The organism is Streptomyces sp. OR43 (genome assembly GCF_008042275.1).
Taxonomy (GTDB): domain Bacteria; phylum Actinomycetota; class Actinomycetes; order Streptomycetales; family Streptomycetaceae; genus Streptomyces.
Window position 1 is genome coordinate 277854 of sequence record NZ_RDBK01000043.1, and the last position, 57671, is coordinate 335524.

At 70.3% G+C, this 57671-nt stretch carries 45 protein-coding genes, 2 tRNA genes and 3 pseudogenes (1 of these 50 only partly in view); 7 read left to right on the top strand and 43 right to left on the bottom strand.

Annotated features, from left to right (window positions below; genetic code table 11):
- A pseudogene (locus EAO72_RS43185) lies at positions 1-383 on the top strand (hypothetical protein); the annotation flags it as partial.
- Positions 380-1957, top strand: coding sequence for an NADH-quinone oxidoreductase subunit NuoF family protein (locus EAO72_RS19680; RefSeq protein WP_148018646.1), 1578 nt, complete (start codon positions 380-382; stop codon positions 1955-1957). The pseudogene EAO72_RS43185 and the gene EAO72_RS19680, both read left to right, overlap by 4 nt.
- 61 nt (positions 1958-2018) lie before the next feature.
- Here EAO72_RS19680 and EAO72_RS19685 read toward each other — a convergent pair.
- The 9 genes from EAO72_RS19685 to EAO72_RS42080 form a co-directional block, all read right to left on the bottom strand.
- Positions 2019-2091: transfer RNA gene (locus EAO72_RS19685), tRNA-Ala, on the bottom strand.
- A 110-nt stretch (positions 2092-2201) separates the two neighbouring features.
- Entirely contained in the window at positions 2202-2435 is a 234-nt protein-coding gene (locus EAO72_RS19690) for a hypothetical protein (RefSeq protein ID WP_148018647.1), read from the bottom strand.
- Between the two features lie 317 nt (positions 2436-2752).
- Positions 2753-2825, bottom strand: a tRNA-Ala gene (locus EAO72_RS19695).
- 128 nt (positions 2826-2953) lie between these two features.
- On the bottom strand, positions 2954-3607 hold the full coding sequence (locus EAO72_RS19700; RefSeq protein ID WP_148018648.1) for a histidine phosphatase family protein: 654 nt from the start codon (positions 3605-3607) through the stop codon (positions 2954-2956).
- Positions 3604-4035, bottom strand: a complete 432-nt coding sequence (rsfS, locus tag EAO72_RS19705; RefSeq protein ID WP_148018649.1) for a ribosome silencing factor — start codon at positions 4033-4035, stop codon at positions 3604-3606. Before rsfS ends, EAO72_RS19700 begins: the two co-directional genes overlap by 4 nt.
- A 235-nt stretch (positions 4036-4270) precedes the next feature.
- A complete protein-coding gene (locus EAO72_RS19710) occupies positions 4271-6010 on the bottom strand; it encodes an LCP family protein (protein ID WP_148018650.1) in 1740 nt (579 codons plus the stop codon).
- Positions 6011-6029: 19 nt separating this feature from the next.
- Positions 6030-6647, bottom strand: coding sequence for a nicotinate-nucleotide adenylyltransferase (gene nadD / locus EAO72_RS19715; RefSeq protein WP_148018651.1), 618 nt, complete (start codon positions 6645-6647; stop codon positions 6030-6032).
- A gap of 38 nt (positions 6648-6685) precedes the next feature.
- A complete protein-coding gene (locus EAO72_RS42075) occupies positions 6686-6847 on the bottom strand; it encodes a hypothetical protein (protein WP_187285139.1) in 162 nt (53 codons plus the stop codon).
- 84 nt (positions 6848-6931) lie between these two features.
- Positions 6932-7084, bottom strand: coding sequence for a hypothetical protein (locus EAO72_RS42080; protein ID WP_187285140.1), 153 nt, complete (start codon positions 7082-7084; stop codon positions 6932-6934).
- Positions 7085-7194: 110 nt separating this feature from the next.
- Between EAO72_RS42080 and EAO72_RS19720 the strand changes: the two genes are divergently transcribed.
- A complete protein-coding gene (locus tag EAO72_RS19720; RefSeq protein ID WP_148018652.1) occupies positions 7195-8337 on the top strand; it encodes a M48 family metallopeptidase in 1143 nt (380 codons plus the stop codon).
- Here EAO72_RS19720 and EAO72_RS19725 read toward each other — a convergent pair.
- The 5 genes from EAO72_RS19725 to proB form a co-directional block, all read right to left on the bottom strand.
- Positions 8261-9388, bottom strand: a complete 1128-nt coding sequence (locus tag EAO72_RS19725) for an SCO2583 family membrane protein (protein ID WP_148018653.1) — start codon at positions 9386-9388, stop codon at positions 8261-8263. The two genes, EAO72_RS19720 and EAO72_RS19725, sit on opposite strands and share 77 nt — an antisense overlap.
- Positions 9389-9776: 388 nt before the next feature.
- Entirely contained in the window at positions 9777-10364 is a 588-nt protein-coding gene (locus tag EAO72_RS19730; RefSeq protein WP_148018654.1) for an SCO2584 family spore wall biosynthesis protein, read from the bottom strand.
- Between the two features lie 66 nt (positions 10365-10430).
- Positions 10431-11714: a glutamate-5-semialdehyde dehydrogenase gene (locus EAO72_RS19735; protein WP_148018655.1), complete on the bottom strand. Its 1284-nt coding sequence runs from the start codon at positions 11712-11714 to the stop codon at positions 10431-10433.
- A 78-nt stretch (positions 11715-11792) separates the two neighbouring features.
- Entirely contained in the window at positions 11793-12290 is a 498-nt protein-coding gene (locus EAO72_RS19740; protein WP_148018656.1) for a hypothetical protein, read from the bottom strand.
- 142 nt (positions 12291-12432) lie between these two features.
- Positions 12433-13560: a glutamate 5-kinase gene (gene proB / locus EAO72_RS19745; protein WP_261991580.1), complete on the bottom strand. Its 1128-nt coding sequence runs from the start codon at positions 13558-13560 to the stop codon at positions 12433-12435.
- Between the two features lie 198 nt (positions 13561-13758).
- Between proB and rfbC the strand changes: the two genes are divergently transcribed.
- Positions 13759-14382 (top strand): dTDP-4-dehydrorhamnose 3,5-epimerase, encoded by a 624-nt coding sequence (gene rfbC / locus EAO72_RS19750; protein WP_148018658.1) that lies wholly within the window; start codon positions 13759-13761, stop codon positions 14380-14382.
- Here rfbC and EAO72_RS19755 read toward each other — a convergent pair.
- The 6 genes and pseudogenes from EAO72_RS19755 to galE form a co-directional block, all read right to left on the bottom strand.
- On the bottom strand, positions 14363-15109 hold the full coding sequence (locus EAO72_RS19755; RefSeq protein ID WP_261991786.1) for an SDR family oxidoreductase: 747 nt from the start codon (positions 15107-15109) through the stop codon (positions 14363-14365). The two genes, rfbC and EAO72_RS19755, sit on opposite strands and share 20 nt — an antisense overlap.
- Positions 15110-15141: 32 nt before the next feature.
- Positions 15142-16128 carry a dTDP-glucose 4,6-dehydratase gene (gene rfbB, locus EAO72_RS19760; RefSeq protein WP_148018660.1) on the bottom strand — a complete coding sequence of 329 codons (987 nt, stop codon included), beginning with the start codon at positions 16126-16128 and terminating at the stop codon, positions 15142-15144.
- A complete protein-coding gene (locus tag EAO72_RS19765; protein WP_148018661.1) occupies positions 16125-17195 on the bottom strand; it encodes a glucose-1-phosphate thymidylyltransferase in 1071 nt (356 codons plus the stop codon). Before EAO72_RS19765 ends, rfbB begins: the two co-directional genes overlap by 4 nt.
- A gap of 321 nt (positions 17196-17516) precedes the next feature.
- Positions 17517-17819 (bottom strand): annotated as a pseudogene (locus EAO72_RS44310) (integrase core domain-containing protein); the annotation flags it as partial.
- Between the two features lie 55 nt (positions 17820-17874).
- Positions 17875-18033: pseudogene (locus EAO72_RS44315) on the bottom strand (hypothetical protein); the annotation flags it as partial.
- 185 nt (positions 18034-18218) lie between these two features.
- Positions 18219-19190 (bottom strand): UDP-glucose 4-epimerase GalE, encoded by a 972-nt coding sequence (gene galE / locus EAO72_RS19775; protein ID WP_148018662.1) that lies wholly within the window; start codon positions 19188-19190, stop codon positions 18219-18221.
- A gap of 322 nt (positions 19191-19512) precedes the next feature.
- Here galE and EAO72_RS19780 point away from each other — a divergent pair, with 322 nt between their 5' ends.
- Both EAO72_RS19780 and EAO72_RS19785 read left to right on the top strand, forming a co-directional pair.
- Positions 19513-21744: a bifunctional glycosyltransferase/CDP-glycerol:glycerophosphate glycerophosphotransferase gene (locus EAO72_RS19780; RefSeq protein ID WP_148018663.1), complete on the top strand. Its 2232-nt coding sequence runs from the start codon at positions 19513-19515 to the stop codon at positions 21742-21744.
- Positions 21745-21766: 22 nt separating this feature from the next.
- Positions 21767-25351, top strand: coding sequence for a bifunctional glycosyltransferase/CDP-glycerol:glycerophosphate glycerophosphotransferase (locus EAO72_RS19785; RefSeq protein WP_148018664.1), 3585 nt, complete (start codon positions 21767-21769; stop codon positions 25349-25351).
- A 71-nt stretch (positions 25352-25422) separates the two neighbouring features.
- Here EAO72_RS19785 and EAO72_RS19790 read toward each other — a convergent pair whose 3' ends face one another.
- The 21 genes from EAO72_RS19790 to EAO72_RS19890 all read right to left on the bottom strand — a co-directional run bounded on the left by EAO72_RS19790 (position 25423) and on the right by EAO72_RS19890 (position 54810).
- Entirely contained in the window at positions 25423-27456 is a 2034-nt protein-coding gene (locus tag EAO72_RS19790) for a glycosyltransferase (protein ID WP_261991581.1), read from the bottom strand.
- Between the two features lie 302 nt (positions 27457-27758).
- Positions 27759-29198 carry a GTPase ObgE gene (gene obgE / locus EAO72_RS19795; RefSeq protein ID WP_148018665.1) on the bottom strand — a complete coding sequence of 480 codons (1440 nt, stop codon included), beginning with the start codon at positions 29196-29198 and terminating at the stop codon, positions 27759-27761.
- 141 nt (positions 29199-29339) lie between these two features.
- Complete coding sequence (gene rpmA, locus EAO72_RS19800; RefSeq protein WP_018103204.1) at positions 29340-29597, bottom strand: 50S ribosomal protein L27; 258 nt, start codon at positions 29595-29597, stop codon at positions 29340-29342.
- 14 nt (positions 29598-29611) lie between these two features.
- On the bottom strand, positions 29612-29932 hold the full coding sequence (gene rplU / locus EAO72_RS19805; RefSeq protein ID WP_018551604.1) for a 50S ribosomal protein L21: 321 nt from the start codon (positions 29930-29932) through the stop codon (positions 29612-29614).
- Between the two features lie 209 nt (positions 29933-30141).
- A complete protein-coding gene (locus EAO72_RS19810) occupies positions 30142-31203 on the bottom strand; it encodes an iron-containing alcohol dehydrogenase family protein (RefSeq protein WP_148018666.1) in 1062 nt (353 codons plus the stop codon).
- Positions 31191-31943 carry a phosphocholine cytidylyltransferase family protein gene (locus EAO72_RS19815; RefSeq protein ID WP_148018667.1) on the bottom strand — a complete coding sequence of 251 codons (753 nt, stop codon included), beginning with the start codon at positions 31941-31943 and terminating at the stop codon, positions 31191-31193. Before EAO72_RS19815 ends, EAO72_RS19810 begins: the two co-directional genes overlap by 13 nt.
- 58 nt (positions 31944-32001) lie before the next feature.
- The gene (gene galU, locus EAO72_RS19820) at positions 32002-32892 is read right to left on the bottom strand and encodes a UTP--glucose-1-phosphate uridylyltransferase GalU (RefSeq protein WP_148018668.1); all 891 of its coding nucleotides are present in this window, start codon (positions 32890-32892) and stop codon (positions 32002-32004) included.
- Between the two features lie 147 nt (positions 32893-33039).
- Positions 33040-37134: an Rne/Rng family ribonuclease gene (locus EAO72_RS19825; protein ID WP_148018669.1), complete on the bottom strand. Its 4095-nt coding sequence runs from the start codon at positions 37132-37134 to the stop codon at positions 33040-33042.
- Positions 37135-37366: 232 nt separating this feature from the next.
- Positions 37367-38149, bottom strand: coding sequence for a TIGR03936 family radical SAM-associated protein (locus tag EAO72_RS19830; RefSeq protein WP_148018670.1), 783 nt, complete (start codon positions 38147-38149; stop codon positions 37367-37369).
- A 122-nt stretch (positions 38150-38271) separates the two neighbouring features.
- A complete protein-coding gene (locus EAO72_RS19835) occupies positions 38272-39462 on the bottom strand; it encodes a hypothetical protein (RefSeq protein WP_148018671.1) in 1191 nt (396 codons plus the stop codon).
- Between the two features lie 105 nt (positions 39463-39567).
- The gene (locus EAO72_RS19840; protein ID WP_148018672.1) at positions 39568-41493 is read right to left on the bottom strand and encodes a TIGR03960 family B12-binding radical SAM protein; all 1926 of its coding nucleotides are present in this window, start codon (positions 41491-41493) and stop codon (positions 39568-39570) included.
- A 50-nt stretch (positions 41494-41543) separates the two neighbouring features.
- Positions 41544-43073 (bottom strand): CYTH and CHAD domain-containing protein, encoded by a 1530-nt coding sequence (locus EAO72_RS19845; RefSeq protein ID WP_148018673.1) that lies wholly within the window; start codon positions 43071-43073, stop codon positions 41544-41546.
- A gap of 52 nt (positions 43074-43125) precedes the next feature.
- Positions 43126-44316 (bottom strand): rod shape-determining protein RodA, encoded by a 1191-nt coding sequence (rodA, locus tag EAO72_RS19850; RefSeq protein ID WP_148018674.1) that lies wholly within the window; start codon positions 44314-44316, stop codon positions 43126-43128.
- Positions 44316-46481, bottom strand: a complete 2166-nt coding sequence (mrdA, locus tag EAO72_RS19855) for a penicillin-binding protein 2 (RefSeq protein WP_148018675.1) — start codon at positions 46479-46481, stop codon at positions 44316-44318. The genes rodA and mrdA overlap by 1 nt, the downstream gene beginning before the upstream one ends.
- 61 nt (positions 46482-46542) lie before the next feature.
- Positions 46543-47208: a rod shape-determining protein MreD gene (gene mreD / locus EAO72_RS19860; RefSeq protein WP_148018676.1), complete on the bottom strand. Its 666-nt coding sequence runs from the start codon at positions 47206-47208 to the stop codon at positions 46543-46545.
- Between the two features lie 11 nt (positions 47209-47219).
- The gene (gene mreC, locus EAO72_RS19865) at positions 47220-48272 is read right to left on the bottom strand and encodes a rod shape-determining protein MreC (protein ID WP_148018677.1); all 1053 of its coding nucleotides are present in this window, start codon (positions 48270-48272) and stop codon (positions 47220-47222) included.
- Between the two features lie 99 nt (positions 48273-48371).
- Positions 48372-49391 (bottom strand): rod shape-determining protein, encoded by a 1020-nt coding sequence (locus EAO72_RS19870; RefSeq protein ID WP_148018678.1) that lies wholly within the window; start codon positions 49389-49391, stop codon positions 48372-48374.
- 290 nt (positions 49392-49681) lie between these two features.
- Positions 49682-50095: a nucleoside-diphosphate kinase gene (gene ndk / locus EAO72_RS19875; RefSeq protein WP_148018679.1), complete on the bottom strand. Its 414-nt coding sequence runs from the start codon at positions 50093-50095 to the stop codon at positions 49682-49684.
- Between the two features lie 93 nt (positions 50096-50188).
- Positions 50189-50545 (bottom strand): DUF4233 domain-containing protein, encoded by a 357-nt coding sequence (locus EAO72_RS19880; RefSeq protein ID WP_148018680.1) that lies wholly within the window; start codon positions 50543-50545, stop codon positions 50189-50191.
- Positions 50546-50550: 5 nt separating this feature from the next.
- Positions 50551-52074 (bottom strand): bifunctional tetrahydrofolate synthase/dihydrofolate synthase, encoded by a 1524-nt coding sequence (folC, locus tag EAO72_RS19885; protein ID WP_148018681.1) that lies wholly within the window; start codon positions 52072-52074, stop codon positions 50551-50553.
- A 114-nt stretch (positions 52075-52188) separates the two neighbouring features.
- Positions 52189-54810, bottom strand: a complete 2622-nt coding sequence (locus tag EAO72_RS19890; protein ID WP_148018682.1) for a valine--tRNA ligase — start codon at positions 54808-54810, stop codon at positions 52189-52191.
- A gap of 150 nt (positions 54811-54960) precedes the next feature.
- Between EAO72_RS19890 and EAO72_RS19895 the strand changes: the two genes are divergently transcribed.
- Positions 54961-55959 carry a hypothetical protein gene (locus tag EAO72_RS19895; protein WP_148018683.1) on the top strand — a complete coding sequence of 333 codons (999 nt, stop codon included), beginning with the start codon at positions 54961-54963 and terminating at the stop codon, positions 55957-55959.
- Positions 55960-56033: 74 nt separating this feature from the next.
- Here EAO72_RS19895 and clpX read toward each other — a convergent pair whose 3' ends face one another.
- Both clpX and EAO72_RS19905 read right to left on the bottom strand, forming a co-directional pair.
- Entirely contained in the window at positions 56034-57332 is a 1299-nt protein-coding gene (gene clpX, locus EAO72_RS19900; protein WP_148018684.1) for an ATP-dependent Clp protease ATP-binding subunit ClpX, read from the bottom strand.
- 157 nt (positions 57333-57489) lie between these two features.
- Positions 57490-57671, bottom strand: partial view of an ATP-dependent Clp protease proteolytic subunit gene (locus EAO72_RS19905; protein WP_148018685.1) — the 3' portion only. The gene runs 502 nt beyond the window's last position; the window shows 182 of its 684 coding nt (coding positions 503-684); its start codon lies off the right edge, out of view; its stop codon occupies positions 57490-57492.

Here is a 57671-nt window from a genome sequence, read left to right on the forward strand (position 1 = left end):
GCTCCGACCGCCTCACCGGCCCGCCCCCGAGCAGGCCCGGCGGCGTCAAGGGGCCCGGGCCCGGAATAGCCGCCGGGTACCGCGCGGTCTCCCCGGCCGCCGGAACGGCCGCGCGAGGCGAGCCGTCCGGGCGCTGGCCGGCGCCCTCACCCGCCCCGCCGGTCCAGGCGCTGCGCCCGCCGCCCGCCGCCGCGGTGGCGGACCTTCCGTACACCGCGTACGAGCCCACGGCGCCCTACGCCCCCGCCCAGGAACCTCCGCACGTCTCCGGAGCCGCGACCGCCCCACTGCCCGCCGTCGGCGACACCGCACCGCTTCCGGGGCCGTTCTACCCGCCCCCGGCCGGCGAGCCCTGGACCGCACCCGCAGGAGACCGGCCGTGAACATCCCCCTCCCCGACGTACCGGAAGTGCGCGTCGTCGGCCTCCCCCAACTGACCAGCGGTTTCGACCTGGTGGAGCGGCTCGACCTCGGGATGCACCTGAAGGTGCACGGACCGCTGGAGCCGATGACCGGCGAACGTCTGGCGGAGCTCGCCGAGTCCATCTCGCTGACCGGCCGCGGCGGAGCCGGATTCCCCTTCGGCAGAAAACTGCGGGCCGTCGCCAAGGCGTCGATCCGGCGCGGGGTGCGGCCCGTCGTCGTGATCAACGGCAGCGAGGGCGAGCCCGCCTGCCGCAAGGACACGGTGCTCCTCAACCGCGCCCCGCACCTCATCCTGGACGGTGCCCTGCTGGCCGCGGAGGCGCTGGGCGCCCGCACCCTGATCGTCGCCGTCACCCGCAACTCCACGGAGATCTCGGTACGGTCCGCCCTCGCCGAGCGGGGTCTGTCCGACCGGCGCGGGCAGCCCCTGCGGGCCCGGGTGGTGCGTACGCCGGAACGCATGGTCTCCGGGGAGGCCTCGGCCGTCATCCGGGCCGCGTCCGGTGGCCCCGCCCTGCCACCGGGGCGCCGCGAACGGGCCGCGGAGTCGGGGGTCGGGGGCGCCCCGACCCTGTTGTCGAACGCGGAGACGTACGCTCAACTCGCCGTCGCCGCCCGCATGGGCGCCCGCCGCTACGGGAACACCGGGCTCCCCGACGAGCCGGGAACGGTACTCCTCACGCTCTCCGGCGCGGTCGCGCGTCCGATGGTCGTCGAGGTGCCCACGGGAGTGCCACTGCGGTACGTGCTCCAGCTGGCCGGAGCGCCCCCACTGCCGCAGGGCGTGCTGACCGGCGGCTATCACGGCAACTGGATCAGTGCGAACGCCCTGCACGACACCGTCGTCTCCCGTCAGTCGCTGGCCGCGGCGGGCGGGGCGCTGGGAGCGGGCGCGATCCTGCCGATCGGGCCGGAGACCTGTCCGCTCGGCGAGTCCCTGCGCGTGGCGAACTGGCTCGCCGCCGAGACCGCGGGCCAGTGCGGCCCGTGCAAGCTCGGGCTGCCGGCCGCCGCGGGCGGGCTCTCCGACGTGCTGAACGGGGGCGGGCCGGCCGCGTTGGAGGCACTGCGCGAGGTGACCCTGGCGGTGAAGGGACGGGGCGCCTGCAAGCACCCGGACGGTTCGGCGCGCTTCCTGTCCTCCACGCTCTCCACGTTCACCGACGATCTGGCCGCGCATGCGCTGGACGGCGGCTGCGGCCGCGAGACGCTCGGCGTCCTGCCGCTTCCCGCACCCGGTTACCAGGATGTGGAGGAGTCCATTCCCAGCGGCGAGAAGCTGGCCGTGGACTGGACGCTCTGCCGGGGCCACGGCCTGTGCGCCGACATCGTCCCGGAGTTGATCAGACTGGGCCCCGACGGCTATCCGGCCCTCGCGGACGCCGCGGTCCCGATGCATCTGCGGGGACGCGCCCAGCGTGCCGTACGCCGTTGTCCCGCCCTGGCGCTCCGGATCGAACAACCGGCTCCCGAGCGGCCCGTCCTGCCTCCGGGCAGCGGCCGCAAGGCCCTCGGCAGCGGCCGGAGTTGACCGGACACACAACGACTGGCGGGCCATCCGAATCGGATGGCCCGCCAGTCCTTCTTCACTGTGGAGCTAAGGAGAATTGAACTCCTGACCTCCTGCATGCCATGCAGGCGCTCTACCAACTGAGCTATAGCCCCGTGCTGCGCTGCCCGGTCTCCCGTGGCGACATCGAGAACATTACCGGTCACCCCGGCCGTCCACCAAATCGTTTCCGATCAGCCCCTCTCCGGCCGGTCACCGAGGCGGGTCAGGCGGTGGCGAAGGAGTAGAACCGCTTCAGCGTGCAGTGCTCCTCCAGCAGCCGTCCGTAGATCGGCTCCCCCTCGAGCTCCCGGTACGTCTCGATGGGGTCGCCCTTTATGACCAGCGCCCGTGCGCATTCCTCGCACCAGTACTGGTAGTCCACGTTGACCGGGTCCATGTCCCTGACGATGGGCGTACCGCTGCCGCACCAGTCGCATTTCCGCCTGTGTGCACCCATGGATCAGCTCCGGGTGCGGCCGCGGGCCGTGCACGGGGGGAGGACTCCGGTGTGGCCACCGGGCGTTCGGATCACCGGGGGACGCATCGGGACGGGCTCCGGGGGCAGGTCCGGGAGCTCGTGGCGGCTCGCAGGCATCGCACGCTCCTCCCCGTTCGGTCCGTCTCCCCCTCCGGCGGTCCGATTCTGCCATGAGCCCGCAAGGGGGGCAGCCCGCCGGAGATCCTCGGAGACCGCACCCGGGAACGAGAGGGATCACACCCTCGGACGGGAACAAACAAGGATCCCGCCCCCTGACGGGGACGGGATCCTGATTGTGGAGCTAAGGAGAATTGAACTCCTGACCTCCTGCATGCCATGCAGGCGCTCTACCAACTGAGCTATAGCCCCGCTGTCCGCTGTGTTTCCCTGCGTTTCCGCGCTGCGAACAAGAAGAACTTTAGCCTGTGACCAGCCGGAAAGTGAAATCCGGCCGGTGCCGCCCGAAGACGCCCTGCGAGCGCCGCCCGGGCACCCGGTCAGGCGTCGTCGCCGAGCACCGGTTCGGGCAGCGTGCCGGCGTTGTGCTCCAGCAGACGCCAGCCGCGGGCGCCCTCGCCCAGCACCGACCAGCAGCAGTTGGAGAGTCCGCCGAGCCCTTCCCAATGGTGCGCTTCCAGACCCAGCAGCCGGCCGATGGTGGTCCGGATGGTGCCACCGTGGCTGACGACGACGAGCGTGCCGTCGTCGGGCAGCTTGTCGGCGTGCGCGAGCACGACGGGGGCAGCCCTGTCGGCGACCTCGGTCTCCAGCTCACCGCCGCCGCGCCGTACGGGCTCGCCGCGCTTCCACGCCGCGTACTGCTCGCCGTACAGCCCCACGATCTCCTCATGGGTGAGGCCCTGCCAGGCGCCCGCATACGTCTCACGCAGTCCCGGATCGTGCGCGATGCCGTGCCCGGTGATCGCGGCGAGCTCGGCCGCCGTGGCCGCGGCCCGCCGCAGATCGGACGCGACGATCGCGTCCGGCTTCAGGGAGGCGAGCAGCCGGGCGGCCCGCCGGGCCTGCCCGACGCCTTCGTCGGTGAGCTCGATGTCCGTGGTGCCCTGGAACCGGCGTTCCAGGTTCCACGCCGTCTGGCCGTGGCGCCAGAGGACGATCCTGCGGCCCCTGCCGCTTCCGCTGCCGGTCAGCTCTGTTCACCTTCCGTGCCGCCGGTGAGCTGTGCGTGCTCCTCGGCCTTGCCGCGGGTCTTCACGGCATCCTCGGGAAGGGCGATCTCGGGGCAGTCCTTCCACAGGCGCTCCAGCGCGTAGAAGACGCGCTCCTCGCTGTGCTGGACGTGGATGACGATGTCGACGTAGTCGAGGAGGATCCAGCGGGCGTCGCGGTCGCCCTCACGGCGGACCGGCTTGGCGCCGAGCTTCTTCTGAAGCTGCTCCTCGATCTCGTCGACGATCGACTTGACCTGGCGGTCGTTGGGGGCCGAAGCCAGCAGGAAGGCGTCCGTGATCGACAGCACGTCGCTGACGTCGTACGCAATGATGTCGTGCGCGAGCCGGTCGGCGGCCGCCTGAGCGGCGGCGTTGATGAGCTCGATGGAGCGGTCCGTGGCGGTCACATGCAGGCTTTCGTCGGCGGTCAGATCAACCTCTAGGGTCTCACGGACCGCCGACAGCCCACGCAGTCATCTTTCGAAGCCGTCCAGAAGTCGTCGGGCGGCGCCCCAGAACGGGGCCGAAGCGAGTCCGAGGCGGGTCCGGGGCAGGTCCGGGAACGGCTTCGGGGCGGCTCCGGAAAGGACTCCGGAACCGCCCCGAACCTGACCGGCGCACCGGTCCGGCCGTACCGCAGGCCTACTTGATCTTGTAGTCCCCGCCGAGGACGACGGACACGTCCGCGTTGCCGGCCGGCTTGCCCTGCTTGACCGCGCTCGCCGGCAGCCCGAGGGTCGTGGCGACCTCGGCCGCCTTCTTCTTGTCCGCCGGATCCTTGTAGACGACCTCGGAGGAGGTCACGGCGTCCGACTTCCCGCTGTTGACGAAGGTGTAGCCGCCGTTGACCAGCTCGATCCGGGCGGACTCCGTACCGCGGTCGCTGCCCGTGGCGTTCTTGACGCCGACCCGCACCGCGGCGTCCGCGGCCGGGGCCTTGAACGAGCCGCCCAGGATGTCCTTGACCACACTCTCCGTGGCGGCCTCGGTCAGCGTGCCGTCTTCCTGCACGGGAAGCAGCGCGGTCTTGTAGTCGCCGATCTTGGCGTGCTCGGCGAGCTTGGCCAGGGAGGCGCCCAGGTCCTGCTCGGGCAGGGACGGGTCGAGGATCTGGGCCAGCGTCTGGACGGTGACCGTGGCCGCCTTCGGGTCGTCGGAGATCTTCCGCAGCACGCCGCGCATGACCTGTCCGAACCGCATCAGCTGCTTGGCCTCGGCCTCGTCGGGACCGCGGTACGTGGCGTACGCGACGGCCATCGGGCCGCTGAGGGTCTGCGCCTCGCCCTTCTTCACCAGGGGCGCGGCGCCCTTCTTGGCGTCGGGAACAGCGGTGTCCGTGTCGACCTCGATGTTGCCGACCAGGTCGACGAGGTTCTCCAGATACGGGGTGTCCAGCCGCCAGGTGCCGCTGATCTCGGTGCCGAGCAGGGCGTCGATGGACTCGCGGGTGCCGGACGTCCCGTCGTCCTCGACCGACTTGCCGAGCGTGGTGGTGGCGCCGTCCTCGTCGGAGACGGCCAGCGAGTTGGGCAGCAGGACGGTGGTGCCCTGCTTGGTGGTGACGTTGTCGACGAGCAGGGCCGTGGAGGTGCCGCCGGCCTTGGTGTTGTGGAGGTGGACCACGATGACGTCCCGCCGCTGCGGGCCGGTCGCCGTGGCGCTCTTCTCCTCCGACGCGGAGAGACCGGGAAGCTTGTCCGCCGACCACAGGTAGCCGACGCCGCCGACCACGACGAGGGCCGCGACGACGATCAGCGCGACCATCCGGTTGTGACCGCGACGGCGTGCCTCCTCGCGGCGTTCACTGCGGCTCTCGGTGAACTTCAGCCAGTCGATGACGTCTTCGGAGTCCTCGTCGGGCTCCTCGATGAAGGAGAACTGCTCCGTGCGGTAGTCGCGGTCTCCCCTGCGCGGCCCCGGGACGCCCGTCCCGGGCTCCGCGGCCTGCTCCGGTTCCGGCTCCCGCAGGGGCGGGGCGGGCGCGGCTTCGGGCGCCGGGGCCTGCTGCGGGATGCTCCACTGCTGGGTGGTGTCGACCGCGGCGGGCTGCTGGCCCGTGTCGTAGCCGTAGCCACCGTCGTAGCCGTACCCCTGCTGCGGAGGCTGCTGCGGGTGGTGCTGGGTGCCGTACGGGTCGTACTGCTGCGGGGGCGCGGCGGGCTGTTGCTGCTGGGCATACGGGTCGTAGCCGTATCCCTGACCTGCCTGCGGCGCCTGCTGCTGGGGCTGCTGGGCCTGGTGCGGCGCCTGGGGCTGCTGCTGGGCGTACGGGTCGTACGGCTGCTGCCCGGGCTGCTGGTACACCGGCTGCCCGTACTCGTCGTAGCCGACGATCTGCGGCTGCTGGTAGTACGGGTCGTACGGCTGCTGTCGGTCGTTCACCGGTGCCCCTCTCCGTGGCTCATTCGCCGCGGTACAGCTGGCGCTTGTCGATGTAGCGGACCACACCGTCCGGTACCAGGTACCAGACCGGCTCCCCCTGGGCGACCCTCGCACGGCAGTCCGTGGAGGAGATGGCCAGCGCGGGGACCTCCACGAGGGAGACGCCCCCCTCCGGCAGCCCGTCGTCCGTGAGCACGTGCCCCGGCCGCGTCACACCGATGAAGTGGGACAACGAGAAGAGCTCGGCGGCGTCCCTCCAGGTGAGGATCTGGGAGAGGGCGTCGGCGCCCGTGATGAAGAAGAGGTCCGCGTCGCCGTGGACCTCGCGCAGGTCCCGCAGGGTGTCGATCGTGTACGTCGGGCCCTTGCGGTCGACGTCGCTCCGGCTGACCGAGAACTGGGGGTTGGACGCCGTCGCGATGACGGTCATCAGATAGCGGTCCTCGGCCGGGGAGACCTCCTTGTGGCTCTTCTGCCACGGCTGCCCGGTCGGAACGAAGATCACCTCGTCGAGGTGGAACTGGGCGGCCACTTCACTGGCCGCCACCAGGTGTCCATGATGGATCGGGTCAAACGTCCCGCCCATCACGCCGAGTCGGCGCTTTCCGCGGCCGGTAGGCACTTCCTGCTCTCCCATGCGTGCAGAGCCTACTGGCACAGCTGTACGCCTCGGCCTCAGCGGTCGCGGTTGAAGCGCGTGGTGATCCACAGAAGGAGGAGAAGCGCGACAAACGCACCGCCACCGGTGAGGAGCGGGCTGAGACTTTCGTGGTTTCCACCGTGCTCGCCCTCGGCGGCGACGGTGACCAGCTGGTGTGCGGTGCTCGTGAGGCTCATCTTCGGCAGGACCTATCGATCGGGAGTCGGAGGGAAGACGTCGCGGACATCGTATGCGGGTGCCCCGGGCACGCTCACGCCGACTCAGTCGTTGTGGTCGTCGTTGCGGTATCCGCGCAGCAGGAACCAGGCGAGCAGGGCCGCTCCGACGAGCGAGGCGATCAGGACGATGCGGATCGTGTTGCCCGGCCCCTGGTCCTCGGATGCGGCAGCGAGCAGAGCAACGGTGTGCGGCATGTCGGGCGTCTCCTCAGTTGTCCACAGCCCCCCGCACACCGTAGCCCCAGCACCTACGCTGGGATTTGTCAGGGGGCGAGCAGAGTCTCGTACGAACAGGGGGCCCATTCATGACCGACGGCAGCCACGAGAGCCAAGGCCAGGTGCCGAGCAGGCAGCGCAGGCGATTCCCCGGGATCTCCTCCCGGGCGTACGAACACCCGGCGGACCGCTCGGCCCTGGTGGCGCTGCGCAAGCTGAGCGGTTTCGACACCGTCTTCAAGGCACTGAGCGGACTGCTGCCGGAGCGCAGTCTGCGACTGCTCTTCCTGTCGGACTCCGTCCGGGTGAGCGACGCGCAGTTCAGCCATCTCAACGACATGCTGCGGGACGCCTGTTACATCCTGGACCTGGAGAAGGTCCCGCCGATGTACGTCAGCCAGAACCCGCAGCCGAACGCCATGTGCATCGGTCTGGACGAGCCGATCATCGTGGTGACAACGGGCCTGGTCGAGCTGCTCGACGAGGAGGAGATGCGGGCGGTCGTCGGCCATGAGGTGGGACACGCCCTCTCCGGTCACGCCGTGTACCGCACGATCCTGCTCTTCCTCACCAACCTCGCCCTCAAGGTGGCCTGGATCCCCCTCGGCAACGTCGCGATCATGGCGATCGTCACTGCGCTGCGCGAGTGGTTCCGCAAGTCCGAGCTGTCCGCCGACCGGGCCGGGCTGCTGGTCGGCCAGGATCTGCGGGCCTCGATGCGCGGGCTGATGAAGATCGCCGGCGGCAACCACCTCCACGAGATGAACGTGGACGCGTTCCTCGCCCAGGCCGACGAGTACGAGAAGGCCGGCGATCTGCGCGATTCCGTCCTCAAGATCCTGAACGTGCTCCCCCGTTCGCACCCGTTCACCACGGTGCGCGCGGCCGAGCTGAAGAAGTGGTCCGAGACCCGCGACTACCAGCGGATCATGGACGGCCACTACCCGCGGCGCGACGAGGACAAGGACACCTCGGTGACGGACGCGTTCAAGGAGTCCGCCTCGCACTACGCCGATTCGGTGCGCAGCAGCAAGGACCCGCTGATGAAGCTGGTCGGCGACATAGCGGGCGGCGCCGGTGACCTGGGCGGCAAGCTCCGCGACAAGTTCACCGGCGCGGGCGGCGGCAAGGGTGCCGGGACGCCCGGGGGCGACGCTACGGACGGCCCACAGGAGTCCCGGAGGCCTGAGGACCCTGAGGGCCCGTCCGGCCCCGGGGCGGCGGGGAGCTGATCTCCAGGGTCCCGCACAGCGCCCCGGTGGGCCAGCCCGTCGCGTACGGGTCGGTGCCCACCGGGCCGCGGGCCACCGCCCGCTCGCCCGCGCGCAGCGGCCGCAGGTCACCGGTGGTCTCGTCCGGGCAGGACTGCGGGCCGGCCTGGACATAGCTGGACCGCACCTCCAGCCGGTGCAGCCGCAGATCGTCCCGGTCGAACCGGAAGCGCATCTCGCGCCGTACGGTGAACAGCGAGGCGCCGCCCGCCCGTTGGGGCCCGGAGACGGCCGGGTGAAGCACATAGGCGAAGGTGTGGTCCGACACCACCTCCAGGGCGTCGGCCCCCGTCTCGGCATACCGCAGGGTGCCCCGGACCCGGATCTCCGGATCGGGGGTGACCTCGGCCGGGTCGAATCGCACCAGCCAGCCGGTCGCCGCGTGCTGACCGTCGTCGTGCGGGGTGTCCATGCTCTGTTCGAACTGCTCCATCTGGTCCGGATCGAGGAGCGACTCCACGGGCCGTACCGCGTTCCCGCCGAGGACGTCGAGGTCGAGGGAGGAGGCCATCAGATAGTCCCTGGCGGTGACCACGGCGGTGTACACCTGACTGTCGGAGAAGTTGTCCGTCCGCCGGGTCACCGGAAGGCTGATGCCCGCAGCCCCTTTCGGGAACGAGGCGGCGGGGCTGCTCGCGAAGAGGCCCGCCGGGGTACCGGCGGGCACGGCGCCGCGCGGGGCCAGCGGGACGACGGTCATCCGCAGCGGCTCGGCCCGTCTCGTGACGGGGTTCGGGTAGGGGTGGCGGAAGCCCATGAAGACGGCCGCGCCGAAGGCCAGGGCGATCAGGACAACCAGGGCGAGCGCGGCCCGTGAGCCATTGCGGACGGACCGGCCCGGCAGGCTCCGCACGGCGCGGGCGTGCTCCCCCATGCGCTCCTGGGCGGAGAACTCCTGCAACCGGGCAGCCCGCACGAATGACTCGTCGAAGACGAGTGAGCGGTACTCGTCCTCGCTGCCGCTCGCCCCGTTCTCCGACGGGCCTTCGGGTGGATCTCCGCGGTCTGCCATGACTTCTCCCGACTCCACGCCACCGACCGGGACCGAAACGGTGCGCCCCTTCCGGCCGGAAAGCTCCGGACAGGGTCTGTCCGTCATGCGTGGGCATGCGCGGACAAGTGAGAAGCCCCCTCTTCGAACGGGTGAGGGGTCATATCTTCAGAGTAGGTCTATTGCGACGGAGGTAAACGCGGTGACGGGCGGGAACTGCCGCGGGGTTCCCCCGGTCGGGCGGATCCGGGCCGAGGAATCGTCAGCGGCCCGGGGACCGTTACCGGCCGGGAGAGCGTCACCGGTCAGGGAAGCCTCACCGGCCGGGGACCGTCACCGGCCGCGGAAGCGTCGGGGCCAGGTGCGGGCGGGAACCTCGGTGGCCGGGTCCGGCGGGCGCTTCTGCGGCTCAGGGCGTGCGCGGGACGGCGGAGACCATCGGGCGGGAGTAGCCGTCCGCGGCGGACGGGGCCGCGGTGGGCCCGGGCGCGCTGTCCACGCCGCTGGTCGCCGGGGGCGGAACCTGGTCCTGGCGGTCGCCCGAGGTATTGCGGAAGACGGCGCTGAAGGCCAGCGCGACCATGCCGACGCCCATCAGCAGTGCGAGCAGCCAGGCCACCGGCCTGTGCCAGCGAGCGGCTCCCCGGTAGGGGCGCAGGGCACCGCCGTGACGCCCGTAGGGGCCGCTGACGGGGTAGTCGTCGTCCTCGTCGAGCGGGTCGTAGCCGGGCCCGTAGGTGCCGCCCGGCCCGTAGCCGTCGTCGTAGAGGTCATCGTCCAGCGGGCCACCGCCGGCCCGGGTGCGGAAGGCGTCGGCCTCGGCGCGCGCCTCGGCGGCGGCCAACAGCCGCTCGACCGCGGTCGGTTCATGGAACTCGGCTGCCTGGACGAAGTCCTCGTCGAACACCACGGAGGCGAAGTCCTCGTCCGCGCCCCCGCGGTCGTCGTCGGGCTCCCAGCCGTTCGGGAACGGCCTGCCCCCCACGTCGTCCGGCACAGCTTCAGCCTAGACCCGCGGGATGGTTTTGGGCAGGGAGACGGCACATTCGCCGCATCGCACCGGTCACCTCACATGGCCGTCGCCGGTCACGATGTACTTCGTGGACGTCAGCTCCGGGAGCCCCATCGGGCCCCTGGCGTGCAGCTTCTGGGTGGAGATACCGATCTCCGCGCCGAAGCCGAACTGGCCGCCGTCCGTGAACCGCGTCGAGGCGTTCACGGCCACCGTCGTCGAATCCACCAACTGGGTGAAACGGCGCGCCGCGGCCTGGGAGGTCGTCACGATCGCCTCGGTGTGGCCGGAGGACCAGAGCCGGATGTGCGCCACGGCCGCGTCCAGCGACTCCACGACGGCCGCCGCGATGTCGTACGAGAGGTACTCGGTCTCCCAGTCCTCCGCCGTCGCCGCCACCACGGTGGCCTTGGTGCCCTCCGCGTACTCCAGGACCCGCTCGTCGCCGTGCACGGTCACGCCGGCCTCGGCGAGGGCGTCCAGGGCTCGCGGCAGGAACGCGCCGGCGACGTCCTTGTGGACCAGGAGCGTCTCCGCGGCGTTGCAGACGCTCGGGCGCTGCGCCTTGGAGTTGACCAGGATGGCGACGGCCATGTCGAGGTCGGTCTGCGCGTCCACGTACACATGGCAGTTGCCGGTACCGGTCTCGATCACCGGGACGGTGGACTCCTCGACGACGGTGCGGATCAGCGAGGCGCCGCCGCGCGGGATGAGCACGTCGACCAGGCCGCGCGCCCGCATGAGCTCGCGTACGGAGTCACGGTTCTCGCCGGGCACCAGCTGGATCGCGTCGGCCGGCAGACCGGAGCCGCCGACCGCGTCACGCAGCACCCGCACGAGCGCGCTGTTGGAGGCGTGGGCGGAGGACGAACCCCGCAGCAGCACGGCGTTGCCCGACTTCAGACAGAGGGCCGCGGCGTCCACCGTCACGTTGGGCCGTGCCTCGTAGATGATCCCGACGACGCCGAGGGGCACCCGGACCTGGCGCAGGTCGATGCCGTTGGGCAGGGTCGAGCCGCGCACCACCTCGCCGACCGGGTCGGGCAGCGCCGCCACGTCCCGTACATCGGCCGCGATGGCGCGGATCCGCTCGGGGGTGAGGGTGAGCCGGTCGACGACCGACTCGCTGGTCCCGGCCTCGCGGGCGCGCGCCACGTCCTCGGCGTTGGCCGCGAGGATGTCGCTGGTCCGCACTTCGAGCGCGTCCGCGATCGCCAGCAGTGCGTCGTCCTTCGCCGCGCGCGGAAGTGGCGCGATGTCGGCGGCGGCGGAGCGGGCCCGGTAGGCGGCCTGGGCGACCGGGGACATGTTGTCGTACGGCGAAAGCGTGGTCATGCCCGCAGGGTAATGCGCACGCTGCGGGCATCTGTCACGTATCCCGTGATGCGAGACGGCCGTCCGGGGGACGGCCGGTCAGTACGGGTGCACGCCGACCGGGGCGGCCGGGGGCGGCCCGTACCCCTCGGCGACGCGCTGGTGGTACGTCTCGCGGTCGATGACCTCCAGGCCGACGATCTCCCAGGGCGGCAGCCCCGCGCTGGAGCGGTGCTCTCCCCACAGCCGCAGGGCCACCGCCGCCGCGTCGTGCAGGTCGCGGGCCTCTTCCCAGTAACGGACTTCCGCGTGGTCGTTGGCGTAGCGGCTGGTCAGCAGGAAGGGGTGGTCGTGCGCGAGCTGTTCGAGGCCGCGTCTGACCTCCTTCAGCGGAATCTCGGTGCCGGAGACGCAGAGCGTGATGTGCCACAGCTTCGAGGCGTTGCGTTCCTGGCCGGCTGAGGCCGGTTCGGGCCCGGTCCGTTCGTCTCTCCGGTCCGCGGACCTGCTCGTGTCGAAGCCGATCCCTGCTCCGACGCTGGTCAGGGCGCGGCCACCCGTTCCTCGGGGCGGCGCCCCCGGGCGCGCTCGTCTCACCGGCGGCCTCCTGTGAATGTGTTGCTGTGCTGAAACCCGCAGTGTCCCTGCTACAAAGTGGACCAGTCCGCGGCCCGGCTTGGGGCGGTTTTCGTGAAGGTCTCTGCCCGAAGGCTGGACTTTCAGCCGTTTCAGGGGTTCGTCAGGTGTCGAGAACGACAAGATCGTCCCTGTGTACGACCTCGCGTTCGTAGGCGGGACCGAGTTCGCGGGCCAGGTCACGGGTGGAGCGTCCGAGGAGCTGCGGGATCTCCTTGGCGTCGAAGTTGACGAGGCCGCGGGCCACCGGCCGGCCCCGCAGATCGCGCAGCTCCACCGGGTCCCCCGCGGTGAACTCGCCCTCGACCGCGGCGATCCCGGCCGGCAGCAGCGAGCTGTGGCGCTCGACGACCGCCTGCACGGCCCCGTCGTCCAGGGTCAGCGACCCCTGCGGGGTGGAGGCGTGGGCGAGCCACAGCAGCCGGTCCGCCGAGCGGCGTCCGGTGCGGTGGAAGTAGGTGCCCGTGTCACGGCCGGCCAGCGCGTCGGCCGCGTGGCTCGCGGAGGTCAGGACGACCGGGACGCCGGCCGCGGTGGCGATCCGGGCGGCCTCGACCTTGGTGACCATGCCGCCGGTGCCGACACCCGCCTTGCCGGCGCTCCCGATGCTGACCCCGGCCAGATCGGCGGGGCCGGCGACCTCGGCGATGCGGGTGGTCCCGGGGATGCTCGGATCGCCGTCGTAGAGGCCGTCCACGTCGGAGAGCAGGATCAGCAGGTCGGCGCGGACCAGATGCGCGACGAGCGCGGCGAGCCGGTCGTTGTCGCCGAAGCGGATCTCGTCCGTGGCGACCGTGTCGTTCTCGTTGACGATCGGCAGCGCGCCCATGTCCAGCAGCTGGTCCAGGGTCCGGTAGGCATTGCGGTAATGGGCGCGGCGGCTGGTGTCGTTGCTGGTGAGCAGGACCTGGCCGACACGGACGCCGTAGCGGGCGAAGGAGGCGGTGTAGCGGGCGACGAGCAGCCCCTGGCCGACGCTGGCCGCGGCCTGCTGCCTGGCCAGGTCCTTGGGCCTGCGGTGCAGTCCGAGCGGGGCGAGTCCGGCCGCGATGGCGCCGCTGGAGACGAGGACGACCTCGCGCTCGCCGCCGCTGCGCACCTTGGCGAGGACGTCGACGAGTGCGTCGACCCGGTCGGCGTCGAGACCTCCCGCGGCGGTGGTGAGAGAGGAGGAACCGACCTTGACGACGATCCTGCGGGCCTCCGTGACGCCCTGCCTGGCCCCTGACACGTGCATCCCCCATGGTTCGCCTCGCTGGACCCCGCAATCTACGCGAGCACGGGAATCGGCGCCTTCGTGTTCCGCACCGTGGACCCCGCTTCGTCCGCATCCGTACCGTTCCGTATCCGTTCCGCCCTGCGACTCGTTGCAGGGGTGGCGGCTCCACCGCCGAAGACCCGGCGAGTTCCAGGAACAGGACGTGATCGCATGCGCCAGCTCTCCATCCCCGGGGCCTGGGTGCACGAGCCCCAGGTCATCCCCGACTCCCGCGGAAGCTTCCATGAGTGGTTCAGGGCCTCGGATCTCGGGGAGGCCGAGGGCCATGGGCTGGGGCTCGCGCAGGCCAACTTCTCCACCTCGCGCCGGGGCACGCTGCGTGGGATCCACTTCGCCGACGTGCCGCCGGGTCAGGCGAAGTACGTGAAGTGCGTACGGGGCGCGGTACTCGACGTGATCGTGGACGTCCGGGCCGGCTCGCGTACGTACGGACGGTGGGAGGCGGTCCGTCTCGATGACACCGATCACCGGGCGGTCTACATCGCCGAGGGGCTCGGTCACGCCTTCATGGCGCTGACGGACGACGCGGGCGTCCTCTACCTCTGCTCCGAGGGCTATGCGCCCGGGCGTGAGCGCGGCATCGATCCGCTCGATCCTGAGCTGGGCATCGAGTGGCCCGCGGACATCGTGCCGCTGCTGTCCGGGAAGGACGCCGCGGCGCCCACGCTCGCCGAGGCGGGGCAGCTGGGGCTGCTTCCCTCGTACGCGGAGTGCGAGGCGTACTACGCGCGGCTGCGGGCGGGAGAACCCGCGCTCAGCCCGGCCGGCCGCTGATCAGCGGGCGCTCTGCGGCGAGCAGGGCCGAGAACGCCTCGTCCAGGGCGGCGCGCCAGTCCCGGACGGGTTCGATCCCGGCCGCGGCGAACCGGTGGTGGGCGAGCACGCTGTACGCGGGCCGGGGGGCCGGGCGGGGGTACGCGTCGCTGGTGGTGGGCCGGACCCGGGCGGGGTCCGCGCCGAGCAGCCGGAAGATCTCCCGGGCGAAGCCGCACCAGGTCGTCTCGCCGGAGCTGGTGCCGTGGTAGACGCCCGCCGGGGCGGTGCCCTCCAGCGCGGCCCGTCCGAGCCGGACCAGCCGCGCGGCCAGGTCGACGGTCCAGGTGGGCTGTCCGCGCTGGTCGTCCACCACGTCGAGGGTGTCCTTGATGCCCTCCAGCCGGATCATCGTGCGGACGAAGTTGGCGCCGCCCGCGCCGTAGAGCCAGGCGGTGCGCACCACGTAGCCGGTGTCGGGGAGCGTCTCCAGGACGGCGCCGTGCTCGCGGCAGGCCGCCGCCAGGACGGCGGGCCCGGTGCCGTTGATCCGCAGGGCCGCGTCCTCCTGCTGCTCGGCGTCGTCGACGGCGGTCCAGGCCGCGCAGTTGACCACGACGGCGGGCCGGTGGGTGGCGAACATGTCGCGGACGCGGCCGGGGTCGGCGATGTCCAGGGCCGTGCGGTCCGCGGCGACGGCGGTGACGTCCTCGTGGGCGAGCGCGGCCACGAGGTCCTGTCCGAGCATGCCCGCGGCGCCGGTGACCAGCCAGCGCGCGCTCACAGGGCGGCCCTCTCCTTGAGCGGCTCCCACCAGGAGCGGTTGTCGCGGTACCAGCGCACGGTCTCGGCGAGCCCGGTACGGAAGTCCTTGCGGGGCTCGTAACCGAGCTCCTCGCGGATCCGGGTGCAGTCGACGGAGTAGCGCCGGTCGTGGCCCTTGCGGTCCTCGACGTGGATGACGTCGGTGTCCCAGTCGGCGTCGCACGCCTCCAGGAGCAGCCGGGTGAGCTCCTTGTTGGAGAGCTCGGTGCCGCCGCCGATGTTGTAGACCTGGCCCGCGCGGCCCTTGGTGCGGACGAGCTCGATGCCCTGGACGTGGTCGTCGATGTGCAGCCAGTCGCGGACGTGGGCGCCGTCGCCGTAGAGCGGGACCGGCCTGCCCTCCAGCAGGTGGGTGACGAAGAGCGGGATGACCTTCTCGGGGAAGTGGTGGTGCCCGTAGTTGTTGGAGCAGCGGGTCACCCGCACGTCGAGTCCGTGGGTGCGGTGGTAGGACAGCGCGACCAGGTCACTCGACGCCTTGGAGGCGGAGTACGGGGAGTTGGGCGCGAGCGGTTCGCTCTCGCTCCAGGAGCCTTCGTCGATCGATCCGTAGACCTCGTCGGTGGAGATGTGCACGAAGGTCCGCACGCCCGCCAGGTGCGCGGCGTGGACGAGGGTGTGGGTGCCCAGGACGTTCGTACGCACGAACTCGGCGCCGCCGTCGATGGAGCGGTCCACATGGGATTCGGCGGCGAAGTGCACCACCTGGTCGTGCCCGGCCATCAGGCCGTCGGCCAGTTCCGCGTCACAGATGTCGCCCTGGACGAACGAGAAGCCGGGGTGGCCGCGCACGGCGTCGAGGTTGGCCGGGTTTCCCGCGTACGTGAGCTTGTCGAGCACGGTCACGGCCACGTCGCCGGGGCCGTCCGGGCCCAGCAGCGTACGGACGTAGTGGGAGCCGATGAAGCCGGCGCCGCCGGTCACCAGGAGGCGGGTCGTCATGAGGAGATCTGCACCTTGCTGTGGTCGCCGAGGACGAGTCGGTGGGCGGAGGGGCTCCGGGGCGCGGGGGTCACCTCGACCTCGTGGCCGATGAGGGAGGCCTCGACGCGGCGGACGCCGTCGATGGAGGCACCGCGCAGGACGATGGAGTACTCGATCTCGCTGTCCTCGATCCGGCAGTCGTGGGCGACCGAGGTGAACGGTCCCACGTAGGCGTCGCTGATCACCGAGCGGGCGCCGATGATGGCGGGGCCGACGATCCGGCTGCGGGTGACCCTGGCTCCGGGCTCGATCCGGACCCGGCCGATGATCTCGCTCTCGTCGTCGACGTGGGCGCCGCGCGTGCAGGGCTCGACGGTCTCCAGCACGGTGCGGTTGACCTCCAGCATGTCGGTGACGTTGCCGGTGTCCTTCCAGTATCCGCGGATCGTGGTGGAGCGGACGTCCCGCTCCTGGTCGATCAGCCACTGGATGGCGTGGGTGATCTCCAGCTCGCCGCGCCAGGACGGGCGGATGGAGCGGACGGCCTCGTGGATGACCTTGGTGAAGAGGTAGACGCCGACGAGCGCCATGTCGCTCTTGGGCTCCTTCGGCTTCTCCTCCAGGGCCACGACCCTGCCGTCCCCGTCGAGTTCGGCGACGCCGAAGGCGGTCGGGTCGGGCACTTGGGTCAGCAGGATCTGGGCGTCGGGCCGGTCCGCGCAGAAGCCCTCGACCAGTCCGGCGATCCCGCCGACGATGAAGTTGTCGCCGAGGTACATGACGAAGTCGTCTTCGCCCAGGAAGCGCTGGGCGATCAGGACCGCGTGGGCGAGGCCGAGCGGTTCGGACTGCGGGATGTAGGTGACGTCGATCCCGAACCGGGATCCGTCGCCGACCGCCGCCCGGATCTCCTCCTCGGTGTCGCCCACGATGATGCCGACGTCGGTGATGCCCGCTTCCGCGATGGCTTCGAGCCCGTAGAACAGCACCGGTTTGTTCGCCACCGGGACCAGTTGTTTGGCCGAGGTATGAGTGATGGGACGAAGCCGGGTGCCTGCCCCACCGGAAAGTACGAGAGCCTTCACTGATCTGCCCCACGATGAGTCGGCGGTCCTGTCGCAGCTGCGACCTACCGGGTGACCTTAGTCAGGTCCGCGCGCTCATCCGCGGCGAAACAGCTCCGCCGACCCGCTTAGCGACTCGTCCGGAGGAAAAGCGGCGGCCCCCCGTAACCATTCCGCCTCGTTTCGCTCCTGTCGGTTCACGAAATGCGTCACACCGGCGTGTGGCGTCGAACTCGATATCGAATTCTCCGCAATTCGCTTTACCCCGCGGCCAAAGGCCCCACGGGCTTTCGTTCGGATCATGCCGGGCCGCGCGAGCCCGGCACGACCCGAACGACGGACCTAGGTGTATTGCCCTGTGAGGTTGGGGACGCGGCTGGCGGGTGGTTTGCCGGCGAGCGCGGTGTGGCCGCGGTGGTGATTGTAGGAGTGGAGCCAGTGGGGGAAGGCGTCGCGTCGTTCGTGTTCTGATCGGTAGGGCTTTGCGTAGGCCCATTCGTCGAGCAGGGTGCGGTTGAGGCGTTCGACCTTGCCGTTGGTCTGTGGCCGGTAGGGCCGGGTTCGCTTGTGGGTGATCCCGGCCGCCGTCAGGGTCTCTCGCCAGAGGTAGGACTTGTAGCAGGCGCCGTTGTCGGTCAGGACCCGTGTCCGCCATCCCGGCCTCGCCCAGGGCCCGGTAGCGGCCGGCCCACCGCTGGGCGGTGGTCGGGGAGACCTGGAATCGTTCCGCGGCCCGGCGAAGCGGCCAGCCGTCCTCGACCACACAGCGGGCCAGCCGCAGCCGTCCGGTCTCGGTCAGGGGTGCATTACGGTGGGGCACGAGGGCCTTTCTGGTCGGTGTAGACGTCGCAATCCACACCGAACCCGGAAGGCCCTCACCCGTTCAAGATCCCTCAGTCGAGACCTGCATCACCCGTCCACAACCTCCCGGGACAGAACACCTAGTAGCTCCGCTACGAGACCATTGCCGCGCCTTGCGATCGCACGCACCAGACGCCGCCGGGCCCGCCCTTCGGGCGGACGGCGCTACTTTCACAACACGCCCTAGGGGTGGCGCAGGCGCCAGCCCTGCCAGGCGGACTCGATCATCTCGTCGACGCCGTACCGGGCCGACCAGCCCAGTTCCGCGCGGATGCGGTCCGCGCCCGCGACCACGCGAGCCGGGTCGCCGGCGCGGCGGGGCGCCACCTCGGGGGTGATGTCCCCGTGGTCCGTCGCCTTGAGGATGCGGTCGACCATCTCGCGCACCGAGCTGCCCTCGCCGCGGCCGATGTTCAGCGTGAGGTCCGTGCCGGGCTCGGCCTCCTCCAGCCGGCGGGCGGCGGCGAGGTGGGCGGAGGCGATGTCCTCCACGTGGATGTAGTCGCGGACGCAGGTGCCGTCGGGCGTCGCGTAGTCGTCGCCGAAGATCCGCGGGCCCTCGCCGGCCTCCAGCCGCTCGAAGACCATCGGGATGAGGTTGAACACGCCGGCGTCGGCGAGCTCCGGCGAGGCCGCACCGGCGACGTTGAAGTAGCGCAGGGACGCGCAGCGCAGTCCGTGGGCCCGGGCGGCGGCGTGGATCAGCCATTCGCCGACGAGCTTGGTCTCCCCGTACGGGCTCATCGGCGCGCAGGGGGTGTCCTCCGTGACGAGGTCCACGTCGGGCATGCCGTAGACGGCGGCCGACGAGGAGAACACCAGCCGGTCGACTCCCGCCGCGACCATGCTCTCCAGCAGCACCTCCAGACCGGTCACGTTCTCCCGGTAGTAATAGAGGGGGCGCTCGACGGACTCGCCGACCTGCTTCTTGCCTGCGACATGCACCACACCCGTCACGGTGTGGTCACGGATCGCGGCGTCCAGGGCCTGCCGGTCCAGCACGCTGCCGGTGACCAGGGGCACACCGTCGGGCACGCTCGCCGCGGTCCCCGTGGAAAGGTCGTCGTACACGACCACCCGCAGTCCGCCGGCGAGCATCGCCCGCACGACGTGCGCACCTATGTATCCGGCCCCACCCGTAACCATCCAGGTCATTCTGTGCGTCTCTCCCTCTGTACATGGTGCTGCCGTGCGCCATCCGCCGACAGGTTCACCTTACGTGCACGCAAAACCGAATCAGACAAATAGTCGTCAACCGTATTATCGTGCGACATGAAGCCGTGCATGGTCTGACACCCGGGGAACACCACGGGTGAAGCCGGGCAGTCATGGATGAAGCCGGGGCAAACACAAGGCCACGGCGGGTGGATGTCGATCAATTACGCTGTTCAGGTGCTCAGGCCCTCCCCCACGATTCCGCGGTGCGAATCGGTGCCTGCGCACAGACCCTGCAGACAGCTCTCTGGACTGGTGAAGGATGCCTCGACTGACACTCATCGTGCCTGCGTACAACGTGCAGGCGTATGTTCGGGAGTGCCTCGACTCCGTGCTGCAGCAGGACTTCACCGACTTCGAGGTCGTCGCCGTGGACGACTGCTCGCCGGACGGCTCCGGCGCCGTCCTCGACGAGTACGCGGAGCGCGACCCCCGGGTGCGCGTACTCCACCTCGGCGAGAACGCGGGGCCCGGCCACGCCCGTAACGCCGGGATGGACGTGGCGACCGGCGACTATCTGCTCTTCCTCGACGGTGACGACACGCTGGCACCCGGCTCGCTGAGCGGCATCGCCGGACGCCTGGACGCGACCGACGGCCCCGACATCCTGGTCTACGACTACGCGCACAGCTTCTGGGACGGCCGGCTGCAGCCCGGCAAGCGGGCGGACCTCCTCGGCGGCACCGAGCCCGCCGTGTTTGCCCTGTCGGAGCGGCCCGCGCTGCTCGGTCTGCCGCGATTCGCCTGGAACAAGGCCTACCGTCGCGATTTCGTCGAGGCGCACGGATTCCGCTTCCCGTCGGGGCACTACGAGGACGTCCCCTGGACGTACACCACCCTGGTCACGGCGGAAAGCATCGCGCTGCTCGACCGCGTCTGCGTGCTCCACCGGCAGCGACGCGAGGGCGGAAACACCCTCGGCGCGGCCGGCCGCGGGCCTTTCGATGTATGCGACCAGTACGACCGCGTATTCACCTATCTGGACGAGCATCCGGAATTCGATTCCTGGCGCCCCGCCCTTTTCCGCACCATGGTCGACCACTACCTCACGGTGCTGGAGAAGCCGGGCCGCCTCCCCAGGAATGCCCGGGCCGAATTCTTCCACCGCGCGGCCGCCGACTACAACCGCCGGCTGCCCGAGGGATTCGAACGTCCGGGCGGTGCCCGCGGTTACCAGTACGCGATGCTCGGCAGGGACTCCTATCCGGCGATGACCGGTGTTACGCGGGCGAACCAGGTGCGTACACGGACCCGGGCGAGCAACACCCGGCGCATCAGCCGGGCCAAGCGGGCCGCGATGCGGATGATCTACCAGTCCCAGCTGCGGCTGCCCCTGGACGAGAACCTCGCGGTCTTCTCCGCCTACTGGGGCCGCGGCTACGCGTGCAACCCCGCGGCCATCGACGCGGAACTGGCCCGCCTGGCCCCGCACATCCGCCGGGTCTGGACCGTGCGCGCCGAGCATGTGAGCCGGGTGCCCAAGGGTGTCGAGGTGGCCGTCGTCGGCTCCCGCGAGTACTGGACGGCGCTGGCCCGCGGCACGTACTTCATCAACAACGTGAACTTCGCGGACTCGCTGATCAAGCGCCCGGGCCAGATCCACCTGCAGACCCATCACGGCACCCCGCTGAAGACGATGGGCCTCGACCAGGCCGACTACCCGGCCTCCACGAACATGGACATGGCGGACCTGCTCAGGCGCTGCGACCGCTGGGACTACAGCGTCACGTCCAATCGCCACTCCACCACCGTGTGGGAGCGGGTCTACCCGTGTTCCTACACCTCGCTGGAGACGGGCTACCCGCGCAACGACGTCCTGATCAACGCGGGCGCCGGAGAGGTCGCGCGGGCCCGCCGCGAGCTCGGTGCGGCGGACGGTTCCACGGTCTTCCTGTACACGCCGACCCACCGCGAGTACCAGAAGGAGTTCTCGCCCCGGATCGACCTCGCGAAGCTGGCCGAGGAACTGGGCCCGGACGTCACCCTGCTGGTGCGCGGCCACTACTTCTACAAGCCCACCGGCAGGCTTGCCGAGCTCCAGGCCAGCGGCCGGGTGATCGACGTCTCCGCGCACCCGTGCGTGGAGGAGCTCTACCTCGCGGCCGACGCCATGATCACCGACTACTCGTCGGCCATGTTCGACTACGCCAACCTCGACCGGCCGATCGTGATCTTCGCGGACGACTGGGAGACCTACAAGGTCGTCCGGGGCACCTACTTCGACCTGATGGCCGAGCCTCCCGGGGCCGTTGCCACCACCCAGGCGCAGCTCACCGATATCCTCCGCTCCGACGAGTGGCGGAGCGAGGAGTCCGCGGCTCTGCGGGACACGTTCCGTAAGCGCTTCTGCGACTTCGACGACGGCCGTGCGGCCGAGCGCGTCGTGCGCACCGTGTTCCTCGGCGAAGAGGAACCACTCCCCGTCACACCGCTTGCCGAGCGCACTCCGGCACCTTCCCCAACCCAGGCGCTCGAACTGGTCGAGCGGGTCTGACCCGAAAGGAATGCCGAAAAACATGACCCCCCGGCTCAGTGTCATCGTGCCCGTGTACAACGTCGAGGAGTACCTCGAGGCCTGCCTCGACTCGGTGGAGGCACAGACCTTCAGCGACCTGGAAGTCGTCATGGTCGACGACGGCTCCACCGACGGCTCGGCTGCGATAGCCGCCGCCTTCGCCGAGCGCGACCCGCGCTTCCGGCTGGTGACGAAGGAGAACGGCGGCCTCGGCTCGGCCCGCAACGCGGGTCTGGCCGACATGGCGCCGGAGAGCGAGTACTTCGCCTTCCTCGACAGCGATGACGTCATCCCGCCGGACGCCTACCGCATGATGGTCGCCAGTCTCGACGACACCGGTTCCGACTTCGCCACCGGCAACGTGTTCCACGTCAAGGGCGAGCGGTCCTGGCAGGTGCCGCTCCTGAAGATGCTGGCCGGCGAGGCCCGCAAGCGCACCCATATCTCCGAGTACCCCAAGCTCGTCGCGGACCGCATCTCCTGCAACAAGGTCTGGCGCCGCACCTTCTGGGAGAAGAACGGCTTCGCGTTCCCCGAGGGCGTGCTCTACGAGGACAGCGCCGTGGTGCTGCGTGCCCACTACCTGGCCGACGCCATCGACCTGATCGGCGAGCCCGTCTACTACTGGCGGCAGCGCGAGGGCGAGGCCGCCCCGTCGATCACCCAGCGCCGCACCGACCCGCAGGGCGTCCGCGACCGGGTCGCCGCCTGTGAGTCCGTGACCCAGTTCCTCGCCGACCGCCCCGGCCCCCAGTGGGCCCAGTTCAAGCGGGAGTACGACGCCCGCGTGCTCCGGGACGACCTGCGCATCTTCCTCAACGTCGTGCCGGACGGCGACGGCGAGTACCGCGAGGCCTTCCTCGTGGCCGCCAACCGCTACCTCGACCAGGTCGACCCGCAGGTCCTGGACGAGCTGCCCGCCGTGCTGCGCGTGCAGTACGCGCTGGTGCGCCGCGGCGCGATCTCCGAGCTGATCGACCTCCTCGCCGACCAGCGGCGCCGTGAGCCGGTCGAGGTCAGCGGCTTCCTGCGCAAGTACGCCGGATTCAAGGCCCTGGACCGCAGCGATGTCACGCTCTCCCGCAAGACCCTGCGCATCGACAAGGACCTGGAGCTCAGGACCCCGCTGGTCGGTGTGGAGTGGCAGAAGGGCAAGCTGCTGCTGACCGGCGATGCCTGGATAGACAAGATCGACATCCCGAACCGGCGCAGCACCGCCAAGTTCATCCAGATCAAGAAGGGCGGTTCCCGCCGCCGCCTGATCTTCCCCGCGAAGAACGTCTTCCGCCCGGGCCGCACGTCGGACACGTGGCAGAAGCGCTACAACTACGACTGGTCCGGCTGGGAGTTCTCCTTCGACCCCGCCAAGCTCCGCCACAACGGGCAGTGGGAGGAGGGCATCTGGCACATCGGCGTGATCGTCATGAGCTCCGGTCTCCTGCGCCGCCGGGGCATCCAGTCGAACGGCGGCAGTGCCGCCAACTTCCCGCCCTACCAGTGGCTCGACAAGAACTTCCGGATGCTGCCGAGCGTCGAGGGCGCCGCGCTCAAGCTGCGCATCGAGCGGGTCGACGCGCTGGTGACCGGCCGGGAGCTGGACGGCGACCGGGTCGTGGTCCGGGGCGAGATCCGTACCCCGCTGGCAAGCGGCGAGAGCGTCACCCTTCAGGTCTCCAACCAGTCCAGCGGTGACGTCCGGCGCTACCCGGTCACGGTTGACGACGAGCGCAACGGCGCCCACGCCTTCCGCGTCGAGGTTCCGCTCGCCGACGTCGCCCTGGTCACCGCCGAGAGCACTGACGGCCACGCCCAGCCCCGGGTCCGCAACTGGTCCACCGCCCTGATGGTCTCCGGACCCGACGAGACCGCGGAACCGCGCCGGCTGAGCCCCGTCGTCCAGGAGGGCATCGAGGACGCCCGCTTCCAGCTGCCCGCGAGCCTGGGCCGGCAGGCGGGCCGTCACGAGCTGGCGGTCATCGCCGGTCACAACGGCTACCTCAAGTTCCGCGGCCAGACCGAGCGTGCCGTGATGACGAAGGTGAGCGAGCGGGACGGCAAGCTCGTCCTGTCCGGTCACGCGCCGGCTCACCTGGTCGGGTCCGAGCTGCTGCTGAAGGCCAAGGGCCGGTTCGACGAGCGCCTGGTTCCCGTCGACTGGACCGCCGACGGCACGTACGAGACGGCCTTCGACCCCTCGACGCTGGGCGGCGGCGCCCAGGGCACGATCCCGCTCAAGGCCGGCCGGTGGAACTTCTTCCTCCGCCAGGCCGACGGTCCGGACGTCGAGTTCGTCATCGACCGGCTCGCCTCGGACCAGTTCCCGCTGCACACCACGCTGAGGGGCCGCCGGTACTGGCTCGAGGCCCGCTGGCACGACTTCCCGCAGCTCAACTGCCGTTCGGAGCTGGCCGATGTGGAGCGCGGGCCGTTCCGCCAGGCACAGTTGCGCCGTGAGGTGTACGAGGCCAAGTGTCTGGAGCCGCTGCGCGACCAGGTGTTCTACCTGAGCTACAACGGCAAGCAGTACTCGGACAGCCCGCGTGCCATGCACGAGGAGCTGGTGCGCCGGGGCGCCGACCTCAAGCACCTGTGGGCGGTCCGCGACGGCCAGGTGGAGCTGCCGCCGACGGCCGAGAAGGTCCGTATGTGGGGCACCGAGTGGTTCGACGCGCTGGCCTCCAGCAAGTACATCGTGACCAACGCGCACCTTCCCGAGTGGGTCGTCCGGCGTCCGGGACAGGTCATCGTCCAGACCTGGCACGGCACGATGCTCAAGAAGATCGGTCATGACATCGACACGCTCCACTTCGACAAGGAGTACCAGAAGCGTCTGGAGCTCGAAGCGAAGAACTGGAGCATGCTCGTCTCCTCCAACCGCTTCAGCACACCGATCCTGAAGCGGGCCTTCTCCTACGACGGAGAGATCCTGGAGGCCGGCTATCCGCGCAACGACTACCTGTACTCCGACGAGCGGGTCAAGCTCGCCGAGGAGATCAGGAAGCGGATCGGGCTGCCCGAGGGCAAGAAGGTCGTGCTGTACGCACCGACGTGGCGCGACGACCAGTCGCACCGGGCCGGTCAGTACTCCTTCGACCTCCGGCTCGACCTGGAGGACGCCCGCCGCCGCCTCGGCGACGACCACGTCCTGCTGATCCGGCGCCACTCCAACGTCGTCGACCAGGTGCCCGGTGCCGGTAACGGCTTCGTCTGGGACGTCTCCGAGTACCCGGACATCGCCGATCTGTACCTGGCGTCCGACATCATGATCACCGACTACTCGTCCGTGATGTTCGACTACGCCCACCTCAAGCGGCCGATGCTCTTCTTCACGTACGACCTGGAGCACTACCGCGACACGCTGCGCGGCTTCTACTTCGACTTCGAGAAGGACTCGCCCGGCCCGCTGGTCCGTACGTCCTCCGAGCTGATCGACTCGATCCGCGACATCGACACGGTGTGGCCCGAGTACGGCGAGCGCTTCGAGCGCTTCCACCACCTGTTCTGCGACCTGGACGACGGCCACGCCTCGCAGCGTGTCGTGGACCGCATGATCGAGCAGGCGACGGACCTCACCGAGGAGAAGTAGCCGCACACGCCGAAGGGGCGGGCCCGGAGATCCGATCTCCGGGCCCGCCCCTTCGTGCTGTCCACGCCGCCCTACGGCGCGACGTCCACCGTCTTGAAGGCGAGCTGCGACAGTGCTGTGTAGTACGGCCGGATCTCGACCTTCGTGACCGGGCGCGGCGCCGGCTTGCCGCCGTTCAGCGTCCGCGTCACCCGCCGCCCCACCTTCGCCAGCAGCGTCCTGCTGGGCTCGGGCAGGATCCGGATCACCGGGCGCGGGAAGGTGAACACTCCTATGGGCGCCAGGACGTCGGTGGCGAGCTTTCCGACCTGGACGCGGTCCGCGCCCGCAGCAGGGCGCAGCCACACGTCCCAGATCTGCTCGGGTCCCTCGTGCTCGGTCACCAGCGCGGCACAGTCGACCGAGGCGGTGATCCGCCGGCCCTCCAGTGCCGCTGCCGGGAACGACAGCACCCGGTCCTTGTCCTTGCGGTGCACGGCCTCCAGGACCGCGCCGGGACCCAGGGTCACGCCCCAGGCAGCGGCCTCCAACTGGATGGTCCCGGTGTCGACCGCGAGCGCGTCGATCTCCAGGTGGGCCTCGCGCACCACACTGCGGATCCGCAGCCGGTCCATCTCACCCCGGTGCGGGAGCAGCAGTTCCAGCGCGGGGCCGCCGTTCTCCCGGGGCAGCTTGACGTTGAGCAGATCGCGTACGTCGCAGCCGTAGCCGTCGACCGTGAGCGGAACCTCGTTGCCGTCCGGGGTGCGCACGGACAGCTCCCAGGTTCCCTCCGGCAGCCCGCCGTGCCAGGGCACCACAGCGCTGCCGTCGGGCGAGATCACGAACCGTTCCTCGGCCGGGTTGCGCCCGACCCTGCGGCAGGCGATCTCGGCTCCGTGGGCCTCCGGGGGCAGCGTGCCGACGTCGATGCGGACCGAGCCCAGGGTATCCACCTGCGCCGTCGCGGTCGTGGGCAGCGCCCGGCGGGCGGCCGCGTCGCGCAGGATCGCCTCGAAGCGCGCACAGCTGGCAGGCTCCTGGAAGCGGACCGCGTTGCGCACGGCCGCCTCGCCCATGCGCTTGCGCCGCTCGTCGTCCTCGACCAGTTCGAGGAGGGCGTCGGCCATGGCAGCGGTGTCGTCGCGCGGGACGATGAGTCCGTCCTCGCCGTGGGTGAGGATGTTGCGGGGGCCGTGGTTGGCGTCGGTGCTGACGACGGGCAGACCGGCCGCCATCGCCTCGACGATCACGTTGCCGAACGCCTCCCGCTTGGAGGGGAGCACGAAGATCGAGCCCTTGCTGAACTCCGGCGAGACCGGGGCCGCCGGGCCCATCAGCGTCACGGTGTTGTGCAGGCCGAGGCTCTCGATCTGCTTGCGCAGACTGGCCTTCTCGGGGCCGTCGCCGTAGATCCGCAGCCGCCAGTCGGGGCGCTTGGCCACCACGGTGGCGAAGGCCTCGATGACCGCCGCGAAGTTCTTGTTCCCCTTGAGGAGGCCGGCCGCGATGATGACCTTGTTGGTGGTCTTGGACTGCACGGGGGCCGGGGGCACACAGTTCGGCATGACGGCCAGCCGGTTGCGTACGCCCGGCACCAGCTTGCCGATGCTCTCGACCTCTTCGGGCGTCAGCGCGGTGAGCGCGTCCAGCGAGTGGTACGCCTTGAACAGCCGGCCCTGGTAGTACTTCGCGTAGATCGAGGGCATCGAGTGCTCCTGCGTGACCCGCAGGTAGTCGCCCTCGGCGTACGACAGCATGATCGTGTTCCGCGGGCTGGAGCTGACCACGACGTCGGAGTCCGTGGTCGCGAGGAACTCGAGGAGCCGCAGCTCGGCCAGCCGGCTGACGACCGGCTTCTTCTCGGCCGGGTCGACCGGGTAGACCTTGGGGAAGACCTCGATCAGCGGGTCATCCAGATCCGACATCGGGGAGTGCTTGCGCAGATCGGTCAGCGCGCGCACGGAAACCCGCGGGTCGAGCGGAAAGTAGGACTCGTCCCGCACCTTGCGGAGAGCGATGATCTCCACCTCGTGCCGGGCCGCAAGCGCGCCCGCCAGGTTCTGTGTGGCACTGACCACCCCGCCCATGTGGCAGAGGTCGCGCACCAGAAATGAAATCTTCACTTGCGTCTTTCGGCTGGGCCGCGGCTCGCGGCAATCCCCGGGCGGCCTCGCGTGAATCACACCTTCACGCTTCCCCTACCCCCTCGGCGTTGCGAGGGCAGGCCCTGCCCTCGCACAAGGAAGACGGACAGGAGGCGCACAGGGTTGTGTGGGAAGTCAGAGTTTATCGAACCTTGAACTGAACGGACGGACAACGACGGGATGGCGCACCACGTCTCAGCCATCCGATCGCCCGGCCGACGAAAGAGGCGTGTCCCCGCACCGGGAAGCCGGTACGGGGACACGCCTTTCACTCATCCGTCCTACGCGAACGGATCGAACTCCTGGTACTCCTTGCTGACGTCGTCGCGCTCCGTCTCACGGTCACGACGACGCTGCGCCGCCGGACGCGGCTCCTCCAGACGGTGGTCCTCACCGCGGCGGCCGAGCATCTCCGCACCGGCCGTCACCGTGGGCTCCCAGTCGAAGACCACGGCGTTGTCCTCGGCGCCGATCGCCACACCGTCGCCGGCCCTCGCGCCGGCCTTGCGCAGCTCGTCCTCGACGCCCAGCCGGTTCAGCCGGTCCGCGAGGTAGCCGACGGCCTCGTCGTTGTTGAAGTCGGTCTGGCGCACCCAGCGCTCCGGCTTCTCGCCGCGCACCCGGTAGATGCCGTCGTCCTCCAGGACCACGGTGAACCCGGCGTCGTCCACGGCCTTGGGCCGGATGACGATGCGGGTGGCCTCCTCCACGGGCTTGGCGGCACGCGCCTCGGCGATGACGCCGGCCAGCGCGAAGGAGAGCTCCTTGAGACCGGTGCGCGCGACGGCGGACACCTCGAAGACGCGGTAGCCGCGCGCTTCCAGCTCGGGACGGATCATGTCCGCGAGGTCCTGGCCGTCCGGGATGTCGATCTTGTTGAGCACGACGATACGGGGCCGGTCCTCCAGGCCCCCGTACAGCTTCAGCTCCTCCTCGATCATGTCGAGGTCGGAGACCGGGTCGCGGTCGGACTCCAGGGTCGCCGTGTCCAGTACGTGGACGAGTACCGAGCAGCGCTCGACGTGCCGCAGGAACTCCAGGCCGAGGCCCTTGCCCTGGCTGGCGCCCGGGATCAGGCCCGGTACGTCGGCGATGGTGTAGACGGTGCTGCCCGCGGTGACCACGCCCAGGTTCGGGACCAGGGTCGTGAACGGGTAGTCGGCGATCTTCGGCTTGGCGGCCGACAGGACCGAGATCAGCGAGGACTTGCCCGCGCTCGGGTAGCCGACGAGCGCCACGTCCGCGACGGTCTTCAGCTCCAGGACGACGTCCCGGGCCTCGCCGGGCTCGCCGAGCAGTGCGAAGCCGGGGGCCTTGCGGCGGGCGGAGGCCAGCGCGCCGTTGCCGAGGCCGCCGCGGCCGCCCTGGCCGGCGACGAACATCGTGCCCTGGCCGACGAGGTCGGCCAGCACGTTGCCCGCGCTGTCGAGGACGACGGTGCCGTCCGGCACGGGCAGGACCAGGTCCTGGCCCTCCTTGCCGGTGCGGTTGTCGCCGGCGCCGGGCTGGCCGTTGGTGGCCTTGCGGTGGGGGTGGTGGTGGTATTCGAGGAGCGTGGTGACCGCCTGATCGACGATCAGGGTCACGTCGCCGCCACGGCCGCCGTTGCCGCCGTCCGGGCCGCCGAGCGGCTTGAACTTCTCACGGTGAACGGAGGCACAGCCGTGGCCTCCGTTACCCGCGGCGACATGCAGTTCGACGCGGTCCACGAAGGTGGTCATGGGTGGAACCTCCAGTTACATACATGCAGAAATGTCTCGCTCGTGCGCTCCTGTAGGAGCAACACGCGAAAGGCGGACCCACTTCCCGTATCAGGAAGTGAGGTCCGCCTCCACGTCATACCGCTCGACGAGCGCCGAAAATCAGCCGGCGATCGGAACGATGTTCACGACCTTGCGGCCACGGTGCGTGCCGAACTCGACCGCACCGGCGGCGAGGGCGAACAGCGTGTCGTCGCCGCCACGGCCGACGCCCGTGCCCGGGTGGAAGTGGGTGCCGCGCTGGCGGACCAGGATCTCACCGGCGTTGACGGCCTGACCGCCGAAGCGCTTCACGCCGAGCCGCTGAGCATTGGAATCGCGCCCGTTCCGGGTGGACGATGCGCCCTTCTTGTGTGCCATGTCTCCTCAGTCCCTTACTTCGCAGCCGCGGGGATACCGGTGACCTTGATCGCCGTGTACTGCTGGCGGTGACCCTGGCGACGGCGGTAGCCGGTCTTGTTCTTGTAGCGAAGGATGTCGATCTTCGCACCCTTGTGGTGGTCCACGATCTCGGCCTGGACCTTGATGCCGTCAAGCACCCACGGGTCGCTGGTCACGGCGTCGCCGTCGACAACGAGCAGAGTAGAGAGCTCTACCGTGTCGCCAACCTTGGCGGTGGGAATCTTGTCAACCTCAACGATGTCGCCGACAGCAACCTTGTGCTGGCGACCACCGCTGCGCACGATGGCGTACACGCGGATCTCACTCTCACTCGAAGACGAAACCCCTGAAGCCAGCCGCTCACACGGGTCCGGGGACCCGTGATGATCCGGATTGGACGAGCGGCCTCTCCCGAACGAGCGGGAGGTCAGTGCTCAGAGGTGTGGCGAAACAAACGCCGACGGTCAAGATTACGGGGACCTGTACAGCCCGGTCAAACCGGGCCCCTTTCCGGGGCCCGGCCTCAGACTCCGACGGCTCCGGCGTACTCCGCGTAGGCGTCCCGGATCCCGTCCGCGGACAGGTCCAGATGCTCCAGGATCGTGTAGCGGCCCGGCCGCGTCCGGGGAGCGAACGCGACCACCTGCACGAACTCCTCCGCGCTGAACCCCATCTCCTCCGCCGTGACCGGCAGACCGTGGCGCCGCAGCGCCCCGGCCATCCGTACGGACTCCTGGCGCGCGCCCCGCAGGTGCATCGCGAACGCCGCTCCCAGGCCGCACTGCTCACCGTGGCTCGCGGCGCGCTGGGGGAAGAGCAGGTCGAAGGCGTGGTTGATCTCGTGGCAGGCGCCCGAGGCGGGACGGCTGTCCCCCGCCACCGACATCGAGATGCCGGTCAGCACCAGCCCCTCGGCCAGTACCTGGAGGAAGCCGTCGTCACCCAGAGCCCCGGGATGACGCAGCACGGCCTCGCCGGCCTGCCGGGCCATCGCGGCGGCCAGGCCGTCGATGTCCTCGCCGTTGACCCGGTGGGCGAGCTCCCAGTCCGCGACGGCGGAGATGTTCGAGAGCGCGTCACCGATCCCGGACCGCACGAAGCGGACCGGTGCCTCACGGATGACGTCGAGGTCGATGACGACGGCGATCGGGTTCGGGACACCGTACGAGCCGCGGCCCGCGTCGTTGTCCAGCGTGGCCACCGGGGAGCACAGACCGTCGTGGGACAGGTTCGTCGCCACGGCGACCAGCGGCAGACCGACCCGCGCCGCGGCGAACTTCGCACAGTCGATGATCTTGCCGCCGCCGAGCCCGACGACCGCGTCGTACCGGCCGGACTTCATGGCCTCGGCGAGCTTGACGGCGTCGTCCAGCGTGCCGCCGCCCACCTCGAACCACGAAGCACCCGGCAGGCTGTCCGAGAGCCGCTCCCGCAGCGCCCGTCCGGAACCCCCGCTGATCGCGATCGCCAGTTTTCCCGAACCGGAGATCCGCTGATCGGCGAGGACACCCGCCAGATCGGACAGAGCACCGGCCCGGATGTCGACGACGACCGGTGCGGGGATCAGCCGGGTCAGTACTGGCACGCGATGGTCCTGCCCTTGGCCAGGTCCTCGTGGTTGTCGATCTCGACCCACTTGACGTCGCCGATCGGCTCCACGTCGACCTTGAAGCCGCGGTTGACGAGCTCCTGGTAGCCGTCCTCGTAGTAGAGGTCCGGGTCGCGCTCGAAGGTCGTCTTCAGCGCGTCGGCCAGCTCCTCGGCGGCCTCGCCCTCGATGAGGGTGACACCGATGTACTCACCGGTGGCCTCGGCCGGGTCCATCAGCTTGGTGATCCGCTGAACGCCCTTCTCCGGGTCGACGACGACCTTCATCTCCTCGTCGGCCAGCTGCTTGACCGTGTCGAGGGCGAGGATGATCTTCTTGCCCTCGCCGCGGGCGGCGAGCAGCGTCTTCTCGACGGAGACGGGGTGCACGGTGTCGCCGTTGGCGAGGATCACGCCGTCCTTGAGGGCGTCACGGCCGCACCAGAGGGAGTAGGCGTTGTTCCACTCCTCGGCCTTGTCGTTGTCGATCAGCGTGAGCGTCACGCCGTACTTCGCCTCAAGGGCGGCCTTGCGCTCGTACAGGGCCTCCTTGCGGTAGCCCACGATGATGGCGACGTCGGTCAGACCGACCTCGGCGAAGTTGCCGAGCGTCAGGTCGACGACGGTCAGGCTCTCCTCGTCCCCCTCGGGACCGACCGGCACCAGGGCCTTGGGAAGCGTGTCGGTGTAGGGGCGCAGACGACGGCCTGCGCCGGCCGCCAGAATCATGCCGATCATGAGGGTTCTCCTTGGTCCTTGGTGCGGATGTCTCGGTGGGGTGTGCGGGAGCGGTCGCTCAGAGCTCGGTGGCCACGAAGTCGCGCAGCCAGCTGCGGAAGTCCGGGCCCAGGTCCTCGCGCTCGGAGGCGAGCCGGACGATGGCCCGCAGGTAGTCGCCCCGGTCACCGGTGTCGTACCGGCGGCCGCGGAAGACGACACCGTGGACCGGGCCGCCGAGCTTCTCGTCGCCGGCCAGCTGCTGCAGTGCGTCGGTCAGCTGGATCTCGCCGCCCCGGCCCGGCTCCGTGTCCCGCAGCACGCCGAAGACGGCCGGGTCCAGGACATAGCGCCCGATGACCGCGAGATTGCTGGGGGCGTCGCCCGCTTCGGGCTTCTCGACCAGCCCGGTGATCCGGACGACGTCGGCCTCGGCCGTGGCCTCCGCCGCGGCGCATCCGTACAGGTGGATCTGCTCGGGAGCGACCTCCATCAGCGCGACGACGCTGCCGCCCTCACGCTCCTGGATCTCGGTCATGCGGGCCAGCAGCGGATCGCGCGGGTCGATCAGGTCGTCGCCGAGCAGGACCGCGAAGGGCTCGTCGCCCACATGCGGCTCCGCGCACAGGACGGCGTGGCCGAGGCCCTTCGGGTCGCCCTGGCGGACGTAGTGCATGGTCGCCAGTTCGCTGGACTCCTGGACCCGGACCAGCCGTTCGTCGTCGCCCTTGCGGGTCAGCGCCGACTCCAGCTCGTAGTTCCGGTCGAAGTGGTCCTCCAGGGCACGCTTGTTGCGCCCGGTGATCATCAGTACGTCGTTCAGCCCCGCGGCGGCGGCCTCCTCCACGACGTACTGGATCGCCGGCTTGTCGACGACCGGAAGCATCTCCTTCGGAGTCGCCTTCGTCGCCGGCAGGAACCGGGTACCGAGCCCGGCGGCGGGTATGACGGCCTTCTGGATCTTGCGCATGTGGGAAAAGCTTCCGTCTTCCGTGTGGGGTTACGGGGACCGGCCGGGCGCCGGAACGCAGCCGGCCGGCCCCCGTGGAGGGACCGGCCCGACTGCGTCGCGCGCGGTGCCGGGGCCCGTGCCGGTCAGGCACGGGCCCCAGGTGGGTCAGGCCTCGTCGGCCGAAGCCGTGACGGTGGCCGACGACTGCTCGGCCGCCACCGTCTTCTTCGCCGCCTTCTTGGCCGTCGTCTTCTTCGCGACGGTCTTCTTGGCCGCCGTCTTCTTGACGGCCGCCTTCTTGGCCGTGGCCTTCTTCGCCGTCTTGCGGGCCGCCTTCTTGGCCGGTGCCGGTTCGGCGCCGTCCTCGGGGGCGGACTCCGGTCCGGCGCCCGTCACCACGACGACCTCGGCCTCCTCTGCCCCTGCGGGGGAACCCGCGGGTGCGGTGACCTTACGGGTCACCCGGCGCCGGGCACGCGGCGGTGCGGCCGGCTCCTCGGCGGGAGCCTCGACGTGCGGCGCCTCGACGACCGGGTCCTCCGCGGCGACCGGGTCGGCGTCGGACACCGGCTCCTCGGCGACGGGGGCGGGCTCGGCGGCCGGAGCCGGCTCGACGACCGGGACGGGCTCGGCTGCCGGGGCCGGCGAACCCGCCGGGGCGGTCGCCTTCCGGGTCGCCCGACGGCGCGTACGGCCCTGCGGTGCCTCGGCCGGCGCCTCGGCGACCGGCTCCGGTACGGCGACCGGCTCCGCCACCGGCTCCGGCTCCGCGACCGGCTCGGCCACCGGGGCCGGGGCGGACGCGGACCGCGGGGCGCCGGCCGGGGCCGTCGCCTTACGCGTGGCCCGACGACGGCCACGGCCGCGACCGGCTGCCGCCTCGGCCTCGGCCGGGCTGCTGTACAGCTCCTCGTCCGGGACGAACTCCGGCTCGGGAAGCGCCAGCGGAGCGGCGACCTCGGCAGCCACCTCCGCCTCGGTCTCGACGTCGGTGTCCGTCTCGGAGACGTGCTCGTGGTCGTGCTCGTGGTCCTGGCCCGAGCCGCCGCGGCGCTTCTTGGAACGCTTGCCGTTGCCGCCGCCACCGACCGAGGTGGGCTGCTCCATGTGCACGATCACGCCGCGCCCGTTGCAGTGGACACAGGTCTCGGAGAAGGACTCCAGCAGACCCTGGCCGACCCGCTTACGGGTCATCTGGACCAGGCCCAGCGAGGTGACCTCCGCGACCTGGTGCTTCGTACGGTCGCGTCCCAGGCACTCCAGCAGACGCCGCAGCACCAGGTCCCGGTTGGACTCCAGCACCATGTCGATGAAGTCGACGACCACGATGCCGCCGAGGTCGCGCAGCCGCAGCTGGCGCACGATCTCCTCGGCCGCCTCCAGGTTGTTCTTGGTGACGGTCTCCTCGAGGTTGCCGCCCTGACCGGTGAACTTGCCGGTGTTGACGTCGACGACGACCATCGCCTCGGTCTTGTCGATCACCAGCGAGCCGCCGCTCGGCAGGTAGACCTTGCGGTCCAGCGCCTTCATGAGCTGCTCGTCGATCCGGTACGTCGCGAAGATGTCGACCTCGGAGGTCCACCGCGACAGCCGGTCCGTCAGGTCGGGCGCCACGTGCGAGACGTAGCCGTAGATCGTCTCCCACGCCTCGTCACCGCTGACGATGACCTTGGAGAAGTCCTCGTTGAAGATGTCGCGGACGACCCGGACGGTCATGTCCGGCTCGCCGTAGAGAAGCGTCGGCGCGTTGGAGCTGCCGCTACTCTTCGACTTCTTCTGGATGTCCTCCCACTGCTGCTGCAGCCGCTCCACGTCACGGCGCAGCTCGTCCTCGCTCGCGCCCTCCGCGGCGGTGCGGACGATGACGCCCGCGTCCTCGGGAACGATCTTCTTGAGGATGGTCTTGAGCCGGGCGCGCTCGGTGTCGGGCAGCTTGCGGCTGATCCCCGTCATCGAGCCCTCGGGCACGTAGACCAGGTAGCGGCCGGGCAGCGAGACCTGGCTGGTCAGGCGGGCGCCCTTGTGGCCGATCGGGTCCTTCGTCACCTGGACGAGGACCGACTGGCCGGACTTGAGGGCGGTCTCGATACGGCGCGGCCCGTGGGCCATGCCGAGCGCCTCGAAGTTGACCTCACCGGCGTACAGGACGGCGTTGCGGCCCTTGCCGATGTCGACGAAGGCGGCCTCCATCGACGGCAGGACGTTCTGGACCTTGCCCAGGTAGACGTTGCCGACGTAGCTGGTGGCCTGCTCCTTGTTGACGTAGTGCTCGACGAGCACGTTGTCCTCGAGGACGCCGATCTGGGTGCGCTCGCCGCTCTGGCGGACGACCATCACCCGCTCGACGGCCTCGCGGCGCGCCAGGAACTCGGCCTCGGTGATGATCGGCACCCGGCGGCGGCCCTGCTCGCGTCCCTCACGGCGGCGCTGCTTCTTCGCCTCCATACGGGTCGAGCCCTTGATGGACTGGACCTCGTCGAAGCCGGTGCCGGGCTCGCGCTCGGCCTCCTTCTTGCGGGGCTCACGGACCTTGACGACCGTACGCTCCGGGTCGTCCGTGCCGTTCTCGGCGTCGGACGAGGAGTCACCGCTGCGGCGACGACGGCGACGGCGCCGGCGGCTGCTGCTCGATCCGGAGGCACCGGAGTCGTTGTCGTCCTGCTCGTCGTCGCCCTCGTCCTCGGGCTCCTGGGCGGGCTCGTGCTCGTCCTCGGCGTGGTCGGCGGAGTCGTCGGCGTGCTGCTCGGCGGCGTCGTCCTCGGCGGACTCGCCACGGCGGCGGCGACGACCTCCGCGACGACGGCGGCGCGACGGGCGGTCGCCGTACTCGTCGGTCTCCTCCCCGTCCTGCTCGGCGTCGCTCTCGTGGGAAGGCTCCTGCTCGTCCTCGGCCTGCTCCTGAACCGGAGCGGCGGCCGGGGCGGACTCGGCGACGGGCTCGGCCTCGGCGGCCTCACCACGGCGACGACGACGGCGACGCGAACCGCCCTGCGGCGCGGCCTCGGCGGGGGCGGCCGGCTCGGCGGGAGCGGCGGTCCGCTCCTCCGCCGTCACGGTCTCGTCCTCGAGCTCCTCGTCGGGCGCGACGGAGGGCTGGGCGGCGGCTGCGGCGGCAGCGGTCTCCGGGGTCTGGAACATCGGCTCGGCGAAGACCGGCGCCTGGAACACGGCGACGGCGGGGCGCTCCGCCCGGCGGCTCCTGCGCGCGGGCTCCTCGACCTTGCCGGTGAACTCGGGCCGGCCCGCGGCGGCGGTGGCGCGACGACGCTGACGGCCGCGCGGGGCGGCCTCCTCGACCTCGGCGGTCTCGGCGGCGAGCTCCTCCACGGCTTCCTCGGGCAGGCTCTCGCCCGTCAGGTTCCCGTTGCGCTCCTCGACGGCCTCCGTGACCTGCGGGGCACCCGCGGGAGAGGTTGCCTTGCGGGAAGCACGGCGGCGGCCACGCGGGGCCTCGACCGGCTCCGCGGCCTCTTCCTCGACCGGGGCGGCGGCGACCGGCTCGGCAGCCGCGACAACCGGCTCCACGACGGCTTCGGTCCGGGCGGCCTGCGGCGCACCGGCGGGCGCGGAGGCCCTGCGCCGGGTACGGCCACGCGGCGCCTCGGCCACGGCGGGCTCGGCCACGGCGGGCTCGACGGCCTCGGCCGCTACGGCCTCCTCGACGATCTCGGCCACCTCGGCGGCCTGCGGCGCACCGGCGGGGGCCGTCGCCTTGCGCGAGGCACGACGACGCGCACGCGGCGCCTCGACCGGCTCCACGACCTCTTCCCCGACCACGGCGACCGGCTCGGCAGCCGCGACAACCGGCTCCACGACCTCCACGGTCTCGGCGGCCTGCGGCGCACCGGCAGGGGCCGTCGCCTTGCGCGAGGCACGACGACGCGCACGCGGCGCCTCGACCGGCTCCACGACCTCTTCCCCGACCACGGCGACCGGCTCGGCAGCCGCGACAACCGGCTCCACGACCTCCACGGTCTCGGCGGCCTGCGGCGCACCGGCGGGAGCCGTCGCCTTACGGACGGCGCGGCGGCGCGCGCGGACGGGCGGCGCGGCCTCGGCGGCGCTCTCGTTGCTGGTCTCCGACTCTCCGGCGTCAACGGCCGGTATGGCCGAAGCCTCGGCTCCGGCCTCCACGCCCGCGGTCGGCGGGCCTGCCGGGCGGGATGCCGCGCGGCGCCTGCGGCGCGGCGGCAGCTTGTCCCCGGGGGTGTTGCTGTCTTCTGCGTTCCCGGCCGTGCCGGGTTCGGTGGGCTGAGGCATGCGGGCGGTTCTCCCGTCGGGCTCCCGGGCGCCGCGTCTGATTCCGGTCCGGCACGGTCCGCATGAGGTACGCGGTACCGCCGTCCGGGGCGCGGTCGCCGCACGGGGGCTGAATGTCTGGCTCGCCGGTTCCCTACGCGGTGTGCGCACGGCCTGGCGAAAGTCTTATGGGTCAGCGCGCGGCCCGGCCCAGGTGGCTCCCGAGTCCGAGGGCTGCGCTACAACGACCGCCTTACGCGGAACCTGCACCTTCAGGCGCCGTCGCGACGGCGGTCCCGGTGGCCGTGGGTAGGACGGCCGGGGCTGCCTCGCGGTCGGGCGCGAGCGGGTCGGTCACCGTGCCGGACTCCTCGTCGAAGAGCCCCTGCGCCAGCCTGGTCACCGCTGCGGGGACCGGCGGCGCCAGGTCGGCCACAACGCGGAGACCGGACAGGACGTCGTCAGGCCGAACGGCAGGTGTCACGTGCCGAACAACCAGCCGCAGTATCGCACAGGCCTTGTCCCCGGGCCTATCAGGCTGATGATCAAGGGCCTGCAGGTCGACGACGGCGGACCGGGCGTCGAAGCTGCGGATGCCGTTCTTCGTACGGCGCTCGACCTCGACGGTCTCGGCCGCGTTGAACGCGGCGACGGCCTTCTCGGCGTCCTCCACGGCGACCCCGTTCAGCCGCATCTCCCAGACGGAGGCGGTGAGCCGGTCGGCGAGACCCGAGGTACGGGCCTCGACGGCGTCGGTGATGTCCAGGCCGTCCGGCAGCGAGTCGTTGAGGAGCTCGCGCAGCGTGCCCGGATCACGGGCCTCGGTGAGAGCGATCTCCAGGAACTCGGCCTCGCTGCCCGTGCCGGTGGGTGCGGCGTTGGCGTACGACACCTTGGGGTGCGGGGTGAAGCCCGCCGAGTAGGCCATGGGCACCTCGGAGCGGCGCAGCGCCCGCTCGAAGGCACGCTGGAAGTCTCGATGACTGGTGAACCGGAGGCGGCCGCGCTTGGTGTAGCGCAGTCGGATGCGCTGCACTGCCGGTGCGGGCGGCGGGCCTTCGGGCTGTCGCTTGCCCAGTGGTTCTTCTCCTCGGTGCGGAGCGGACGCGGTGGCACGCCGCCCTCGAAATACGGTGGCCCGGGGGCGTCCGGTCCGGCTCACCCCTGCGGGACGGATTTCTCTTTCCGCAGGGAGATCTCTGGGTCGGGCGCCGCGCTGGGCACGATCGTTGTACTACCCAGAGTACGCGCAGACACGCCCCCGGGTTCCCGGGGCTCGGGTTCGCGCGGCCCGCCGACCAGCGCCCGCCAGGCGTCGCGCCTGGCCTGCCGGACTGTCTCGCGCGCCGCGCGGAGCGTCTGCCGGGCCGTCCGGCCCACCGCGCGGGCGGCCCGGCCTGCCGGTACGAACACGGCGTCGCGCAGGAAGTGGCCGACCGGGGTGCACACCGCGCGGTAGGCCCAGGCCGCCGGCGCCCCGACCAGGTGCCACGCCAGCCACACCAGTGCCCGGCCCACGGCCCGCGAGACGAACCCGGCGACCCGCCAGGCCACGCCGAACGCGGCAGCGATCTCCCGGCCCACGGGCGTCAGGATCCGCCGGTACACCCAGGCCACCGGGGCCACGACCAGCACCGTGGCCAGCCACCGGACGGCGGCCCACAGCCCCCGGCAGCCGGCCTCGACGCCACGGACCAGCAGATCGAGGAACCAGGCGAGGCCGTGACCCAGTGGAGTGAGCAGCTCCCGGTACGTCCACGCCAGCGGCAGCACGATCAGATGCTCCACCAGCCAGGCGGCGGCCAGTCCCAGCGGCTTGAGGACGTAGCGCCACAACAGGACCGCCGGCAGGACGAGCAGGGCGGTGAGCAGCCACTTCACAGCGGTGGCGATCCCCCGCCCGGCCGGGTCGACGAGTGCCCGCCGGACCCACCGCAGCCCGTGCCCGATCGGGGTGAGCACGCGCGCGTACAGCCAGGTGACCGGCACCACGATCCCGTATCGGACCCCGGGGACCACCACGTACCGCCACAGCGCGACCCATGGCCATACGAACACCGCCATGGCCAGCCGGCGCAGCCCGTGCCCGAGTGGGGTCAGCACCTGGGCGTACAGCCATCGGGCCGGAATCACGACCAGCACCTCGCCGAGCCACGCCAGCGCCCGCCCCAGCGGGCGCAGCAGGATCCGGTCGGCGGCACGGGCGCCGACGACGAGGGCGTCCCAGATCATCCGCACGGGCAGGACGAGGACGAGCACGACGATCCTCACCGGAATCCTGACGAGCGCGGTGATGCAGCCGTCGCCGCCCTCGTACCGCACGGGTGCCTGGTGCTTTCCGTATTCCATGCACGTCATGACGCGAAGGCCCGGTCGGGGGTTTCCCCGACCGGGCCTTCGTCACCGAGCTGTCACCCGTCAGAAGCCGGGCGGTGTCAGGTCACTGACGGCTGCTCACTTCACGACCGTCAGCGGCAGGAGCTTCTTGCCCGTCGGGCCGATCTGAATGCTCGTGTCCATCTGAGGACAGACCCCGCAGTCGAAGCACGGCGTCCAGCGGCAGTCCTCGACCTCGGTCTCGTCGAGCGAGTCCTGCCAGTCCTCCCAGAGCCAGTCCTTGTCGAGACCGGAGTCCAGGTGGTCCCAGGGCAGGACCTCCTCGTAGGTCCGCTCGCGGGTGGTGTACCAGTCGACGTCCACGCCGAAGTCGGGCAGCGTCTTCTCGGCGCTCTTCATCCACAGGTCGTAGCTGAAGTACTCGCGCCAGCCGTCGAAGCGGCCGCCGGCCTCGTAGACCGCGCGGATGACGGAGCCGACGCGGCGGTCGCCGCGGGAGAGCAGGCCCTCGACGATGCCGGGCTTGCCGTCGTGGTAGCGGAAACCGATCGAGCGGCCGTACTTCTTGTCGCCGCGGATCTTGTCGCGGAGCTTCGTCAGCCGTGCGTCGGTCTCCTCGGCGCTGAGCTGCGGCGCCCACTGGAACGGGGTGTGAGGCTTGGGGACGAAGCCGCCGATGGAGACGGTGCAGCGGATGTCGTTCTGCCCGGACACCTCACGGCCCTTTGCGATCACCTTGACCGCCATGTCGCCGATCTGGAGGACGTCCTCGTCGGTCTCGGTGGGCAGGCCGCACATGAAGTACAGCTTCACCTGCCGCCAGCCGTTGCCGTACGCGGTGGAGACCGTACGGATCAGGTCCTCCTCCGAGACCATCTTGTTGATGACCTTGCGCATGCGCTCGGAGCCGCCCTCGGGGGCGAAGGTGAGACCGGAACGGCGGCCGTTGCGGGTCAGCTCGTTGGCCAGGTCCACGTTGAACGCGTCGACGCGGGTGGAGGGCAGCGAGAGGCCGATCTTGTCCTCGGTGTAGCGGTCGGCGAGGCCCTTGGCGATCTCGCCGATCTCGGTGTGGTCGGCGGACGAGAGGGAGAGCAGGCCCACCTCCTCGAATCCCGTCGCCTTGAGACCCTTCTCCACCATGTCGCCGATGCCGGTGATGCTTCGCTCCCGCACGGGGCGCGTGATCATGCCGGCCTGGCAGAAACGGCAGCCGCGGGTGCAGCCGCGGAAGATCTCCACGGACATCCGCTCGTGGACGGTCTCGGCGAGCGGGACGAGGGGCTGCTTGGGGTAGGGCCACTCGTCGAGGTCCATGACGGTGTGCTTGGACACCCGCCACGGCACGCCCGACTTGTTCGGTACGACGCGGCCGATGCGGCCGTCCGGGAGGTACTCGACGTCGTAGAAGCCGGGGACGTAGACGCCGCCGGTCCTCGCGAGGCGGAACAGCACCTCCTCGCGGCCACCGGGGCGGCCTTCGGCCTTCCAGGCGCGGATGATCTCGGTGATCTCCAGGACGGCCTGCTCGCCGTCGCCGATGACCGCGCAGTCGATGAACTCCGCGATCGGTTCGGGGTTGAACGCGGCGTGGCCGCCCGCGAGCACGATCGGGTCGTCGAGGCCGCGGTCCTTGGCGGAGAGCGGGATGCCGGCCAGGTCCAGGGCGGTGAGCATGTTGGTGTAGCCGAGTTCGGTGGAGAAGCTCAGCCCGAAGACGTCGAACGCCTTGACCGGGCGGTGGCCGTCCACGGTGAACTGCGGCACCTTGTGCTCGCGCATCAGCGCTTCGAGGTCCGGCCAGACGCTGTAGGTGCGCTCGGCGAGGACGCCCTGGCGCTCGTTGAGTACCTCGTAGAGGATCATGACGCCCTGGTTGGGCAGCCCGACCTCATAGGCGTCCGGGTACATGAGGGCCCAGCGGACGTCGCATTCGTCCCACGGTTTGACGGTGGAGTTCAGCTCACCGCCGACGTACTGGATGGGCTTCTGCACATGCGGGAGCAGAGCTTCGAGCTGTGGGAAGACCGAATCGACAGACATCGCGAACTTTCGAGAGCTGGCAGGGGTGACCATCCAGCGTACCGCGCCACTCAGCCCTTCAGCGCCGTCCGCAGCCGGGGCTTCGACGCCCTCTCCCAGACCCGCGGTAGTTCGCGCTCCCGGTCGGCGGCGGACGCCTCCTCCTCCCCGTACAGCAACCCCCAGGTGAAGGCGGTCTCCCCCGCCGCGTGCGCCTGGACGGCCAGGCTGCGCAGCGTGGCGCGGGCGACGACGCTGTCCTGGTGGTCGCCGAGCACCGACTGCACGGCCTTCATCCGCTTGGCGAACTTCCTGGCGGGCTTCCCGAGCGCGGGCCTGGCGGCCTCCGCCGCGTAGCGGGCGCGCTTGGCGGCCTTGCGGGCCTCGTGCGTGGCCACGTCCCGGTCGTGACCGGGCGGCTGTGCGAAGGCGTGGTCGACACGGGCCGCCAGGCGCGCGTAGTCCTTCAGGACCGCCCGGGGCAGCGCCTTGCCGGGGGCGTGGCTGGCCGGCCCGCGCAGCGGCGGCTGTGCGAGCAGTGCGTCGAGGCTCTCCAGGAGCGCGACGTAGCGCTCGCCGTCCAGCACGGCGAGGACGCGCTCCCTGGCCGCGATGCCGTGGGCGGTGGACCAGATGTGCAGCCGGGCGGCGGCCGGGCCCAGGAGGAGTGTCTGCGGGACGCCGTCGAGGTGGGTGCGCAGCCGTTTGACGAGCACCTCGTGGTCGCGTCCGGCGCCGAGCTCGCCGGCGAGCCATTTCAGTTCGTCGCCGACCGGGTCGGTGACGCGCCGGTCGAGGAGGGCGCGGTACGTCTTGAAGGCGCTGCGCAGCCGACGGGTGGCGACGCGCATCCGGTGGACGGAGTCGGGCAGGTCGCGCCGCACCGCCGGGTCGAGGGTGATGATCGCCTCGGCCTGGTGGCGTACGTAGGCGAGGACGTGGTCCGCCGCGGTGACGGGGGCGGCCTGCCGCTCCCTCTTCCCCGGGGGCGCGGTGCCCGGTGCGGTCTCCTCCAGGGCCCTGGCCAGCTTGGAGGCGGAGGCCGCGGGCCGCACTCCCTTCTTGCGCAGCCGCTTCTCGACGGCGTCCAGGAGTGCGGGGTCGCCGTCGTCGGCGAGTTCGACCTCGATCTCCGTCCAGGCCGCGGTGGGGCCGCCGCTCTCCGGCAGCCGCTCGGCGCAGACTTCGTCGACGCTGACTTCGGCGAGGAGGCCGCCCCGGTCGTCGACGAGGTGGTGGACGTCGCGGGTGGTGAGGAGCCGGACGACGGGGGCAAGCTCCGCGTGGCGGACCCGGGAGCGGACCAGCGCGGCGAGGTCGCCCGGGAGAGTGTCGGCCGGCGGGGCCTGGATCTCGTCGCGGACGCCGGGGGCGACGGGGAATTTGAGGTGCCAGCCGGCATCGCTTCCGCCGGTCCTGCGCCGCAGGGTGAGGGAGTCCGTGGCGAGGCGGAAGTCGTGGGTGTCGTAGTAGACGGCGTCGAGTTCGCTGACGCCGCGGTGGAGGACGGCCGAGACCCCGGCCACCTTCGTCAGGTCGGGCAGCCGGGTCTCGGTCGCGGCTTCGTACTTCCGCTCGATCTCTCGCTTGGAGTCCGCCATATACCGAACCTATCCGCGCCAGGGGCGGATATGCAGGACGGTGTGTGCGGGATCAGGCCGTTATCGGCCGTTGGACCCTGATCGACTGGAGCAGTCCGATGGCCACCCAGACGGCGAACATCGAGGAGCCTCCGTAGGAGACGAACGGCAGGGGCAGTCCGGCGACCGGCATGATGCCGAGCGTCATGCCGATGTTCTCGAAGGCCTGGAAGGCGAACCAGGCGATGATGCCCGCGGCGACGACCGTGCCGTAGAGCTCGGTGGTCTCGCGGGCGATGCGGCAGGCGCGCCACAGGACGATGCCGAGGAGGACCAGGATCAGTCCGGCGCCGAGGAAGCCGAGTTCCTCACCGGCGACGGTGAAGACGAAGTCGGTCTGCTGCTCGGGGACGAACTGGCCGGTGGTCTGGGTGCCCTGGAAGAGGCCGGTGCCGGAGAGGCCGCCGGAGCCGATCGCGATCCGGGCCTGGTTGGTGTTGTAGCCGACGCCGGCGGGGTCGAGGGCCGGGTTGGCGAAGGCGGCGAACCGGGCGATCTGGTAGTCGTCGAGGAGTCCGAGCTGCCAGATGGCGACGGCTCCGGCGGCGCCCGCACCGAGGATCCCGAAGACCCAGCGGTTCGAGGCGCCCGAGGCCAGCAGCACGCCGAGCACGATGACGACCATGACCATCACGGAGCCGAGGTCCGGCATGCCCATGACGACGGCCATCGGGAGCGCGGCGAGGCCGAGGGCCTTGGCGACGGTCCGGTGGTCGGGGTGCAGCTGGTCGCCCGCGTCGACGCGGGCGGCGAGCAGCATCGCCATGCCGAGGATGATGGTGATCTTGGTGAATTCGGAGGGCTGGAGCGAGAAGCCGCCGGGCAGCAGGATCCAGGCGTGGGCGCCGTTGACGGTGGCGCCGAGCGGGGTGAGGACCGCCATCACGAGGAGCACGGACAGCCCGTACAGGATCGGCACCGCGCCGCGCAGGGTCCGGTGGCCGAGCCAGATCGTACCGATCATCAGGGCGAAGCCGATGCCGGTGTTGAGGGCGTGGCGGAAGAGGAAGTAGTACGGGTCGCCGTGGGTGAGCGAGTCACGTCCGCGGGTCGCCGACCAGACGAGCAGCGAGCCGATGAAGGAGAGGGCGATCGCGGAGCCGAGCAGCGGCCAGTCGAGGCGGCGCACGACGGAGTCGCGGGCGGTGATCCGGCCCCAGGCGCCGCGGTCGGGGGCGTACCGCTGGACGGAGAAGCCGGCCATCAGTCACGCCTCCCCAGCACGGCGGCGAGCGTCTGCGCGTCGGCCGGCTTCTGCGACGCGGGGTCGTAGGGCTTGATCTTCGGGGCGTCGATGGTGCCGTCCGTCTGGATCTTCGGCAGCGACTTCTGCGGGGTCGGCAGCAGGGCCTTCTTGAGGTCCTGCTTGCCCGAGGCGTCGAGGCCGTAGAGGGCGTTGTAGATGTTGCGGACGGCGGGCCCGGATGCCCCGGAACCCGTACCGCCCTGGGAGATCGTCATGACGATCGAGTAGTCCTTGGTGTACGTGGCGAACCAGGAGGTCGTCTGCTTGCCGTAGACCTCGGCCGTACCCGTCTTGGCGTGCATCGGGATCTTGTCCTGCGGCCAGCCGCCGAATCGCCAGGCGGCGGAGCCGCGGGTCGCGACACCCGCGAGGGCTTCGTCTATTTCGTTGCGCGTCTTCTTGGTGAAGGGCAGCTTGCCGTGCGACTTCGGCTCGATCTCCTGGACGGTCTTGCCGTCGCCGCTGACGATGGCCTTGCCGACGGTGGGGTCGTAGAGGGTGCCGCCGTTGGAGATGGCCGCGTAGATGGTGGCCATCTGGATCGGGGTCACGAGGGTGTCGCCCTGGCCGATCGAGTAGTTGACGGAGTCACCGGCGCGCATCTTGTCGCCTTCGAGGCAGTTCTCGTACGCGATCTGCTCGACGTACGTACCGCCCTTCTTGCCCTGCTTGCACCAGGCGTCGTGGTTGGCCTTGGCGAAGTTCTTCTTCCACTGGCGGTCCGGGACGCGGCCGCTGACCTCGTTGGGGAGGTCGATGCCGGTCTCCTTGCCGAGGCCGAACTGGTGGGCGGTCTTGTAGAACCAGTCGTTGGGGTTCTTCTTGGGGCTGTTCCCGCCGTCCTTCTGCCACTCCTTGTGCGCGAGGCCGTAGTACACGGTGTCGCAGGAGACTTCGAGGGCGCGGCCGATGGTGATGCTGCCGTAGCCCTGGGACTCGAAGTTCTTGAAGGTCTGGCCGCCGATGGAGTACGAGCTGGGGCACGGGTAGTTGCCGTCGAAGGGGTATCCGGCGTTGACCGCGGCGGTGGAGGAGATGACCTTGAAGATGGAGCCGGGGGCGGCCTGGCCCTGGATGGCACGGTTCAGCAGCGGGAAGTTGGAGTTCTTGCCGGTGAGTTTGGCGTAGTCCTTGGCGGAGATGCCGCCGACCCAGGCGTTGGGGTCGTAGTTGGGCAGGGAGGCCATGGAGACGACGCGGCCGGTCTTGGCCTCCATGACGACGACGGCGCCGGAGTCGGCCTTGTAGTTCTCGCCGGTGTTGGTGTCGAACTCCTTGCGGGCCGTCTTCATGGCCTGGTTGAGCTCGTACTCGGCGACGGCCTGGACGCGGGCGTCGATGGAGGTGACGACGCTGGCGCCGGCCTCCGCCTCGTCGTTCTTGGCCTGGCCGATGACCCGGCCGAGGTTGTCCACCTCGTAGCGGGTGACGCCCGCCTTGCCGCGCAGTTCCTTGTCGTACGTGCGCTCCAGGCCGGAGCGGCCGACCTGGTCGGAGCGCAGGTAGGGCGAGTCGGTGTCCTGGGCCTTGGTGATCTCCTCGTCGGTGACGGGTGAGAGGTAGCCGAGGACCTGGGCGGTGTTGGCCTTGCCGGGGGCGGCGTAGCGGCGGACGGCGGTGGGTTCGGCGGAGATGCCGGGGAAGTCCTCCGCGCGTTCGCGGATCTGGAGGGCCTGCTGGGTGGTGGCCTCGTCGGTGACGGGGATCGGCTGGTAGGGCGAGCCGTTCCAGCAGGGCTGGGGGGTCTTCGCGTCGCAGAGCCGGACCTTGTCGATGACGTCCTTGGGCTTCATGCCGAGGACGTCGGCGAGCCGGGTCAGGACGCCTTTGCCGTCGTCGTCCATCTTCAGCAGTTCGGTGCGGCTGGCGGAGACGACGAGGCGGGTCTCGTTGTCGGCGAGCGGCACGCCGCGGGCGTCGAGGATGGAGCCGCGGGCTGCGGGCTGGACGACCTGCTGGACGTGGTTGTTCTTCGCCTCGTCGGAGTACTCCTGGCCGTTGCGGATCTGGAGGTACCAGAGGCGGCCGCCGAGGGTGAGCAGCAGGGAGAAGACGAGGACCTGGATGACGATGAGGCGGATCTGGACCCGCTGGGTCCGTCCTGTCTCGGGGATGTTGGTCACGGGGCGCCCCCGGTGGTGGTCGGGCCGGTGGTACGGGGGTCGCCCCCGGAGGATTGCGGCCTCACAGTCGCTTGACTCCCTTGATCCGTCCGGCGCGTGCGGCGCGGTTGCGGGCGGCCTTGACGCGCAGTCCGCCGCGCTGGCTGCCGATCCGCAGTCCGGTGCCCGCGGCGAGCCAGCCGGCCGCGACGTCGCCGCGGCCGGAGGAGGACTCGGTCAGCGGGTCGTTCACCGTGCGTCTGGCGATGGCCATGATCAGCGGGACGGTGAACGGCGCGAGGAGCAGGTCGTAGACGGCCGCGGTGAACAGCAGGCTGCCGAGGCCCACATGGCGGGCCGCCGTGTCGCCGACGAGGGCACCGACGCCCGCGTAGAGCAGCGTCGATCCGATCGCCGCCGCGACGACGACGGCCATCGGGAGGAACGCGGACTTGAGCTGGCCGTTCTCGGGCCTGGCCAGTCCGGCGAGGTAGCCGATGACGCAGAGCACCAGGGCGTAGCGTCCGGCGGCGTGGTCGGCCGGGGGTGCCAGGTCGGCGAGGAGGCCCGCGCCGAAGCCGATGAGGGCCCCGCTGACGTGCCCGTACACGAAGGCCAGTCCGAGGACGACCATGAGCAGCAGATCGGGTACGGCGCCGGGGAGCTGGAGCCGGGCGAGTACGGATACCTGGACGACGAGGGCGATCACGACCAGAACGATGGAGAGCAGAGTCCGGTTGACGCGCATGGGGATCAGCTCTACCTCTGTTCGTTTACCGCGTTGTCGGCGTTCGGTGTGGCGTTCTGGCTGGGGTTCGGGTCCGGGCTGCCGCTGGGACTCGTGCTCTGGTGGATGTTCCCGACCACGTTGCCGCTGGTGTCGACGATGTCGCCGTTGGGCGAGATGGTGACGGTGACGGTCGGGGTGGGCTTCGGCTTGGCCGGCTTGACGGCCTTCTTCGGCAGGACCGCGTCGCGCGGGTCCTCACGCGGTGCCTGGACGACGATGCCGACGATGTCGAGCTTGGTGAAGCCGACGAACGGGCGGACGTAGACGGTACGGGTGAGGTCGCCACCGGACGGGTCGACGCGGACGACCTCGCCGACCGGGACGCCGGGCACGAACGGCTTGTCCTTGCTGGAGCCGAAGGTGACGAGGCGGTCACCCTTCTTGACCTTGGCCTTGCCGTTCAGGAACTGGACGGACAGCGGGCGCGAGCCCTGGCCGGTGGCGAAACCCAGTTCGTCGGTGGACTCCATCCGGGTGCCGACGGTGAAGTCGGGGTCGTTGGCCAGGAGCACGGTGGCGGTGTCCGGGCCGACGGTGGTGACGCGGCCGACGAGTCCGTCGCCGTTGAGGACGGTCATGTCGCGCTTGAGGCCGTCCTTGGATCCGGCGTCGATGGTGACCGTCCAGGAGAAGCCCTGGGCCGCTCCTATGGCGATGACCTCGGCGGCCTTGATGCCGTACTGGCCGGCGTCCGACTTCTTGAGCATCTTGTCGAGCTCGCGGACCCGGCTGCGGTTGCGGTCGTCGCTGCCCAGCCTCACCTTGAGCGCGGCGTTCTCCTGCTCCAGCGCGGTGATCTTGTCGTGGCGGGTGCCGGAGGCGCGTACGGCCCCTATGGCGTTGCCCACCGGATCGACCGCTGCCGCCACGCCGTTCTCCACCGGTCCGAAGACGGTGGCGGCGGCCTGCCGGGCGCCGTCCACCGGTGACTCCTCGCCGCCGCGGATGTCCACCGTGATCAGTGCGAAAGCGATGGCGATCAGCAGCACCAGGAGCAGCCGGCTCTCTCGTGTGTCCCTCACGTGCGGCGGCCGTGCCTTCCTCGTAGGAATGTTCGTGCCTGTATATCAACGATCCTCCGCGCGGAGCGGCAGCGTCCGCGCGGAGGGCCGCTTGGGTTTCTACCGTCGGGGCTGGGCGTCCAGCACCTGCTGGAGCGCCTCGAACTCCTCGACGCACTTGCCGGAGCCGAGCGCCACGGAGTCCAGCGGGTCCTCGGCGATGTGGATCGGCATGCCCGTCTCGTGGCGCAGCCGCTCGTCGAGGCCCCGGAGCAGCGCGCCGCCGCCGGTGAGGACGATGCCGCGGTCCATGACGTCGCCGGAGAGCTCCGGCGGGCACTTGTCCAGCGTCGTCTTGACCGCGTCGACGATCGCGTTGACCGGCTCCTCGATCGCCTTGCGGACCTCGGCGGCGGAGATGACCACGGTCTTGGGCAGGCCCGAGACGAGGTCGCGGCCGCGGATCTCGGTGTGCTCGTCCTTCTCCAGGTCGAACGCCGAACCGATGGTGATCTTGATCTGTTCGGCGGTGCGCTCACCGAGCAGGAGCGAGTACTCCTTCTTGATGTGCTGGATGATCGCGTTGTCCAGTTCGTCACCGGCGACCCGGATCGACTGGGCCGTGACGATTCCGCCGAGCGAGATGACCGCGACCTCGGTGGTGCCGCCACCGATGTCCACGACCATGTTGCCGGTGGCCTCGTGGACCGGCAGGCCGGAGCCGATGGCCGCCGCCATGGGCTCCTCGATGATGTGCACCTGGCGTGCGCCGGCCTGCGTCGACGCCTCGATCACGGCGCGTCGCTCGACCCCGGTGATGCCGGAGGGCACGCAGACGACGACCCGCGGGCGGGCCAGGTAGCGGCGCTTGTGGATCTTCAGGATGAAGTAGCGGAGCATCCGCTCCGTGATCTCGAAGTCGGCGATCACGCCGTCCTTCAGGGGCCGTACGGCAACGATGTTGCCCGGCGTACGGCCGATCATCTTCTTGGCCTCGGAGCCGACCGCGAGAATTCCGCCGGTGTTGGTGTTGATGGCCACGACGGACGGCTCGTTCAGAACGATGCCGCGCCCCCTGACGTACACCAGCGTGTTGGCAGTCCCGAGGTCGATAGCCATGTCACGGCCGATGAACGACATTGAGTTCCCCTTGTTCCCCATGAGGATGCGTCGGGCCTTCCCAGTCGAAAGCGATGGCTTGTTCTGGTAGGCGAGGTGAGCGCTGCGGGCGTGGAAGCTTCCATCGTAGTGCCGGACACGCCGACACAGCGCGAGGGTCCTGCGCCATGCTGAGCAGAACGGGTGGCCGTTCCACTCATGGTGACGTTACGTCGGGGGGATGCGTTCCCGCGATCGGGGACCCTATGCCGAAGGGCGACCGAATTACTTCGGTCGCCCCAGGTCATGAGCGCTGTTCGGCTGATCGCGGATCAGGAAAGACCCGGGAAGAAGAGCTTCATTTCTCGCTCTGCGGACTCCTCCGAGTCCGAGGCGTGGATGAGGTTCTCCCGGGTGATGGTGCCGAAGTCACCACGGATCGATCCGGGCGCGGCGGCGATCGGGTCGGTGGGGCCGGCCAGGGCGCGGATGCCCTCGATGACCCGCTCGCCTTCGGCCACCAGAGCGACGATCGGACCGGACTGCATGAACTCGACGAGCGGCTCGTAGAACGGGCGGCCGACGTGCTCGGCGTAGTGCTGTTCCAGCGTGGCGCGGTCGAGGGTGCGGAGCTCCAGCGCCGTGATCTTCCAGCCGGCCTTGCGCTCGATGCGGCCGACGATCTCGCCGACCAGACCGCGACGGACGGCGTCGGGCTTGAGAAGAACGAGGGTGCGCTGGGTCATGTGCGGCTCCTTGCAGGCATACGGGTGCGGTGAGGCGAGGTTACAGGGGTACGGTGACGGGCCGGCGGCCGGGTTTGGCAGCCCGGCGGCTCCTCAGCTGCCGGCAGGCGCCTGTGCCGCCTCCTGTGCGGCCCACCGGGCCTTCACCTCGTCGATCCTGCGGCCGTAGTGCACGGAGGCCCACCACAGGCCGCCGAAGACCACGCCGAGGATGAACATCATCGGAACGACGAAGCCGCTGGCGACCAGTGCGATCTGGAGCGCCCAGCCGAGCTGTATGCCGCCGGGGCGGGTGAGCATCCCGCAGAGCAGCACGGAGAGCAGCATGCCGATGCCGCAGACCGTCCAGACCGTGGCGGACGTCAGGTCGTCGGACTTCATCGCGACGAGTCCGGCGAACCCGATCACGAAGAACTCGCCGATCAGCGTCGATGCACAGAGCGTACGCACGTTGGTCAGCGCCTTCCCAGAAGCAGCCGGGCCTCGCCGACCGTGATCACGGATCCGGTCACCAGTACCCCGGCGCCCGCGTACTCGTCCTCTTCCTCGGCGAGGGTGATCGCCGCCTCCAGCGCGTCGTCCAGCCGGGGTTCGACCTGGACGCGGTCGTTGCCGAAGACCTCGACGGCGACCGCCGCGAGCTCGTCGGCGTCCATCGCGCGTGCGCTGGAGTTCTGCGTGACGACGACCTCGGCGAAGATCGGCTCGAAGGCTTCCAGGAGCCCTCGCACGTCCTTGTCGCCGCTGGCCCCGACCACACCGATCAGCCGGGAGAAGCCGAAGGCCTCGGAGAGTCCCTCGGCGGTGGCCTGGGCGCCCGCCGGGTTGTGCGCGGCGTCCAGGACGACCGTCGGGCTGGAGCGGACCACTTCGAGGCGGCCCGGCGAGATCACCGAGGCGAAGGCCTTGCGGATGATGTCGGCGTCGAGCGATCCGGTCTGCTCGGCACCGATGCCGAAGAACGCCTCGACCGCGCAGAGCGCCACCACCGCGTTGCGCGCCTGGTGGGCGCCGTACAGCGGAAGGAAGATGCCGTCGTACTCGCCGCCGAGGCCGCGCAGCGTCAGGAGCTGGCCGCCGACCGCGATCTCGCGGGAGACGACGCCGAACTCCATGCCTTCGCGGGCCACGGTGGCGTCGACCTCTACGGCCTTCTTCAGCATCACCTGGGCCGCGTCGACGGGCTGCTGGGCGAGGATGACCGTCGCGTCCTGCTTGATGATCCCCGCCTTCTCCACCGCGATCTCGCCCGGTGTCGAACCCAGCCGGTCGGTGTGGTCCAGCGAGATGGGGGTGACGACGGCGACCGTGGAGTCGATCACGTTGGTCGCGTCCCAGCTGCCGCCCATGCCGACCTCGACGACGGCGACATCGACCGGCGCGTCGGCGAAGGCCGCGTAGGCCATGCCGGTGAGGACCTCGAAGAAGGAGAGCCGGTAGGGCTGCTGCGCGTCGACCATCTCGACGTACGGCTTGATGTCCTCGTAGGTGGAGATGAACCGCTCGGGGTCCATCGGGGAGCCGTCCAGGCTGATCCGCTCGGTGATCGACTGGACGTGCGGCGAGGTGTAGCGGCCGGTACGGAGGTCGAAGGCGCCGAGCAGGGCCTCGATCATGCGGGCCGTGCTCGTCTTGCCGTTGGTCCCCGTGATGTGGATGGAGGGGTAGGCGTGCTGCGGATCACCGAGCACGTCCATCAGCGCGGCGATGCGCGCCACGGACGGCTCCAGCTTGGTCTCGCCCCAGCGCCCGGCGAGCTCCTGCTCCACCGCGCGCAGCGCCTTGTCCACCTCCGGATCGGCGGGGCGGGCGGGGACCTCGTCGCCCTGGGGCGGTCCGGAGGCGGCACGCAGCGTGCGGCTCCCGGCCTCGATCACCGCCAGGTCGGGGTCGCGCTGGGTCGCTTCGTCGACGATCTCCGCGAAGGTCTCGTCGGAGTCGGACGCGTCGTGCCGGTCGGAAGGGCGGGGCTCACTCACGGGGCCAGTCTACGGACCGGCACGGACATCGCGCGCAGCGCCCGGCGGCGGGGGTACGGGGAAGCCCCCGTACCCCTCGCGGGAGGGATACGGGGGCTTCGCCGGGTTCCGGTCTCAGCTCTGCGGCAGGGCCGCCAGCTGGCCGGTGATCCGCTCGATGTCGGACTCGGCCTTGGAGAGCCGGCCGCGGATCTTGTCGACCACGTTGTCGGGGGCCTTGGCCAGGAACGCCTCGTTGCCGAGCTTGCCGGTGGCCTGCGCCTTCTCCTTCTGCGCGGCCTCCAGGTCCTTCGTGAGGCGCTTGCGCTCGGCACCGATGTCGATCGTGCCGGACAGGTCGAGCGCGACGGTGGCTCCGGCGACCGGCAGCGACGCCGTGGCGTGGAAACCGTCCCCGGCCGGCTGAAGGCGCAGCAGCTGGCGGATGGCCGCCTCGTGCGGGGCGAGCGCGGTCCCGGTCAGGGTCAGCTCGGCCGGAACCTTCTGGCCGGGCTGGAGCCCCTGGTCGGAGCGGAAGCGGCGGACCTCGGTGACGACCTGCTGGACGAGCTCGATCTCCTTCTCGGCCGCGTCGTCACGGAAGCCGCTGTCGGCCGGCCAGTCGGCGATGACGACGGACTCGCGGCCGGTGAGCGCGGTCCACAGGGTCTCCGTGACGAACGGGACGACGGGGTGCAGCAGGCGCAGCATCACGTCGAGGACCTCGCCCAGGACCCGGCCGGAGACCTCGGCCGGGCGGCCACCGCCGAAGAACGTGGTCTTGGACAGCTCGACGTACCAGTCGAAGACCTCGTCCCAGGCGAAGTGCCGGAGCGACTCGCTGAGCTTGGAGAACTGGTAGTCGTCGTAGTACGCGTCGACTTCGGCGACCGTCTTGTTGAGGCGGGACAGGATCCAGCGGTCCGTCACCGACATCTCGTCGGCGGACGGCAGTTCGCCCTCGATCGTCGCGCCGTTCATCAGCGCGAAGCGGGTGGCGTTCCAGATCTTGTTGGAGAACTTGGCGGAACCCTGGACCCACTCCTCGCCGATCGGGACGTCGGTGCCGGGGTTGGCGCCGCGCGCGAGGGTGAAACGGAGCGCGTCGGAGCCGTACTTGTCCATCCAGTCCAGCGGGTTGACCACGTTGCCGAAGGACTTCGACATCTTCTTGCCGTGCTCGTCGCGGACCATGCCGTGCAGGACGATCGTCCCGAACGGCGGGACGCCGTCGTTGACGTACAGGCCGAACATCATCATCCGGGCGACCCAGAAGAAGAGGATGTCGTAGCCGGTGACCAGGACGGAGTTCGGGTAGAACTTCGCGAGGCTGTCGGTCTGTTCGGGCCAGCCGAGCGTGGAGAACGGCCACAGGCCCGAGGAGAACCAGGTGTCCAGGACATCGCTGTCCTGGGTCCAGCCCTCGCCGGTGGGCGCCTCGTCGTCCGGTCCGACGCAGACGACCTCGCCGTTCGGGCCGTACCAGACGGGGATGCGGTGGCCCCACCAGAGCTGGCGCGAGATGCACCAGTCGTGGAGGTTGTCGACCCAGTCGAAGTACCGCTTCTCCATCTCCTGCGGGTGGATCTTGACCTTGCCGTCACGGACGGCGTCACCGGCCGCCTGGGCGAGCGGGGCGACCTTGACCCACCACTGGAGGGAGAGGCGCGGCTCGATGGTGGTCTTGCAGCGCGAGCAGTGGCCGACGGAGTGGACGTACGGCCGCTTCTCGGCGACGATCCGGCCCTCGGCGCGCAGGGCGGCGACGATCGCGGAACGGGCCTCCAGGCGGTCCAGGCCCTGGAAGGGGCCGGGGGCCGTGATGACGGCGCGCTCGTCGAGGACCGTGAGGAACGGCAGGTCGTGGCGCTTGCCGATCTCGAAGTCGTTCGGGTCGTGCGCCGGGGTCACCTTGACGGCGCCGGTGCCGAACTCGGGGTCGACGTGGTGGTCGGCGACGACCGGGATGGTGCGGTCGGTCAGCGGCAGCTTGATCTGCTTGCCGACCAGGTGCTTGTAGCGCTCGTCGTCGGGGTGGACGGCGACCGCGGTGTCACCGAGCATCGTCTCGGCGCGGGTGGTGGCGACGACGATGGTCTCGTCGCCCTCGCCGTACTTCATGGAGACCAGCTCGCCGTCGTCCTCCTGGTACTCGACCTCGATGTCGGAGATCGCGGTGAGGCAGCGCGGGCACCAGTTGATGATGCGCTCGGCGCGGTAGATCAGCTCGTCGTCGTACATCTGCTTGAAGACGGTCTGGACGGCCTTGGACAGGCCCTCGTCCATGGTGAAGCGCTCACGGGACCAGGCGACGCCCTCGCCGAGTCGGCGCATCTGGCCGGAGATTTGGCCGCCCGACTCGTTCTTCCACTGCCAGACACGCTCGACGAAGGCCTCGCGGCCCAGGTCGTGGCGGGACTTGCCCTCCTTGCCGAGCTCGCGCTCGACGACGTTCTGGGTGGCGATGCCGGCGTGGTCCATGCCCGGCTGGTAAAGCGCCTCGAAGCCCTGCATCCGCTTGCGGCGGACGAGGGCGTCGATCAGCGTGTGCTCGAAGGCGTGTCCCAGGTGCAGGGATCCGGTGACGTTGGGCGGCGGGATGACGATGGAGTACGGCGGCTTGTCGCTGTTCTCGTCGGCCTCGAAGTAACCGCGTTCTACCCAGCGCTCGTACAGCTTCCCCTCTACCTCGGCCGGCGTGTACTGGGTCGGCAGTTCGGGGATGCTGACTGGCTGCTGCGCTGCGTTCTCGGTCACGCCCCACAGTTTAGGGCCGTCACAAGCGTGCACTGAAACCGGTTTGTTCAGTAACGGTCTCCCTCCCGGTGCCCCACGCCCGCGGGCCGTCCGTCAGGATGTTCGGAACGCATAAGAACTCATGAGCATCACGAACAGGGGACTCCGCAGATGAGCTACAACCAGCCGGGCCCGTACGGTGGCCAGCCGCCGCAGGGCCAGCCCGGACCGTACGGCCAGCAGCCGGGCCCCTACGGCGGTCAGCCGCCGCAGGGCCCGCCGCAGSYGCAGCCCGGCTACGGCTACCCGCAGCAGGCCCCCCAGGGCGTCCCGCCCCAGCAGCAGCCCCCGCAGCCGGGCTACGGCTACCCGCAGGCCCAGCAGCCCGGCCCGTACGGCCAGCAGCCCCCCACTCCCCCGTACGGCGGCCAGCCGGCCTACGGGCAGCAGCCGGGCTTCCCTCCGGCCGCCCCGCAGAAGAAGAAGACGGGCCTGATCGTGGGCGGCGTCATCGTCGCGCTCGCGGTGATCGGCGGCGGGGTGTACTTCCTGACGTCGGGCGGCGCCAGCAACAGCGATGTCGCGGACTCCACCAAGGGGTACAAGCTGACGCCGTCGGCGACGCTGGACGGGTACAAGAAGCAGGCCGGCTCCGAGCAGTCCGGAGCGCCGACCGGTGAAGAGAAGACCAAGCTCGAAGGTCTCGGCATTGAGAAGCCGCAGAAGGCGGGCGCCCAGTATCAGTCCGGTTCCGAGGACAACCCGCTCGCGCTGAAGTCGATCACGCTCACGGGCTACTGGGGTGACGTGACCGACCCGGCGAAGGTCATCGACAACGCGTTCAACAACGCGGAGTCGGAGTTCACGAAGGGCGAGGAGGGGATGGAGGTGCAGCGTGTCGGCAGCCCCAAGGCCCTCACGCCTGACGGCTTCAATGGCGCCCTCATGAAGTGCCAGGACCTCAAGGTGCTGAACAAGGACGGCGACGGCACTGCCGCCAAGGGGCCGAAGGAATTCACCATCCCCGTCTGCGTCTGGGCCGACTACAGCACCGTGGGCACCGTGATGGGCGTGGACGTGAGCCTCTCCATGACCGGCAAGGGAATGGCCCAGGACGAGGTGGCGGGCATCACCGCCAAGCTCTACAACGCCTCCCGCACCAAGATCTGACCCACGCAACGCGAAGGGGCGCCCCGCGGGTCGAACCGGCGGGGCGCCCCTTCGCGTACGGCTCTACGACACCGCTACGCGGACTTCTCGTGCCGCCCCTCGTCACCCTTCCCGATCGTCCGCGGCTCGCGCGGGACCAGCGTCGGGTTGACGTTGTTGCGGACCACGTCCGCCGTGATGACGACGCGGGCGACGTCCTTGCGGGACGGCACCTCGTACATCACCGACTGGAGGACCTCCTCCATGATGGCGCGCAGGCCGCGCGCGCCGGTCTGGCGCAGGATCGCCTGGTCGGCGATGGCCTCCAGCGCCTCGCGCTCGAACTCCAGCTCCACACCGTCGAGTTCGAACAGCCGCTGGTACTGCTTCACCAGGGCGTTGCGCGGCTCGATGAGGATCTGGAGCAGCGCCTCGCGGTCCAGGTTGTGGACCGAGGTCAGGACCGGGAGGCGGCCGATGAACTCGGGGATCATCCCGAACTTCACCAGGTCCTCCGGCATGACCTCCTGGAACTGGTCGCTCGCCTGGATCTCCCGCTTGGAGCGGATCGTGGCGCCGAAGCCGATGCCCTTGGCGCCGGCCCGGGACTCGATGATCTTCTCCAGACCGGAGAAGGCGCCGCCCACGATGAACAGCACGTTCGTCGTGTCGATCTGGATGAACTCCTGGTGCGGGTGCTTCCGGCCACCCTGCGGCGGTACGGAGGCGGTGGTGCCCTCAAGGATCTTCAGCAGGGCCTGCTGGACGCCCTCGCCGGAGACATCGCGGGTGATCGACGGGTTCTCGCTCTTGCGGGCGACCTTGTCGATCTCGTCGATGTAGATGATCCCGGTCTCGGCCTTCTTGACGTCGTAGTCCGCGGCCTGGATCAGCTTCAGCAGGATGTTCTCGACATCCTCGCCGACGTAGCCGGCCTCCGTCAGCGCCGTCGCGTCCGCGATGGCGAACGGGACGTTGAGCATCCGGGCCAGCGTCTGCGCGAGGAGGGTCTTGCCCGAGCCCGTGGGGCCGAGCAGCAGGATGTTGGACTTGGCGAGTTCGATCGCGTCGTCGCGGTTCGCGCCGCCGCCGTTCTCGCCGGCCTGGACCCGCTTGTAGTGGTTGTACACAGCGACCGAGAGGGCCTTCTTCGCGGGCTCCTGCCCGACGACGTATCCCTCGAGGAACTCGTAGATCTCGCGGGGCTTGGGAAGTTCCTCCCAGCGGACCTCGCTCGTCTCCGCGAGCTCCTCCTCGATGATCTCGTTGCAGAGATCGATGCACTCGTCGCAGATGTACACACCGGGCCCCGCGATGAGCTTCTTCACCTGCTTCTGGCTCTTTCCGCAGAACGAGCACTTGAGCAGGTCGCCGCCATCACCGATGCGTGCCACGAGGTGCTTCCCCTTCGCCTGGGAGACGCCTGGTTCAGCGGCTCCTGGTGCCTCTATCCGACGGTACCTTGCCTGGGCCCCCGTTCGGGCCCCCCTTGGCACGGTTCACACGGCCGAGGCCGGGTGACCCTGCCGTACCAAGGGGTAAAGGCCGACGTCAGGCGGCCGCTCCGGCCGCGCTCTTACGGGTCGAGACGATCTGGTCGACCAGGCCGTAGGCGAGGGCGTCATCGGCGGTCAGGATCTTGTCGCGCTCGATGTCGTCGCGGATCTTCTCGATCGGCGTGGTGGAGTGCTTCGCCAGCATCTCCTCCAGCTGGGTCCGCATCCGGAGGATCT

Coding starts and splice junctions, on each gene's coding strand:
- nadD (WP_148018651.1), bottom strand. CDS start 6,647: ATGGGAGAGCAGGAAGTGCCTACCGGCCGCGGAAAGCGCCGACTCGGC.
- EAO72_RS19780 (WP_148018663.1), top strand. CDS start 19,513: ATGCCTCGACTGACACTCATCGTGCCTGCGTACAACGTGCAGGCGTAT.
- ndk (WP_148018679.1), bottom strand. CDS start 50,095: ATGACCCAGCGCACCCTCGTTCTTCTCAAGCCCGACGCCGTCCGTCGC.
- EAO72_RS19720 (WP_148018652.1), top strand. CDS start 7,195: ATGACCGACGGCAGCCACGAGAGCCAAGGCCAGGTGCCGAGCAGGCAG.
- EAO72_RS19785 (WP_148018664.1), top strand. CDS start 21,767: ATGACCCCCCGGCTCAGTGTCATCGTGCCCGTGTACAACGTCGAGGAG.
- EAO72_RS19825 (WP_148018669.1), bottom strand. CDS start 37,134: ATGCCTCAGCCCACCGAACCCGGCACGGCCGGGAACGCAGAAGACAGC.
- rpmA (WP_018103204.1), bottom strand. CDS start 29,597: ATGGCACACAAGAAGGGCGCATCGTCCACCCGGAACGGGCGCGATTCC.
- obgE (WP_148018665.1), bottom strand. CDS start 29,198: ATGACCACCTTCGTGGACCGCGTCGAACTGCATGTCGCCGCGGGTAAC.
- EAO72_RS19870 (WP_148018678.1), bottom strand. CDS start 49,391: ATGTCGTTCATCGGCCGTGACATGGCTATCGACCTCGGGACTGCCAAC.
- EAO72_RS42075 (WP_187285139.1), bottom strand. CDS start 6,847: ATGAGCCTCACGAGCACCGCACACCAGCTGGTCACCGTCGCCGCCGAG.
- rfbB (WP_148018660.1), bottom strand. CDS start 16,128: ATGACGACCCGCCTCCTGGTGACCGGCGGCGCCGGCTTCATCGGCTCC.
- EAO72_RS19845 (WP_148018673.1), bottom strand. CDS start 43,073: ATGGCGGACTCCAAGCGAGAGATCGAGCGGAAGTACGAAGCCGCGACC.
- EAO72_RS19840 (WP_148018672.1), bottom strand. CDS start 41,493: ATGTCTGTCGATTCGGTCTTCCCACAGCTCGAAGCTCTGCTCCCGCAT.
- EAO72_RS19815 (WP_148018667.1), bottom strand. CDS start 31,943: ATGATCGGCATGATTCTGGCGGCCGGCGCAGGCCGTCGTCTGCGCCCC.
- mreD (WP_148018676.1), bottom strand. CDS start 47,208: ATGCGCGTCAACCGGACTCTGCTCTCCATCGTTCTGGTCGTGATCGCC.
- rfbC (WP_148018658.1), top strand. CDS start 13,759: ATGCGCCAGCTCTCCATCCCCGGGGCCTGGGTGCACGAGCCCCAGGTC.
- EAO72_RS19735 (WP_148018655.1), bottom strand. CDS start 11,714: ATGACCACGCTTTCGCCGTACGACAACATGTCCCCGGTCGCCCAGGCC.
- EAO72_RS19835 (WP_148018671.1), bottom strand. CDS start 39,462: ATGGAATACGGAAAGCACCAGGCACCCGTGCGGTACGAGGGCGGCGAC.
- EAO72_RS42080 (WP_187285140.1), bottom strand. CDS start 7,084: ATGCCGCACACCGTTGCTCTGCTCGCTGCCGCATCCGAGGACCAGGGG.
- rodA (WP_148018674.1), bottom strand. CDS start 44,316: ATGGCCGGCTTCTCCGTCCAGCGGTACGCCCCCGACCGCGGCGCCTGG.
- galE (WP_148018662.1), bottom strand. CDS start 19,190: ATGACCTGGATGGTTACGGGTGGGGCCGGATACATAGGTGCGCACGTC.
- EAO72_RS19690 (WP_148018647.1), bottom strand. CDS start 2,435: ATGGGTGCACACAGGCGGAAATGCGACTGGTGCGGCAGCGGTACGCCC.
- EAO72_RS19725 (WP_148018653.1), bottom strand. CDS start 9,388: ATGGCAGACCGCGGAGATCCACCCGAAGGCCCGTCGGAGAACGGGGCG.
- EAO72_RS19755 (WP_261991786.1), bottom strand. CDS start 15,109: ATGCTCGGACAGGACCTCGTGGCCGCGCTCGCCCACGAGGACGTCACC.
- galU (WP_148018668.1), bottom strand. CDS start 32,892: ATGCGCAAGATCCAGAAGGCCGTCATACCCGCCGCCGGGCTCGGTACC.